The 57,671-nt window shown below is 38.5% G+C and carries 56 protein-coding genes, 1 tRNA gene and 2 pseudogenes (2 of these 59 cut by a window edge); 50 read left to right on the forward strand and 9 right to left on the reverse strand.

Going from position 1 to position 57,671, the window contains the following annotated elements:
• From IGJ15_RS05215 to IGJ15_RS05225, 3 genes are all read right to left on the reverse strand, one after another.
• On the reverse strand, nt 1-377 hold the start of the coding sequence (locus IGJ15_RS05215; protein ID WP_016610746.1) for a serine hydrolase. It extends 958 nt beyond the left edge of the window; the window shows 377 of its 1,335 coding nt (coding positions 1-377); the start codon lies at nt 375-377; the stop codon falls past the left edge of the window.
• A gap of 245 nt (nt 378-622) precedes the next feature.
• On the reverse strand, nt 623-787 hold the full coding sequence (locus IGJ15_RS05220; protein WP_005229460.1) for a hypothetical protein: 165 nt from the start codon (nt 785-787) through the stop codon (nt 623-625).
• Nucleotides 788-1,001: 214 nt separating this feature from the next.
• On the reverse strand, nt 1,002-1,346 hold the full coding sequence (locus tag IGJ15_RS05225; protein WP_016610747.1) for a DUF4828 domain-containing protein: 345 nt from the start codon (nt 1,344-1,346) through the stop codon (nt 1,002-1,004).
• Between the two features lie 183 nt (nt 1,347-1,529).
• Between IGJ15_RS05225 and sfsA the strand changes: the two genes are divergently transcribed.
• The 11 genes from sfsA (at nt 1,530) to IGJ15_RS05280 (ending at nt 11,770) form a co-directional block, all read left to right on the forward strand.
• On the forward strand, nt 1,530-2,255 hold the full coding sequence (gene sfsA / locus IGJ15_RS05230; protein WP_060792906.1) for a DNA/RNA nuclease SfsA: 726 nt from the start codon (nt 1,530-1,532) through the stop codon (nt 2,253-2,255).
• Between the two features lie 18 nt (nt 2,256-2,273).
• Nucleotides 2,274-3,275 carry a Gfo/Idh/MocA family protein gene (locus IGJ15_RS05235; protein WP_081116266.1) on the forward strand — a complete coding sequence of 334 codons (1,002 nt, stop codon included), beginning with the start codon at nt 2,274-2,276 and terminating at the stop codon, nt 3,273-3,275.
• A gap of 14 nt (nt 3,276-3,289) precedes the next feature.
• The gene (locus IGJ15_RS05240) at nt 3,290-4,564 is read left to right on the forward strand and encodes a DEAD/DEAH box helicase (RefSeq protein WP_231435398.1); all 1,275 of its coding nucleotides are present in this window, start codon (nt 3,290-3,292) and stop codon (nt 4,562-4,564) included.
• Between the two features lie 66 nt (nt 4,565-4,630).
• Nucleotides 4,631-7,345 (forward strand): sigma 54-interacting transcriptional regulator, encoded by a 2,715-nt coding sequence (locus tag IGJ15_RS05245; protein ID WP_005229469.1) that lies wholly within the window; start codon nt 4,631-4,633, stop codon nt 7,343-7,345.
• A gap of 134 nt (nt 7,346-7,479) precedes the next feature.
• A complete protein-coding gene (locus IGJ15_RS05250) occupies nt 7,480-7,797 on the forward strand; it encodes a PTS sugar transporter subunit IIB (RefSeq protein ID WP_005229471.1) in 318 nt (105 codons plus the stop codon).
• Between the two features lie 37 nt (nt 7,798-7,834).
• Nucleotides 7,835-8,152, forward strand: coding sequence for a PTS lactose/cellobiose transporter subunit IIA (locus IGJ15_RS05255; RefSeq protein ID WP_005229473.1), 318 nt, complete (start codon nt 7,835-7,837; stop codon nt 8,150-8,152).
• A gap of 81 nt (nt 8,153-8,233) precedes the next feature.
• The gene (locus tag IGJ15_RS05260) at nt 8,234-9,631 is read left to right on the forward strand and encodes a PTS sugar transporter subunit IIC (protein WP_081116262.1); all 1,398 of its coding nucleotides are present in this window, start codon (nt 8,234-8,236) and stop codon (nt 9,629-9,631) included.
• Nucleotides 9,632-9,699: 68 nt separating this feature from the next.
• Nucleotides 9,700-9,921 carry a hypothetical protein gene (locus IGJ15_RS05265; RefSeq protein WP_005231914.1) on the forward strand — a complete coding sequence of 74 codons (222 nt, stop codon included), beginning with the start codon at nt 9,700-9,702 and terminating at the stop codon, nt 9,919-9,921.
• 12 nt (nt 9,922-9,933) lie between these two features.
• Nucleotides 9,934-10,128, forward strand: a complete 195-nt coding sequence (locus IGJ15_RS05270) for a hypothetical protein (protein ID WP_005236946.1) — start codon at nt 9,934-9,936, stop codon at nt 10,126-10,128.
• Entirely contained in the window at nt 10,115-10,528 is a 414-nt protein-coding gene (locus IGJ15_RS05275; RefSeq protein WP_005229481.1) for a DUF3284 domain-containing protein, read from the forward strand. Before IGJ15_RS05270 ends, IGJ15_RS05275 begins: the two co-directional genes overlap by 14 nt.
• Before the next feature lie 60 nt (nt 10,529-10,588).
• Nucleotides 10,589-11,770: a GNAT family N-acetyltransferase gene (locus IGJ15_RS05280; RefSeq protein WP_231435397.1), complete on the forward strand. Its 1,182-nt coding sequence runs from the start codon at nt 10,589-10,591 to the stop codon at nt 11,768-11,770.
• 76 nt (nt 11,771-11,846) lie between these two features.
• On the opposite strand, the gene IGJ15_RS05285 is transcribed toward IGJ15_RS05280, so the two are convergent.
• Nucleotides 11,847-11,918: transfer RNA gene (locus IGJ15_RS05285), tRNA-Arg, on the reverse strand.
• 69 nt (nt 11,919-11,987) lie between these two features.
• Between IGJ15_RS05285 and IGJ15_RS05290 the strand changes: the two are divergent.
• From IGJ15_RS05290 to IGJ15_RS05310, 5 genes and pseudogenes are all read left to right on the forward strand, one after another.
• A pseudogene (locus IGJ15_RS05290) lies at nt 11,988-12,920 on the forward strand (haloacid dehalogenase-like hydrolase).
• A 96-nt stretch (nt 12,921-13,016) separates the two neighbouring features.
• The gene (locus IGJ15_RS05295) at nt 13,017-13,712 is read left to right on the forward strand and encodes a ThuA domain-containing protein (protein WP_231434835.1); all 696 of its coding nucleotides are present in this window, start codon (nt 13,017-13,019) and stop codon (nt 13,710-13,712) included.
• 107 nt (nt 13,713-13,819) lie between these two features.
• Nucleotides 13,820-14,944: a hypothetical protein gene (locus IGJ15_RS05300; RefSeq protein WP_005229492.1), complete on the forward strand. Its 1,125-nt coding sequence runs from the start codon at nt 13,820-13,822 to the stop codon at nt 14,942-14,944.
• A gap of 278 nt (nt 14,945-15,222) precedes the next feature.
• Nucleotides 15,223-15,423 carry a cold-shock protein gene (locus IGJ15_RS05305; RefSeq protein ID WP_003126918.1) on the forward strand — a complete coding sequence of 67 codons (201 nt, stop codon included), beginning with the start codon at nt 15,223-15,225 and terminating at the stop codon, nt 15,421-15,423.
• A gap of 111 nt (nt 15,424-15,534) precedes the next feature.
• The gene (locus IGJ15_RS05310) at nt 15,535-16,167 is read left to right on the forward strand and encodes an HD domain-containing protein (RefSeq protein ID WP_010749341.1); all 633 of its coding nucleotides are present in this window, start codon (nt 15,535-15,537) and stop codon (nt 16,165-16,167) included.
• Between the two features lie 99 nt (nt 16,168-16,266).
• Here the strand turns inward: IGJ15_RS05310 and IGJ15_RS05315 are convergent, their stop codons facing one another.
• Nucleotides 16,267-17,037 (reverse strand): SDR family oxidoreductase, encoded by a 771-nt coding sequence (locus tag IGJ15_RS05315; RefSeq protein ID WP_015510036.1) that lies wholly within the window; start codon nt 17,035-17,037, stop codon nt 16,267-16,269.
• Between the two features lie 212 nt (nt 17,038-17,249).
• On the opposite strand from IGJ15_RS05315, the gene IGJ15_RS05320 reads away from it, so the two are divergent.
• The 17 genes from IGJ15_RS05320 to IGJ15_RS05400 all read left to right on the forward strand — a co-directional run bounded on the left by IGJ15_RS05320 (nt 17,250) and on the right by IGJ15_RS05400 (nt 38,375).
• Nucleotides 17,250-20,006 (forward strand): helicase C-terminal domain-containing protein, encoded by a 2,757-nt coding sequence (locus tag IGJ15_RS05320; protein ID WP_231434834.1) that lies wholly within the window; start codon nt 17,250-17,252, stop codon nt 20,004-20,006.
• 48 nt (nt 20,007-20,054) lie between these two features.
• Nucleotides 20,055-20,555 (forward strand): DUF5590 domain-containing protein, encoded by a 501-nt coding sequence (locus tag IGJ15_RS05325; RefSeq protein ID WP_010749344.1) that lies wholly within the window; start codon nt 20,055-20,057, stop codon nt 20,553-20,555.
• 50 nt (nt 20,556-20,605) lie between these two features.
• Nucleotides 20,606-21,799: a pyridoxal phosphate-dependent aminotransferase gene (locus IGJ15_RS05330; protein ID WP_086295567.1), complete on the forward strand. Its 1,194-nt coding sequence runs from the start codon at nt 20,606-20,608 to the stop codon at nt 21,797-21,799.
• A gap of 43 nt (nt 21,800-21,842) precedes the next feature.
• Complete coding sequence (asnS, locus tag IGJ15_RS05335; RefSeq protein WP_005229504.1) at nt 21,843-23,141, forward strand: asparagine--tRNA ligase; 1,299 nt, start codon at nt 21,843-21,845, stop codon at nt 23,139-23,141.
• 268 nt (nt 23,142-23,409) lie between these two features.
• Complete coding sequence (locus IGJ15_RS05340; RefSeq protein WP_005229506.1) at nt 23,410-24,198, forward strand: glycosyltransferase family 2 protein; 789 nt, start codon at nt 23,410-23,412, stop codon at nt 24,196-24,198.
• Complete coding sequence (locus IGJ15_RS05345) at nt 24,198-25,028, forward strand: glycosyltransferase (protein ID WP_430599329.1); 831 nt, start codon at nt 24,198-24,200, stop codon at nt 25,026-25,028. The genes IGJ15_RS05340 and IGJ15_RS05345 overlap by 1 nt, the downstream gene beginning before the upstream one ends.
• Complete coding sequence (locus IGJ15_RS05350; RefSeq protein ID WP_086295564.1) at nt 25,025-25,729, forward strand: glycosyltransferase family 2 protein; 705 nt, start codon at nt 25,025-25,027, stop codon at nt 25,727-25,729. The genes IGJ15_RS05345 and IGJ15_RS05350 overlap by 4 nt, the downstream gene beginning before the upstream one ends.
• A gap of 106 nt (nt 25,730-25,835) precedes the next feature.
• A complete protein-coding gene (rfbA, locus tag IGJ15_RS05355) occupies nt 25,836-26,702 on the forward strand; it encodes a glucose-1-phosphate thymidylyltransferase RfbA (protein WP_060792921.1) in 867 nt (288 codons plus the stop codon).
• A gap of 15 nt (nt 26,703-26,717) precedes the next feature.
• The gene (rfbC, locus tag IGJ15_RS05360) at nt 26,718-27,290 is read left to right on the forward strand and encodes a dTDP-4-dehydrorhamnose 3,5-epimerase (protein ID WP_060792922.1); all 573 of its coding nucleotides are present in this window, start codon (nt 26,718-26,720) and stop codon (nt 27,288-27,290) included.
• Nucleotides 27,291-27,302: 12 nt separating this feature from the next.
• Nucleotides 27,303-28,331, forward strand: a complete 1,029-nt coding sequence (rfbB, locus tag IGJ15_RS05365; protein WP_060792923.1) for a dTDP-glucose 4,6-dehydratase — start codon at nt 27,303-27,305, stop codon at nt 28,329-28,331.
• A 42-nt stretch (nt 28,332-28,373) separates the two neighbouring features.
• On the forward strand, nt 28,374-29,225 hold the full coding sequence (rfbD, locus tag IGJ15_RS05370; protein WP_060792924.1) for a dTDP-4-dehydrorhamnose reductase: 852 nt from the start codon (nt 28,374-28,376) through the stop codon (nt 29,223-29,225).
• A 16-nt stretch (nt 29,226-29,241) separates the two neighbouring features.
• Nucleotides 29,242-30,408 carry a nucleotide sugar dehydrogenase gene (locus IGJ15_RS05375; RefSeq protein ID WP_060792925.1) on the forward strand — a complete coding sequence of 389 codons (1,167 nt, stop codon included), beginning with the start codon at nt 29,242-29,244 and terminating at the stop codon, nt 30,406-30,408.
• Nucleotides 30,409-30,617: 209 nt separating this feature from the next.
• Nucleotides 30,618-31,418 (forward strand): ABC transporter permease, encoded by an 801-nt coding sequence (locus IGJ15_RS05380; RefSeq protein WP_005229524.1) that lies wholly within the window; start codon nt 30,618-30,620, stop codon nt 31,416-31,418.
• A gap of 1 nt (nt 31,419) precedes the next feature.
• Nucleotides 31,420-32,649 carry an ABC transporter ATP-binding protein gene (locus IGJ15_RS05385; protein WP_010749353.1) on the forward strand — a complete coding sequence of 410 codons (1,230 nt, stop codon included), beginning with the start codon at nt 31,420-31,422 and terminating at the stop codon, nt 32,647-32,649.
• 26 nt (nt 32,650-32,675) lie between these two features.
• Entirely contained in the window at nt 32,676-35,750 is a 3,075-nt protein-coding gene (locus IGJ15_RS05390) for a rhamnan synthesis F family protein (protein WP_086295562.1), read from the forward strand.
• Nucleotides 35,751-35,796: 46 nt separating this feature from the next.
• Nucleotides 35,797-37,044, forward strand: a complete 1,248-nt coding sequence (locus IGJ15_RS05395) for a glycosyltransferase family 4 protein (protein ID WP_060792927.1) — start codon at nt 35,797-35,799, stop codon at nt 37,042-37,044.
• Nucleotides 37,045-37,064: 20 nt separating this feature from the next.
• Complete coding sequence (locus IGJ15_RS05400; RefSeq protein ID WP_060792928.1) at nt 37,065-38,375, forward strand: DUF2142 domain-containing protein; 1,311 nt, start codon at nt 37,065-37,067, stop codon at nt 38,373-38,375.
• Nucleotides 38,376-38,544: 169 nt separating this feature from the next.
• Here the strand turns inward: IGJ15_RS05400 and IGJ15_RS05405 are convergent.
• Both IGJ15_RS05405 and IGJ15_RS05410 read right to left on the reverse strand, forming a co-directional pair.
• Nucleotides 38,545-38,898 (reverse strand): annotated as a pseudogene (locus IGJ15_RS05405) (transposase); the annotation flags it as partial.
• A gap of 806 nt (nt 38,899-39,704) precedes the next feature.
• Nucleotides 39,705-41,507, reverse strand: a complete 1,803-nt coding sequence (locus IGJ15_RS05410; RefSeq protein WP_071859262.1) for an LTA synthase family protein — start codon at nt 41,505-41,507, stop codon at nt 39,705-39,707.
• 236 nt (nt 41,508-41,743) lie between these two features.
• Here IGJ15_RS05410 and IGJ15_RS05415 point away from each other — a divergent pair, with 236 nt between their 5' ends.
• From IGJ15_RS05415 to IGJ15_RS05475, 13 genes are all read left to right on the forward strand, one after another.
• The gene (locus tag IGJ15_RS05415; protein ID WP_060792197.1) at nt 41,744-42,526 is read left to right on the forward strand and encodes a glycosyltransferase family 2 protein; all 783 of its coding nucleotides are present in this window, start codon (nt 41,744-41,746) and stop codon (nt 42,524-42,526) included.
• Nucleotides 42,495-43,271 (forward strand): glycosyltransferase family 2 protein, encoded by a 777-nt coding sequence (locus IGJ15_RS05420; RefSeq protein ID WP_051095375.1) that lies wholly within the window; start codon nt 42,495-42,497, stop codon nt 43,269-43,271. Before IGJ15_RS05415 ends, IGJ15_RS05420 begins: the two co-directional genes overlap by 32 nt.
• Before the next feature lies 1 nt (nt 43,272).
• Nucleotides 43,273-43,629 carry a DUF2304 domain-containing protein gene (locus IGJ15_RS05425; protein WP_060792198.1) on the forward strand — a complete coding sequence of 119 codons (357 nt, stop codon included), beginning with the start codon at nt 43,273-43,275 and terminating at the stop codon, nt 43,627-43,629.
• The gene (locus IGJ15_RS05430; RefSeq protein WP_060792199.1) at nt 43,626-44,732 is read left to right on the forward strand and encodes a glycosyltransferase; all 1,107 of its coding nucleotides are present in this window, start codon (nt 43,626-43,628) and stop codon (nt 44,730-44,732) included. Before IGJ15_RS05425 ends, IGJ15_RS05430 begins: the two co-directional genes overlap by 4 nt.
• A gap of 88 nt (nt 44,733-44,820) precedes the next feature.
• Complete coding sequence (locus IGJ15_RS05435; protein WP_010749364.1) at nt 44,821-46,353, forward strand: lipopolysaccharide biosynthesis protein; 1,533 nt, start codon at nt 44,821-44,823, stop codon at nt 46,351-46,353.
• 61 nt (nt 46,354-46,414) lie between these two features.
• Nucleotides 46,415-47,758, forward strand: coding sequence for an endolytic transglycosylase MltG (mltG, locus tag IGJ15_RS05440; protein WP_231434832.1), 1,344 nt, complete (start codon nt 46,415-46,417; stop codon nt 47,756-47,758).
• 115 nt (nt 47,759-47,873) lie between these two features.
• Nucleotides 47,874-48,353: a transcription elongation factor GreA gene (gene greA, locus IGJ15_RS05445; RefSeq protein ID WP_005229556.1), complete on the forward strand. Its 480-nt coding sequence runs from the start codon at nt 47,874-47,876 to the stop codon at nt 48,351-48,353.
• A gap of 152 nt (nt 48,354-48,505) precedes the next feature.
• On the forward strand, nt 48,506-49,237 hold the full coding sequence (gene liaF / locus IGJ15_RS05450) for a cell wall-active antibiotics response protein LiaF (RefSeq protein WP_010749367.1): 732 nt from the start codon (nt 48,506-48,508) through the stop codon (nt 49,235-49,237).
• Nucleotides 49,234-50,301: a sensor histidine kinase gene (locus IGJ15_RS05455; RefSeq protein WP_201689550.1), complete on the forward strand. Its 1,068-nt coding sequence runs from the start codon at nt 49,234-49,236 to the stop codon at nt 50,299-50,301. Before liaF ends, IGJ15_RS05455 begins: the two co-directional genes overlap by 4 nt.
• 3 nt (nt 50,302-50,304) lie before the next feature.
• Nucleotides 50,305-50,934 carry a response regulator transcription factor gene (locus IGJ15_RS05460; RefSeq protein ID WP_005236913.1) on the forward strand — a complete coding sequence of 210 codons (630 nt, stop codon included), beginning with the start codon at nt 50,305-50,307 and terminating at the stop codon, nt 50,932-50,934.
• Nucleotides 50,935-51,020: 86 nt separating this feature from the next.
• Nucleotides 51,021-51,686, forward strand: coding sequence for a potassium channel family protein (locus IGJ15_RS05465; RefSeq protein WP_005229566.1), 666 nt, complete (start codon nt 51,021-51,023; stop codon nt 51,684-51,686).
• 11 nt (nt 51,687-51,697) lie between these two features.
• Entirely contained in the window at nt 51,698-51,997 is a 300-nt protein-coding gene (locus IGJ15_RS05470) for a HesB/YadR/YfhF family protein (RefSeq protein ID WP_005229567.1), read from the forward strand.
• Nucleotides 51,998-52,054: 57 nt separating this feature from the next.
• Nucleotides 52,055-52,999, forward strand: coding sequence for a glycosyltransferase family 2 protein (locus IGJ15_RS05475; RefSeq protein WP_162985184.1), 945 nt, complete (start codon nt 52,055-52,057; stop codon nt 52,997-52,999).
• Between the two features lie 64 nt (nt 53,000-53,063).
• Here IGJ15_RS05475 and IGJ15_RS05480 read toward each other — a convergent pair whose 3' ends face one another.
• Both IGJ15_RS05480 and IGJ15_RS05485 read right to left on the reverse strand, forming a co-directional pair.
• Nucleotides 53,064-54,059, reverse strand: coding sequence for a phosphoglycerate dehydrogenase (locus tag IGJ15_RS05480; protein ID WP_121262294.1), 996 nt, complete (start codon nt 54,057-54,059; stop codon nt 53,064-53,066).
• A 26-nt stretch (nt 54,060-54,085) separates the two neighbouring features.
• Entirely contained in the window at nt 54,086-54,895 is an 810-nt protein-coding gene (locus IGJ15_RS05485) for a DUF1189 family protein (RefSeq protein WP_231434831.1), read from the reverse strand.
• Nucleotides 54,896-55,027: 132 nt separating this feature from the next.
• Here IGJ15_RS05485 and IGJ15_RS05490 point away from each other — a divergent pair, with 132 nt between their 5' ends.
• The 4 genes from IGJ15_RS05490 to IGJ15_RS05505 form a co-directional block, all read left to right on the forward strand.
• Nucleotides 55,028-55,471 (forward strand): GtrA family protein, encoded by a 444-nt coding sequence (locus tag IGJ15_RS05490; RefSeq protein ID WP_010749371.1) that lies wholly within the window; start codon nt 55,028-55,030, stop codon nt 55,469-55,471.
• Nucleotides 55,472-55,546: 75 nt separating this feature from the next.
• Nucleotides 55,547-56,152 (forward strand): superoxide dismutase, encoded by a 606-nt coding sequence (locus IGJ15_RS05495; protein ID WP_060792203.1) that lies wholly within the window; start codon nt 55,547-55,549, stop codon nt 56,150-56,152.
• A gap of 141 nt (nt 56,153-56,293) precedes the next feature.
• Complete coding sequence (locus IGJ15_RS05500) at nt 56,294-56,494, forward strand: cold-shock protein (protein ID WP_005229578.1); 201 nt, start codon at nt 56,294-56,296, stop codon at nt 56,492-56,494.
• A gap of 254 nt (nt 56,495-56,748) precedes the next feature.
• Nucleotides 56,749-57,671, forward strand: the 5' portion of a protein-coding gene (locus tag IGJ15_RS05505; protein WP_074535133.1) for an LCP family protein. The gene runs 103 nt beyond the window's last position; the window shows 923 of its 1,026 coding nt (coding positions 1-923); its start codon is at nt 56,749-56,751; the stop codon falls past the right edge of the window.

A 57,671-nucleotide genomic window follows, 5' to 3' on the forward strand; every position in this document is an offset into this window, starting at 1 on the left:
GTATAGGTAACGTCTTGATGCAAAGGGACATTTGATAAGTTAGGGGACACGCTGAGATTTGCGGCATAATCGGAAATCGGCACAGGATCATCCCAAGCGATCGTTCCTTGTTCTACTTGCTCAGCGACAAGGTAGAGGCTGATGATCTTGGTGATGGAGGCAATACCCATGGCTGTCTCGCCATCTTGATCATACAACACTTTCCCTGTGTCAAAATCAATGGAGTAGGCGGCTTTGGCGTCAATCGAAAACTCTTGGATCTCTTCGATGCTCATTGCTGTATCATCAGCATATGAAACGAGGGGGATGCCGACAGCAGCAAAGAGGATTGCCAAAGCAGCAACGAAGGAATACCCGAACTTGGTTATTTTCTGCATATATGTAGTAGCTCCTTTTAAGTTGTATCTAAGCAAAAATTTTAACAAAGAGTATCCGCTGTTGCAATACTCTAAGAGAAAACTTAGCATTTAATTGCGAGAAGACCGCTAAAATGGGGAATGGGCGTTGTTAAACCATTACAAACTAGAAGACCTAAGGGCAACAGACAGCAAAAAAAACTTGCCTTCCTATTTAATAAAGAAGACAAGTTTTTCTGAATTGACATCGGGTCAAACGATTTCACTTAGCGACGATTGGAATGGATTCTCGGGTTTTGGTTTTGGGCTCTGACGGGAACTTTCACTGCTCTCGTTTCTTGTTGCATGGCCAATTTTGCTAAAAAGAATGTCCCAGCTAGTAACGCAGCTAAAGCAAAGATGGAAAAGAGTGAAATAAAGGTCGTTAACATAAAAATCCCTTCTTTCTGTTTAAAATAAATGTGGAAGGTAGGAATCGAACCTACACCTTAATCTATGAACGATCAAACATCACTCAACGGAACACCTTGTTCAACCACTTGTTAAGTTAATGATAGCATGGATTGCCAGGAAATGCTGATAAAAAGTCTGAGAATTGACCGAAGAAAATGTGAAGAAAACATGAACTCGATCTTCTCATGTCCCTTAGGCGATTTTTGTCAAAGAATAGTGGCAATCTTCTGCTTCATCATATAAAGTAATAACGGAGCCTTTTTGTTCCAGGACTAAATGATAGCCAAATGTGTCCAGTAACACTAATCGCATCGGAGTCAGTTCAACAATGGAAACAGGCAACGGTTTGCCTTCGATGGTCAATGAATAATCATTGGCAATTTCTAAAATGACATCTTCTTTTGTCTTTGAAGTAAAACGCCAATTTCCAATGAAATTTTGGCGGTTTTCATTTTTTTGTTTTTCCTTTCGCAACAGCAAGGAGCTGACCACGCCCGTTGCTAGAGATAAACCAATCAATAGAGACCTTTTCTTCATTTATACACGTCCTATCACTTACGATTCATCTAGTTGCACCTTGTGAACAAGATGCCCGCTTCTGCACACTAGAAAATAATTGCCATAAGTATACCATGAGAAGGTAAAAAAGCATGGTACTTTAGTTTGAAGTTTAGAAGTTTTTATCAAAATATGCTATGATTCAAAAGAGCAGGTGAGAAAATGAATTATCCGAATACCCTCTTAGCCACGTTTCTCGTTCGCGACAACCGATTCATTGCCCGATGTCTAGTCGATGGGCAAGAAGTGATCGTCCATGTGAAAAATACGGGACGAGGAAAAGAACTATTGCACAAAGGGGCACTCGTGACCCTCCAATATTGGGACAATCCGAAACGTAAAACCAATTACGATTTGATCTCAGTCAAGAAAGAAGACCAATGGATCAATATTGATAGTCAAGTACCCAATCGATTAGGCTATGAAGGCCTTTTGGATGGCACGATCCAGTTGCCAAATATCAAAGGGAAAATTGCCCTCTTACGGCGTGAAGTCGTCTATGGGATGTCTAAGTTTGATCTTTATTTTGAAACAGACGAACAAGAAAAAGGGTTTATAGAAATTAAAGGGATGACACTTGAAAACAAGCAAATCGGCGCTTTCCCAGATGCGCCAACGATTCGCGGCTTGAAACACGTCAATGAATTGATCCATGCCAAAGAAGCAGGCTATTATGCGGCGGTTTTGTTCATGATCCAATTTGAAGTGGTGCAAAGCGCCACGATCCATCGACAGATGCAGCCGGATCTGGCCGATAAGATCGCTGAAGCGCAAAGCAAAGGTGTCGAAGTGTTTGCTTATAATTGCCAGGTAAACCAAGGGATGATCGCGGTCAAAGAACCGATCCCTTTTGATTTGAACGTCGAATTTGACGACCCCAATCTATAGAAGAAAGAAGGAAAACACATGATTCATTTAGGGATTATCGGCACAAATTGGATCACCGATCAATTTGTACAAGCAGCCCACGAAACCAAACGGTATCAATTGGTAGCCGTATACTCAAGGAAATTAGCCACAGCGCAACGCTTTGGGGAAAAATACGGGGACATCGAATATGCGACCGATTTGGCCACTTTTTTTGGCTTAGCTCATATGGATACGGTCTATATCGCTTCTCCGAACAGTTTGCACTTTGAACAAGCCAAGCAAGGTATTTTGGCAGGAAAAAATGTCATTGTGGAAAAGCCAGCCTTTTCAACGCCTGAGGAAATGGCGGAGATCATTGACCTAGCAAACCAACAACAGGTTTTATTCTTTGAAGCAGCTCGCAACATTCATGAAGCGAGTTTTTCAACCGTAGCCGAATTCTTACCGACACGCGGTGCCATTCTTGGGGCGAACTTTTCTTATATGAAATACTCGTCTCGTTATGACGCTGTACTAGCTGGGGAGGAACCAAATATCTTTTCTCCACATTTTTCTGGCGGAGCTTTAGCCGACTTGGGTGTGTATCCAGTATATGCGGCGGTCGCTTGGTTTGGTAAACCGCAGGACGTTCATTATTTTGCGCGCAAATTACCGACCGGTGTAGATGGTATCGGGACTGCTGTGCTACGCTATGCTGATTTTGATGTCACGATCCAAACAGGCAAAATCGCTGATTCAGAGTTACGATCAGAAATTTATTTTGAAGACGGGACATTAGATTTGAATGCCGTCAATGCTATTGAAGAAGCAGCATTTTATGAACGCCAAACAAAACAAACGCATCCATTAGCAGTCGCTGCTTTAGACAATCCGATGATCGAAGAAGCGCAAGACTTTGCAGACATCATTGAAAACAAAGATGATCCTAAACAAGGACAACGCTATGAGGAATGGGTGGAACTTGCCCGCAGTGTCAATGAAACCGTCTCTTTGATGCGTAAGCAGGCCGACATCATTTTTGATGCAGATAAAAAATAAGGAATGGAACATTTATGACAGTATTTGAATTGACACAATTGCCAGACGTCTGGCAGGAAAAATGGCAAGCGGCTGGGTATCACGCACCGTCCTTGATCCAAGAAAAAACCTTTGGTCCTTTAAAAGACGGCGCGTCTGTCATAGGAATCTCACCGACCGGTTCAGGTAAAACGTTGGCGTATCTCTTGCCATTGTTAACGAAGGTTGAAAAAAAGCAAGGCAATCAGCTGTTGATCTTGACTTCTTCACAAGAATTAGCGATGCAAGTCACAGAAGTAGCACGGGAATGGGGCCAAGCCATTGGTTTGACCGTTCTGCCGCTAATTGGCGGCGCAAGTACAAAACGCCAAGTGGAAAAACTAAAAGACAAACCCGAGGTCTTGATCGGTACCCCAGGCCGTGTGTTAGAGTTGATCAAAGCCAAAAAAATCAAGACCCAGCAGCTGCAATCGTTGGTATTGGATGAGGTTGACCAATTATTGAAAGAGGGTGCCTTCACCCTGGCAGCCAAGATCAATCAAACATTACCAAAACAAATCCAGCGTAGTTTCTTTTCAGCAACCGCGAACGAAGTGATCGATGAGATTCGACCATTCGTGTCAAAAGAGCCGCTGATCATTGATGTTACCCAAGAAGATCAGAGCAAAGGCGTCATCCATCATTACTATTTGAACTATCCGCAACGACGAATCGTGGATGCTTTAAGACGCTTTGCTCATTTACCAAACTTTCAAGCTTTGGTTTTCTTCAATGAATTAAGCACTATGGGGAATGCGGAAGAAAAGCTATTGTTTCATGGCTTGCCGGTGGCCTCTCTGGCATCTGATCAAAACAAACTTGCACGAAAAGGTGCATTAGAGAGCTTTCGTCAAGGAAAACTAGTGGAACTATTGACGACCGATGTCGCCTCTCGCGGCTTAGATGTCGTGGATCTGCCTTACGTGATCAATACAGAAGTCCCTTTAGAAAAAGAATCCTATTTACACCGCGCAGGACGCGTTGGAAGAATGGGCAAAGAAGGAACTGTCGTTACGATCGTTCAAGACCATTCGTTGAAGGATTTGAAAAAAATCGCGAATCAGTTGTCCATAGAACTCAAGGAAGTCTATCTGCATGGGGGACAGTTACACACAGAAGCACCTGTTGTCGAAAAAGAAAGCAAGAAAGAAACGAAAACAACAAGTGTGCAGAAAATTTCCAAGAAAACGCCTGAAAATTTACACACTCCTGTTAAAAAGAGCAAGAAAAAGACGAAAAAGCAAAAAGACAAAGGAAAAAGACGCCATTGAGCGTCTTTTTGTGTTACCATTAACGTTGTTTATTATTAGTGTGTAAAAAAATGAGGAGGCTATCGAATGAATTCGCGAAAAGAAGAGATTTTTCAAACGATCGAACTGCATAAGCAAGGGTTGACCGCAGTTGATGTCGCTAAAATCTTACAAATCGATCGCAGCAATGCAAGCCGTTATCTCAGTGAGCTTTATAAAGAAAAGAAAATCGGCAAACGTTCCGGCCGTCCGGTTGTTTATGAGCCTTTAGAAGAAACGGTCCATGTGGATGTTTCCTCTGAAGTTAGTTTTGAAAGTCTGGTTGGAGTCCAAGCTTCCTTGAAAGTAAGTATCCAGCAAGCCAAAGCGGCGATCTTATATCCACCTAGAGGACTCCATACCATTATTTTTGGTGAGACAGGCACGGGTAAATCCTTATTTGCCGAATGTATGTACCATTTTGCGGTTGAATCAAATATGTTAGAAAAAGATGCCCCATTCGTATCCTTTAACTGTGCGGATTATGCACAAAATCCGCAATTGTTGTTTGGTCACATCTTTGGCATTAAAAAAGGCGCCTACACTGGTGCGGCAGAAGATAGTCCAGGGTTGATAGCAAAAGCCGATGGCGGCATCCTGTTCTTAGATGAGATCCATCGACTGCCGCCAGAAGGCCAAGAAATGCTCTTCACCTTCATTGATAAAGGGATCTACCGTCCTTTAGGGGAAAGTAATCAAGTTCATGAAGCCGCCGTGCAGATCATCGGTGCCACCACGGAATCATCAGAAACCTTTTTAACGACCTTCAATCGGCGAATTCCCATGGCTATTACTTTGCCAAATGTGGAAAGTCGTTCCTTAGATGAACGGTATGAAATCATTTCCTTGTTTATCAAGCAAGAGGCGACCCGTCTGAACCAACGAATCGATGTCGAACGAGATGCGATATTGGCCTTTATGCTCTATGATGCAGAAGGCAATATTGGTCAAATCAAGCGCGACCTTAAACTCGTCTGTGCCAAAGCATTTTTGCATTATCGAACCTATGGAAAAAAACACTTGCTGATACGAAAAGGCGACTGCTCCTTGCAAGTTCAAAAAGGCTTGCTGAAGATCAAAGAAATGTCGGAACGCTTGGATCGGTTTTTAGATGGCAAAGGCGACTTTCTAAGTTTTGAACCTGGCGATCCAGATGTCGTCTGGTCTCGTGATCCACAACGGAATATGCAAGTGTATAACGAAATCGAAGAAAAAGTCAGCTCGCTGATTGAAACGGGCGTAGCCAATGTCGATCTGGAAAATTTGATCTCTAAAGATGTCGATGCGTACTTTGAAAAGTATGTCGAAGAATTGATCCAAAATCCCGTTCATAAAGAACTGATTCCAGAAGACATTTGGAAACTGACAAATGTTCTTTATGATCTAGCTGGGCAAAGATTGTCTCGAACCTATAGTGAAAAAGCCCGCTTTGCCTTTGCACTGCATCTGCAAAGTACACTGGAACGTGTCAAGGAAGGACATATGATCGTTCACCCAGATTTGAATACAGTCAGAAAAAACTTGAAATCCGAGTTCCAGGTGGCAATGGATCTATCGACCATTATCGAAGAAGAACGCCATGTCGAGATCCCCTTCGATGAGATCGGCTTTATCAGTATGTTTTTAGCGATTCAAGTCAAACAACCCTCGCAGCTGCCCCTTGAAAAAGTTGAGATCATTGTCTTGATGCACGGCAAGGCGACTGCCAGCAGTATGTTGGAAACGGCACAAGAGCTGCTTGAAACTGACCACGGCAAAGCGATGAATATGTCTTTAGATATGGAAGTCGGTCAAATGTATGAGCAGCTATTGAACTATGTCACTGACAATAAGGAAAAGATGAGCAACGGCTTATTGCTTTTAACTGATATGGGTTCCCTCAATTCATTTGCGAATTTGATTTCCGAAGAGACCGGGATTCGTACGAAAGCCATCTCGATGGTCAGTACGATGATCGTCTTAGAGGCTTTGCGAATGGCGGAAAGTGGCCGAAGTTTAGAAGACATTTATCAAAACATTCAGCGTTCTTTTGAAACCATCGTGCAAGAACAGTTCCGCACAGTTCGCGAAGCGAAGGGAAATAAAAAGGCAGTCATCGTCACTTGCTTTACTGGAGAAGGTGTCGCTGCCAAACTTTATCAACGAATTTATCCCGTCGTCGATCAATCAAAAGTCGAGATCATTCAAATGCAATTTATTGAAAAAGAAACCTTCAAGAAACATATTGATGGCTTGCTAGAAGAATATGAGATCAAAGCCATTGCGGGCACCGTCGAGATCGATTATCAAAATATCCCGTTCTTTTCCGCCTATGATGTCTTTGATGACAATCGGTTGAATGTACTGAAGCGGATCGTTTCAGATGAAGTGCCGATTGAAAAAATCGTACGTTCATTAGAAAATACTTTAACGCATGTGGGGTCCGTCTATCATCTGATCGAAAGTCTACAACGAATCGTTCATCAAATTCAAAATCAATTGCATGTGATTGTGGAACCTACCGTTGATGCGGGCTTAGTGATTCATTTAGCCTTTCTAGTGGAAAGTTTATTGAAGAAGGAACATTCTCGTACCTTCCCCAATTTGGCGGCCTTCCAAAAACGCTATCGTATCGAAACAGATGTGTTACGAACTCATTTATTGCAGATAGAGAAAAACTATCAAATCAAAATCTCTGAAGATGAGATCGCCTATTTAACACAAATGTTCTTAGAAAATGAAATAAAAAGTTATGATGAATCCGCACACAATATTAGTGTGTAATGAAAAATCCGTGAGTGTGCAAAAGAAAAATTGGTTCAGACCATTGATATATAAAGGTCTGGACTTATTTTTTTTTGGCACGCTTTTTGCTTTATAGTAAAGTGTAACTTACAACAGAAAGGAGCAGATACGCGATGGCAAAAAAAACGATTATGCTTGTTTGTTCAGCAGGAATGAGTACCAGTCTATTGGTGACGAAAATGCAAAAAGCAGCCGAAGCAAAAGGAATGGAAGCAGATATCTTTGCTGTTTCAGCTTCAGAAGCCGACCAACATTTGGAGTCGAAACCAGTCGATGTTCTATTATTAGGACCACAAGTACGATTCATGAAATCACAATTTGAACAAAAGCTAGCACCAAAAGGCATTCCTTTGGACGTGATCAATATGGCAGACTATGGCATGATGAACGGCGAAAAAGTATTGCAACAAGCAGAAACATTAATGAACTAAGATTTTTAGGATCGAAGTGTAAGGAGGATTTTTAAAGATGGATGAGCAAAATTTGGAAGCCATTATGGGATTGATCATGTATGGTGGTAATGCAAAAAGTGACGCAATGGAAGCAATCGCGGCAGCAAAAGAAGGGGACTTCGAATTAGCTGACCAAAAAATCAAAGATGCTGAAGCATCTCTTGTGGAAGCGCATCATTCGCAAACAGGATTATTGACACAAGAAGCGCAAGGCAATCATATGACCGTGACATTGTTGACAGTGCATTCACAAGATCACCTAATGACGTCAATCGCATTTACCGATTTAGCGAAAGAAATCATTGATGTCTATCGACGTCTAAATAACGAATAATCTTTGAACGGATAGAAGTAGTTATTGTCGATGAATCAAAAAATCTTCTTTGACGAATAGAACTTATAGGAGGAATTAAGAATGGATGGATTAACAAGTTGGATGGAGAGACACATTCTCCCAGTTGCAGCTAAAATTGGTGCGCAAAAGCATTTGGTTGCTTTGCGGGATGCCTTTATCGGAATGATGCCAGCAACGATGGCTGGGGCAATTGCAGTATTATTGAACGCCTTCATGCGTGATTTTCCAAACACTTATCTAGGTGCGGACAATGCAATCACCAAATTTTTCACACCAGTGATCGCCGTCAACGGATTAGTTTGGACAGGTACCTTAGCAATCATGGCGGTTATCTTCTCAGCATCTTTTGGCTATAATTTAGCAAAGGCTTACAATGTTGATGCACTATCAGGTGCGTTGGTTTCTTTAGCAGCATTTATTATGGGTATTCCACAATCAGCTTCTCTTTCTTTAGCATTAGAAGAAGCACTACCAACCAACGTAGTAGACTTGATCAACAGCACAAGTGCTACATCAGGATTTGCAGCAGATGGTTCAACGATCAGTGCTGCTGGCTGGGGCTATTTCCCATTTAGTGCTTATATGGGCGGCTCAGGATTGTTCACCGCAATCATCTTTGGTTTCGTTTCAGTTATTATCTTTGCAAAATTGATGCAAAAAAATATTATTATTAAAATGCCAGATTCAGTGCCACCAGCAGTTTCTCGTGCTTTCGCAGCAATTATCCCAGGGATCGCCGGGCTATATGCATCAGGTTTGATTTACTACCTATTTGAACGTTTCGTTGGTATGCCAATTATTGACTGGATCTCCGAATCGATCCAAAAACCATTATTGGGTCTTTCTCAAGGATACTTTGCCGTATTTATCATTGTATTACTTGTCCATGTTTTGTGGTTCTTTGGCTTACATGGTACAAATATCATGGGACCCGTTTTACAATCGATTTACGGTGTGGCCATGGTTGAAAATACCAATGCTTACCAATTAGGGGAAGCAGTTCCTTATAAATGGGTAGCAGGTTCGTTCGAAGCGTTTGTTTGGCCTGGTGGAGCAGGTGTGACTTTAATGCTCTTGATCGCAATCTTGCTATTTTCTAAACGTGCCGACTACAAAACAGTTGGTAAACTAGGGATTGGACCTGGTTTGTTTAACATCAATGAACCAGTAATGTTTGGTCTACCGATCGTGTTGAACCCATTGTTTATCATTCCATTTATTGTTGCACCATTAGTTACAGCGACAATTGCTTACTTTGCAACAACATTAGGCTTAGTTGCACCAGTTGTGGTAAATGTGATCTGGGTAATGCCAACGATCCTAAGTGGCTTCTTGGCTACCGGTGGGGACTGGCGTGCAATCATCTTGACGATCATTAATTTGGCTGTAGCTTTATTGATCTGGGCACCATTTATTATTGCTGCCAACAAAATCAATCCAGCAGACCAAGAGAACTAATCAAACGAAGCAAACGTTCTAGATGGGTGATTTCACCCATCTAGCTATCTTTTTTAGGAGGAGAAAAAATGATTATCGTAAATTCCGCAATGCAGCAAGACAACATCAAAGCATTACTTGAGTCTTTGTCAGAAGATGAGATCAAGTATACCTTCAAAGAAAAAAAAGGGATTCAGTTGATTTTTGAAACAACGGCAGATGACAAAGAAAAAGCAGTGAAGCTTGCCAAGGACGCAATCAAAAATACCGATTGGGGCCGAGTACTATACTTCAACGTCGTTAGTCAATAGTGAGGTGATATCATGTTTAAAAATGGATTGTTTTTTATAAGTATCGGTAGTATGTTATTTATATACAGCGCCAATGCGCAGTCAGGTGAATACCACTGGGTGAATCTCATCACGTCAGTCATTCTAATGGCTATTGGAGGAATCATGGCTTCAATTGGACACAAACGCAACAAGAAAGACAAGGAGGCGCAAGATGGAAATCACTAAAAAAATGAATGTACCCGCTGACTTTTTATATAAAACGATCATCGATTCCGTTTTACATGATATTAAACAAGCGACAGATCAAACGTTGACAGAAGACCAATTAGAAGGCTATAGTTATCTAAAACAATTTTATAAAGATAGCAATGCCAACATAACGATTGAAACAGTCAAGAAAAACCAAGCCTATGCGTTCCAAACGGCGACGAAAAAAAATACCTTCCGTGTACACTATCAAATTGAAGCGATAGATGACGCGCATTGCACCTTGCACTATGAAGAAAAAATGACTTCTGAAGGAATGATCCAACAATTGAATGACATGCTCTTAGGCACCATTCTAGGATATTTCAAACGCAAGCAATTTAAAAAAATGTTGAGTATGATGGAAGAAGCATATTAAGGGGTCGACTGACGCCTTTTTTGCGTTTCTTGCGTGTTTTCAAGTAGAGGAGATGAAGAAATGACAGATGTCAAAAAAATGACCGAATTCGGTTCGCAAGAAGTATTGGAATTGGTTTCTTATGCCTTTCAGTGGGAGTTGAATGAAACAAATATCAATCGCTATCGCAAGCTTGCGGAGAATTCATGGAATTATGGTTCCTACGACGAGGATGGAAAACTAGCGAGCCAAATCATGGCAACTATTTTTGATGTGAATTTTCATGGAACGACCTATCCAATGGCAGGGATCGGTTTTGTGGCTTCTTATCCAGAGTATCGCAGCCAAGGTCGGATCGATCGGATCATGAAACAAATCATTAAAGATTGCTATGAACAAAAAATCGTTCTGTCCTATCTGGCACCTTTCTCCTTTGCGTTTTATCGCAGATATGGGTATGAATATACCTTTGAACGCACCGTTTATGAAGTTGATGCGCATCAATGGCCCGATGGCAAGAAAGTGAACGGAAGGATTCAACGCATGAATTGGGAGGAAGCACAGCCGATCATTCACGAGATTTATCATCAATTGCCTCGCCATCAAAAAGGTGGGCTGATTCGCCAAGCCTGGTGGGAAGAAATCAAGTTTGTTTTGCGCAGACCGTATACGTTTGCGATTTATCGCAATGAAGCGGGCGTTCCTGAAGGGTATTTGATCTACTTTGTTGAAGGAGGACGCTTTGATATTCAAGAGTGGGGCTATTTGACCGCTGACGCGTATCAAGGATTTAATCGGTTTATCGTCTCTCATGCAGATTCAGTAGCACAGATTAACTATCGACCAGGGTTTGATGGGGAAGTCCTACAAGCAAACGCGGCCAAACCATTGGCTCACTACCAAGTGCGTCCGGACATGATGGCGCGCGTCATCGATGTGGAAGGGTTTCTAAAAAGTTATCCATTCACATTGAAAAAAGCCGGCGGTTTTGCCATAGAAATTCAAGGGGATGAATATGCCCCATGGAATAATGGCTGTTATGAAGTGACAATCGAAACCGCTCAGCATCAGGTCACGAAAACGACGGCTACCAAGCTGCCAAAAGCAACCTTGTCGATTCAGCGTTTTGTGCAGCTGTTCATGCAGGCACAATCCCTCGATTCTCTGGTCTTTTTCCAGCAAATGGAAACGGAGAAGGAAGCTGCAGTGATGATTCAGGAAAACTTACCAGACGGAAAGCCGATTCTGGAAGATTATTTCTAAGCAAATCGAGGCAGAGGTATTTACTTTCCAACAGAAAAAGATTCCTTAAAAATAAGGAATCTTTTTCTTCAAAAAACGTTCCCTGCCGGAATCGAACCAGCAACTAATCCTTAGGAGGGACTTGTTATATCCATTTAACTAAGGGAACACAATAGCTATATTTTACCTGTTATTCGTGTTTCTCGCAAGATGAGAAGGAAAAGAAAGGAAGAAAAACATGGTCAAACGATTGATAAGTGCAAACTATAGTGAAATCAAAGAAATGTCGGCGCAAGAATTAAAGCAATCCATTAAAGCGAGCGAAGGACGAGTGATCGTCTGTGAAACGGTGGTTCAAACCATGCCGCAAGCTGGCGATATCACCAACGCAGAAGTCGCGGCAGCTTTTGGGGCTGACTTGATTTTGTTGAATGGCTTTGATTGTTATCGTCCAGCTATTTTTGGGATGCCTGGTATCACATTGGAGCAGCTGCTTGATCCTACACAAACGATTGAAAACCCGATTCCTCAACTAAAACAACTGATTGGATGACCTGTCGGCATCAATCTTGAGCCGATCCCAGCTACGACGGAGATGATGAGTGAAAAGATCAGCATCAGTCAAGGCCGAACAAGTTCGGTTGACACCATCAAAAAAGCCCAAGAACTCGGGGTGGACTTTCTCTGCTTTACAGGCAATCCTGGAACAGGTGTGACCAACCGAGAAATCGCTAAAGCAGTAAAATTGGCAAAAGAACATTTCTCTGGGTTGATCATCGCTGGAAAAATGCACAGTGCCGGCTCAGATGAACCTGTGGTTGATCGAGAAGCCATCATTTCTTACGCTGAAGCTGGGGCAGATATTTTGTTACTGCCTTCCGTTGGCTCGATTCAAGGCTTTCTAGAAAAGGATCTGATTGAAGCTGTTCAAATTGCCAAACAATATGACTTATTGACGATGTCAGCGATCGGAACGAGTCAAGAGAGTGCGCGTCCGGAAACGTTGCGACAATTAGCCATTATCAACAAAACTTGTGGGGTCGACCTGCAGCATATCGGTGATGCCGGTTATGGCGGCATGGCACCGACCGAAAATATTTTTGAAACATCGGTTGCGATTAGAGGCATGCGCCATACGATCAATCGTGTCGGACGTTCAATCAACCGTTAAATCAGAAAAAATTACTAGCGAAGGAAAACGGAGAATCGTTCTGCTTCGCTTTTTGCATTTTTTTCGCTAAGTTAGAAAGAAAGGAGGAAACACAAAATGAAACAAGCATTGATCATTTACGGAGGATGGGAAGGACACGCCCCAAAAGAAACCAGTCAGTTTTACCAAACGTTGCTGGAGTCAGAAGGATATCAGGTGACACTCGCCTCAGATTTTGAACCTCTCTATCATAAAGAAGAATTAAAAAGGCTGGATCTGTTGATCATGAATTGGACGCGAGGAGAATTGCCTGATGAGCCGCTACAAAATGTCACTCAGGCTGTAGCAGAAGGGTTAGGATTAGCAGGCGTTCATGGCGGCTTTGCCTCGGCTTTTCAAGCCAGTAAAGGCTGGTTGTTTCTGACTGGCGGCTGTTTTTTGGCACATCCTGGTGGATTGGAAACGACCTATAGCATCGATCTTACGACAGATCACTATATTACGGCAAATACGCAATCGATCCCTCAGTTGACGACGGAGCAATACTATTGTCTGGTTGATCCAGCCGTCACTGTGTTAGCTACCTCAATATTTGCCGCTAAAGATCATCCGAATGCAGCTAACCAAGAAGTCATACTGCCAATGATGTGGATCAAAAAATGGGGCAAGGGCAGAGTCTTTTTTCAATCCATTGGACACAGTCTAAAAGAGCTAGAAGAGCCCACCATTCAGACTTGGACTAAACGAGGCTTTCTATGGGCCACCAGAAATACCTTGGCTGATCCGCTGAAAAATAGCCAGTATAGTGAGTAATCAGAAAAACGAATGAAGAAATAAACGCGTGCAATCGTTTTACTTTATGGAAGAAAATAAGCATGGTACACTTTATTTGTATTTGATTAAGCAGGAGGTAATGTGGAATGGGAAAATTTGGAAAAAGTTTTTTATCGCAGGTAATATCTGACGGAATCAAAGGACCATTTGTCACGATCATGCTCAATACGCATGTCGGCCACCAGAATGTCGAAAAGGATCAAATCAAATTTAAGAACTTTGCCAAAGATGCGAAGCGCCGCTTTGAAAAGAAATACCCAGAACATTCTTGGGATCTTTTTCAAACAAAAATTGATGAACTGCTTGCAGATCAATCATTTTGGCGTAACAGTACAACGAGTGTGGCGGTGATTATCACACCAGAAGATGTACTAGTTCATCGGTTAAGTATTCGTGTGGATGATCAATATTACGTAGGGGAAACCCCGTATGTATTAGCTGTCATCAAAAACGCACAATTTAATTACCCATTTTATCTCTTAGCGTTGAATCGCGATTCAATGCAAGTCTATCAAGTTGAAAACAATCAAGTGCGTGAAGTCGAGTTGCCAGAAGAGGCACCGACAACGATCGAAAAAGCGCTGGGGGAAGAAATCACTGGCGGCGGCAACTTTAATTACAGTGCCCAAGGTGGCCCTAACTCAGGAGGAGAAGGCGTCGCTTATCACGGCTTTAGTGCCAAAGATGAAGAAGTCGAGATCGATCACGTCAACTACTACCAAGCAGTTGATGCATTTTTTAAGAATGATTTTTCAAACGAAGAGCATTTACCAATGTATCTTTTTGCTTTACCAGAAAATCAAACGCTGTTTAAAAAAGTGGCAAAAACGAACTTTTTCAAAGCAGAACCAAGCATTTCCTCTTCACCAGCATCGTTATCTTTGAAAGAGATCCAAACGTGTACGCAAAAGCTGATTGCGGAGTTGACACAAAAAGAAGTTGGGGAATACGGCAAGCTGTTGGATCGGAAATTTATTGACCAATTGGTTGATATCGTACCTGCAGCTAAAGAAGGCAGGATCGCCAATCTGTTTGTAGCGACTTCCAATCTCGCCGATGGGTTTGGAGAAGATCCTGACACGGAATACGATCGTCGCCAAGTGTTAAATACGCTGGCAATCGATGTTTTAGAAAATGGCGGCGAGGTATCTATTTTGGAACAAAAAGATGCCCCAGGAGAAAAAAGTTTGACTGCGATTTTGCGCTACTAAACGCAGTTGCGTCCTTCGTAAATAAATCGTTTCCAAAAAAGAAAAGACTGTTGCAGATCTTTAGTGCAGCAGTCTTTTTGCGAATCATAAAAAAATAAAGGCGTTTTCATTTTTTTTGATTTTCTATTAGTCATAAAGAAGATAATGTGCTATAATACAAAGTGTAGTTTTTGTTACGGTAAATTATGGTAGCTTGTTTCATCTTAAACATCTTCCACATTTTCACCTTATACAAGTAATTGCAAAATATGTGTATAAACACAAGGAGGATTTTTATTATGGAAACAGGTACAGTTAAATGGTTTAACTCAGACAAAGGTTTTGGATTCATCACTGCAGAAAACGGTAACGATGTATTCGTTCATTTCTCAGCTATCCAAGGCGAAGGCTTCAAAACTTTAGAAGAAGGTCAAGCAGTGACTTTCGATATCGAAGACGGACAACGTGGCCCTCAAGCGACTAACGTTAACAAAGCGTAATTTGTGAATGCCTTTTAAGAGCAGCTTAGCTGCTCTTTTTTTTTTGTGCGCGTGATATTTGCTTGCGGAGAAAGTAGTTGTTATACTCTTAGAAAAAAAGGAGGCAAACTGATGGGATTGAATGAATTTATTCTTGGATTGGCTAATTTAGAAAAAATCCAACGAGCACCTGGATTTTTTAAGTTTACCGAGCACAGCGTGGCCGCTCATTCGTTTCGAGTAACCATGATTGCCCAGACCTTAGCCGATATCGAAGAACAAGCGGGAAATCAAGTCGATTGGCAAATTCTTTATGAAAAAGCCTTGAACCATGATTACACGGAACGTTTCATTGGCGACATCAAAACGCCAGTCAAATATGCAAACAAAGAATTGCGGGCGATGTTATCAACCGTTGAAGAAAAAATGACCGATGCCTTCATCGAAGAAGAAATCCCCCAAAGCTTTCAAGCGACGTATCGCAGACGCTTGGCGGATGGCAAAGACAACAGCCTTGAAGGACAGCTGTTGGCAATTGCGGATAAGATCGATCTTTTGTATGAGTCTTTTGAAGAGATCTCAAAAAGCAACCCCGACAAAGTGTTCAAAGAAATGTTTCGTGAAGCGGTTTTGACGGTCAAAGCGTTTCAGCATCGTCCATGTGTGACCTATTTCTTTGAAGCCATTTTTCCCGAGTTATTGAATGCAGATTTTTATGGCAAGACTGCTTTTCTAGAAGAAATCGCAGCTTTGGTGGAAAAATAAACAAAAAGAAAAAACGAAAAATCAAGAAATGATCCATCTCACAGGTTTTACTTGAAACAAGTGAGGGGAGCAGGTTTGATTTTTCGTTTTTTTGTTGTATTAAAGCAAAGATTCCGCTCCATCAATATAGACTTCCGTTCCAGAAATATTGCCCGCAGCCTCTGAAGATAGAAAAAGCACAAGGTTGGCGACTTGTTCTGGCACGCCTGTTTCTTGTTTTAATGGTCGAGAACGTTCTGGATATTTGACGGGGATCTCAACGCGAGCAACCTCTTCTTCAATTTCTGTGCTGGCATCGATATTCGTTGCGATCGCCCCAGGGCAGATGGCATTGACCCGAATATTATAACCAGAAAGTTCCAGCGCAGCCATTTTTGTAAAGGCGACTTGACCTGCCTTAGATGTACTGTAAGCAGTTGCACCAAAATTGCTGAAGATGCGGTTTCCATTGACTGAACTCGTGATGACAATGCTGCCGCCGTTTGCTTTCATAAATGGGATCGCAGCTTTGACGGTAATAAAGGTACTGCGTAAATTTGTGTTGATTGTCTGGTCCCATTCCGCCACCGTCAATTCTTCGATCGGTGTCCAAGTACCGTTGATGCCGGCATTGACGTGAAGTACATCGAGACCACCTAGTTCTTCCACAAGACCACTCATCGCTTCTTGCAGCTTCTCTGCTTCAGTGACGTCAACGGCACGATAGTGGGTTTGTGCGTCATAGTCAGCAAGAAACTCCTGCAGCTCCTCTTCGTTGCGATCAATCAACCCAACAAGAGCACCCTGGGCTAGAAATTGTTCTGCCACCGCTTTTCCAATCCCTGAAGCAGCCCCCGTTACAATCACTCGTTTGTTTTTGAAATCATTCATTTTTTTCGCCTCCTTATAGTAAATTATAAAAAAGATCTCTTTTTTTGTCGAAAAAAGCGATCAGCGACGAGTGACAAATTCCTTTGGCTGATAAATACGGATACTAGATAGTAAGGTTCTTCTTCCTGCGAACCCTCGTATCCGATGGGAAAACAGATGTAATCGCCATTGATTTTGTAGTATAATGCAGACAGTGTGCAAGGAGGAATACAATGAAACCCATATACGCTGTGGTGGATCTTGAAACAACAGGAACCGATTCGACGATTGATCGAATTATTCAATTTGGCTGCGTCTTAGTCCAAGATGGCAAGATCATTAATCGTTTTGCCGCAGATATCAACCCTGACCGCAGAATTTCTAAGCAAATTCAACGATTGACACACATCACAAACCAGCAAGTAAGCAAAGCGCCTTATTTCGAAGACATAGCTGACACGATCTACAACTTACTCAGCAATACGATTTTTGTGGCGCATAACATTTATTTTGACTATCATTTTTTAAGCAATGAATTTGTTCGTTGCGGTCTGCCGCCTTTATCGATTCCAGGGATCGATACGGTGGAATTGGCGCAAGTGTTTTTGCCGACAGAAAGCAGCTTTCGCTTAGGTGATCTGGCAGACAGCATCGGCTTTCGTCATGACAACCCGCATCAAGCCGATAGTGATGCAGAAGTGACCGCAGCATTATTTTTATACATTGAAGCAATCATGCGACAGCTACCACGGACGACTCTTAAACAGATTGCGCTTTTAAGCGGTCAGATGGGGATGCAAACGAGTGAGTATATTCACGGAATTTTGAAAGAAAAAGGACCAGAGTTGGCGGAAGATTTCGAAGTGATCGACGGCGTCGTCCTGCGAAAAAAAACTGTTTCGCTTTTTGAAGCCACGCATTTTCAAGAAACGTATCCGAAAGTAAAAACGGAAAAAGAACAGCGCTTTGGCGAGCACTTGATCTATCGGAAACAACAAGCACGTTTGATGAATGCGGTGTATACGCATTACACCCAACCAGAGAAAAATTTGATTATTGAAGCAGAAACGGGGATGGGAAAAACCATCGGTTACTTGTTTCCAGCCGCTTATTTAGCGACGCCAGAAAATCCATTGATCGTTAGCACCTCATCGATTCTTTTACAAAATCAGATCATTAGCAAAGACATTCCATTGGTGAACCAAGTACTGCAGCAGCCTTTGCAAGCGGTCTTGGTCAAAAGCCATCGTCATTACATTGATTTGCAGCGCTTTAAAGCGACGCTGGATCAACCGGTAGAACAAAAGCAATACGCCCAATATCAGATGGGGATCTTAGTCTGGCTGACCAAAACAGAAACAGGTGACTTTGATGAATTGAATTTAGTTCGTCTTGATCATCCTTTATTTACCGACATTCGCCATCGCGGGGTCGACTTTTTAGCCAAAGATCAACCCTTCTATGAACAAGATTTTGTTCGACATTTATATCGGCGGATGGCGCAAAGCAATGTTTTGATCGTCAATCATGCCTTTTTAATGCAGGAAAACCGACGGGCGCAGCCACTGTTGCCAACGAGTGATTATTTGTTGATCGATGAAGCCCAACAGTTGCCGCAGCAAGCAGAAGGCTTTAGTCAACATGTCTTTGACTCTGCTCATTTCAAGCGGCAGTTTTTACAGCTGAATGAAGAAGGACTATTTGAAGAAATTGCCCAGATCATTACCGAGGACGATTTTTTGCAACGGATGTTCTCGTTGTATCGAAATGCATTGTCGGTTTTGGTCGAAACACAAGAACAGTATTTTCGCACCTTATCGATCGATGCCCCAGAATTAAAAGTCGTTCAGCATAATGACCTCTATGATGGGTCATTAGAGCAGGACAAGCTACATCAAAAATTGAGCCTCTATTATCAGGAAATCAATGAGATTCAACAGCAGCTGCGTCAGCGATTCGAGTTGACCAATGATCGGTGGTATGCAAGACAACGGATCGTGATTGCCCGTTTATTTGATTTCTTTAGTCAAATGGACGCACAGGAACAAACAGTGACCGCGTGGTTGACTTGGTGGCATCCTCGTTACGTTCATTGGCTGAAAAAGCATCCCCAGTCAGGAAATGCTGTGATTGAGTTAGCTGATCTAGAAGGACAATCGATCGTGGAGAGCACATGGTACCAACGCTATCAGCACATCATTTATCTAGGGGGGACATTGAAGATCCCAGGCAACAAAGAATATTTTGCCCATCAGATCGGCTTGACGGATGTGCCAGTCAAAACGATTCCTGCCTTTTATGATTACAGCAAACAAACGCGACTGTATGTAATCAAAAAAGGTCTCTCGATCCAACAAGCATCAGCTGCCGAATACGCGGATTATTTAGTCGAAGCGTTAGTCCCGATTTTGTTTGACAATCCGCAACCAGCGCTTGTGTTGTTTACGGCGCACGAAACTTTGAAAAATGTCTATGATCGATTGAATAAAAAAGCCCTGCATTATGGCAGAGAAATCGTTGCTCAAGGGACTGGCGGAACCCGTGAGAAAATCTTAAAGAAATTTTTATTAGCGGAAAATGGTATCTTATTAGGGACTAGCAGTTTTTGGGAAGGGGTCGATTTACCAGGACAGGCACTGAAGATCGCTGTGGTGACCCGATTGCCTTTTGAGAACCCTAAACAACCCATGGTCCAAGCACGGCACGCCTTTTTGGAAGCAGAAGGCATTGATTCTTTTAAAGAAGATGCCTTACCTAAAGCGATTTTACGGCTGCGCCAAGCGTTGGGGCGCTTGATCCGTTCCGAGGAGGATACCGGCGTGATGGTCGTCCTTGATCGACGCTTGCTATCGACAAAGTATGGCAAACGAATGGTCAAAGGCTTACCCAAAAACTTACCTCTGATTGAAGCAAGTCCAACCGAGATCGCCGAAGACATCCAACATTTTTTTGCGCAAGAGGAAAAAGCAGCAGCCGATTTTGAAAAATGAGTTGAACATCTGATATAATGGATTTTATTTAAGATTGGAGTACGAAGTGTGAAAACAAAAGACAAAGAACATCGGCGTGTGGTTATTTTGCTGAGTGCGATCACAGTCTTACTGGTCGTTATTCTCTTCGCTTCTATTTTCTATCTCCGTTCTTCTCGTCCAATGCGACAAGCAAGAAACGAAGCAATCGAAATAGCAGAAAGATACACCGATTTAGCAGAGGTCGAACAATTTTATTGGTTTACCCGTGAGGAAACCTCCTTTAGCATTGTTGGAAAGGATACGAATAACAATGAGATCGTTGTGATCATCCCAAAAAGCGGTGAGAAGGTTTCTGTTTTTAATCAAGCGGATGGGCTGACGGAAGCACAAGCTAAGGCATTTGTTCGCGACAATCATCAAGGTCAGGAAATCCAAAAGGCCGCATTGGGTATTTTTGAAGGCGAGCCAACTTGGGAAGTCATGACGAAAGATGGCGATGGTCGTTTGAACTATTATTTGATTGGTTTCAAAGATGGCGAAGAAATCAAAGCGATCACTGAACTATAGGAAGACGCTTATGATAGAATGAATTTTGGATCGTAGAAAGGATGATAAACATGGTACTTTCAAAAAGAGCAGAAAAATTGGAACCCTCCGCAACGTTAGCGGCATCTGCTAAGGCAAAAGCGTTAGCGGACCAAGGTGTAGACGTATTAAGTCTAACTGTCGGTGAACCCGACTTTATTACCCCGAAAAACATTCGCCAAGCAGCGATCGCAGCGATTGAGAGCGGCAAGGCCAGTTTTTACACAGCAACTGCGGGGATTCCTGAATTAAAACAGGCGATTCTTGCTTATATGAAAGAGTTTTATGGTGCTGACTATGATTCAAACCAAGTGATCGTGACAGATGGCGCAAAATTTGCCCTTTATACGCTGTTTCAAGCGCTCCTTGATGAAGAGGATGAAGTACTCATTCCAGTGCCTTATTGGGTCAGCTATGCGGAACAAGTCCGTTTAGCGCAAGGGACACCTGTGTTTGTTGAAGCCAAGCAAGAAGCCGATTTTAAAGTTTCTGTGGCTCAATTAGAAGCTGCTCGTACAGAGAAAACGAAAGCCATCATTTTAAACTCGCCTGCCAACCCTACAGGGGCGATTTACTCAAAAGAAGAGTTAACGGCAATCGGCAACTGGGCAGTGGAAAATAATATTTGGATCATTGCCGATGATATCTATGGTCGTTTGGTTTATAACGGCAATACCTTTACATCGATCGCAAGCTTATCAGAAGAGATACGCAAACAAACCATCGTGATCAATGGCGTTTCTAAAACCTATTCTATGACTGGGTGGCGGATCGGATTTGCTGTCGGCGATGCAAAAATCATCAAAGCGATGATCGATATCGCTTCCCAAGCTACTAGCAACCCGCCGGCTGCTAGCCAATACGCAGCAGTTGAGGCACTGACTGGGAATCAAGAATCGATCGAAGTGATGCGTCAGGCCTTCGAAGAGCGCTTGAACAAACTATATCCGCTAATTGCCGCTATTCCTGGTTTTCAGGTGACGAAACCCCAAGGCGCGTTTTACTTGTTTCCAAATGTCAAAGAAGCCATGACGATGTGCGGCTATCAAACCATTGATGCCTTCGTGGAGGCCTTGCTGATGGAAGCCCACGTAGCAGTAGTGACTGGTGCTGGTTTTGGTACACCAGATTATTTACGCATCAGCTATGCAACTGATTGGGACACGTTAGCGGAAGCTACCAAACGAATCCATGATTTTGTTGAAAAGAAACGCCAAAAAGCTTAAAATGCTCTATGGTGCCTTTATTAATTAGATAGGAGAGAATCAAGTGGAATCTATTCAAATTTTAGATGCAAAAAAACACGTTGGCGAAACCGTTCAAATCGGAGCATGGGTTGCTAACAAACGTTCCAGCGGCAAGATCGCCTTCTTACAACTTCGCGACGGAACAGCGTATTTTCAAGGGATCGTTGTAAAAAGTGAAGTAGGTGAGGAAGTTTTCCAATTAGCAAAAAATTTAAATCAGGAAACTGCCGTACTGGTCACTGGGGAAATCAGAGAAGACAGCCGCTCAAAATTTGGCTATGAAATTGGTATTTCTGGTTTAGAAGTTGTTGGGGAAAGCCATGATTACCCAATCACACCAAAAGAACACGGAACAGATTTCTTGATGGACCATCGTCATTTATGGTTGCGTTCCTCAAAACAACACGCCATCATGCAAATCCGAAACGAAATCATCCGGGCAACGTATGAATTCTTCAACAAAAATGGCTTCATCAAAATCGATCCACCAATCCTAACCGGATCAGCACCAGAAGGAACGACTGATTTATTCGAAACCAACTATTTCGATCAAAAAGCATATTTGTCTCAGTCTGGTCAATTGTACATGGAAGCTGCCGCTATGGCGTTTGGCAAAGTCTTTTCTTTTGGTCCAACTTTCCGTGCCGAAAAATCAAAGACACGTCGTCACTTGATTGAATTTTGGATGATTGAACCAGAAATGGCCTTTATGCACCAGGAAGAAAGCTTGGAAGTCCAAGAGCAGTACGTGGCATTCTTAGTGCAAAATGTGCTCGATAACTGTGACTATGCACTAGATGTCTTAGGTCGTGACCGTGAAGTCTTGAAAAAATACACCAAATTACCATTCCCACGAATCTCTTACGATGATGCAGTGGCATTATTACAAAAGAACGGCTTCGATGATATTCAATGGGGCGATGACTTTGGCTCACCACATGAGACCTTTATTGCCAATTCATTCGATCAGCCCGTCTTTATCTTAAACTATCCAAAAGCCATCAAACCTTTCTATATGAAGCCACATCCAACGAGAGAAGATGTCGTGATCTGTGCCGATATGATCGCACCAGAAGGCTATGGCGAGATCATTGGAGGTTCTGAACGTGCCATTGATCATGAATACCTGCTAGAGCAAATCCGCGCCCACGGCTTGGACGAAAACGAATACTCATGGTATTTAGACCTACGCAAGTACGGCTCAGTTCCTCACACCGGCTTTGGTCTTGGATTAGAACGGACCGTTACCTGGTTATCAGGAATCGAGCACGTAAGAGAATCCATTCCGTTTCCACGGTTGTTGAATCGGATTTATCCTTAATTTAAAAAGATTTTGTGCGAAAGCGTAAACGATTCACTCATCACACCATCCCTTGCTAGAAAGTCTCTAGCGGGGCTGGTGTTTTTATCTGCTCTTGATGATGAGGGATTACTTCAGAAAAGAAGCAAGCAGCAATCCAACGGGCGGCTGGGACTGAATAGAAGAAATCGCTTTGCTTGCTCGAGTGTGCTTTTTTTACGCGCGGGGATGTGATATAATAACAAATTGACTAGTATCTCTCATTTTATAACATTAAGGACAATACACTATGGATAATAGAAAAACGAATAAAATAATCATCAGTATTGTGACACATAATAGTCGTGATATATTCAAAACATTGGATCATCTGGAGAAAGAGATAGGAGAGGATCCACGCTTTGAAGTGAAAATATTTGATAATAATTCGAAAGCAGAATACATTGCTAAAATGCAAGATTATCCATTTGTCACTGTGATCTCAGCCAATGAAAATCTTGGATTTGGTCATGGACACAATCAATTATTAATGAATGCAACGCAAGAATACGGATTTATTTGCAATCCTGATATTCTTGTCACGAAAGAATCAATTGAAGGATTATTAAAAAGAATTCAAGAGAATGAAGCAGCTGTCGTAGTTCCTCAGGTTTTGAACGAAGATGGCTCTATTCAGTATTTAGTAAGAAAACGATTAGCTGTATTCGATTATTTCTTGCGATTTATTCCGTTTCATTGGGTAAAAAAAGTATTTAAAAAAAGACTGTCTGCTTATGAGTGCCGTGACCTTCCACAAGATCAAACCAGTTATATCCGAATGGGCTCTGGTTGTTTTATGTTGGTAGAAATCGCTCGCTTTAAAGAAATCGGCGGCTTTGACGAACAGTTCTTTATGTATTTTGAAGACAATGATTTGTGTTTGAGATATGAAAAAGCGGGGTACCGCATTTTGTATACGCCCTTTGAAAAAGTCGTGCACTTATACGGTAAAGGAGCTCATAGAAGTGCAAAACTCTTTTTGGTGTTTATGCATTCGATGATGAAATTTTTTAATAAATGGGGTTGGAGGCTGTTTTGATGAACCGTTTATTTGTGACGATCGTAATGTATGAAAGAAGCTGGCAAGAAGCGTCGGCTTCACCGCTTTTGGAAAAAGCGGTGAAGAACCAGCAAATCCAATTGCTGGTTTATGATAACAGTCCACAAAGTCATGATGAGCCTTTTTTTCAGCATCCATTAGTGACCTATTTCCATGATCCAGCCAATCCCGGCCTCTCCAAAGCATACAATAAAGGGTTTAAGTCTGCGTCTAGCGGCGATTTTGATTTGCTGCTTCTCTTGGATCAAGATACGGAGCTGACAAAAGCCTACCTAAACTTTCTTATGACTGAGACGATCGGAACTGAAATAGGTGCTGTTGTGCCGCTGATTTACAGTGGCACAACACAGGTATCACCGGTCTTAGCTGATCGTTACATCAATCGAAATCTGGCATATCCTGCTATCGGTGAGCAAAAACAGCGGATTATGGCAATCAATTCCGGCACCGCAGTCACTCTCGCGGCTATAAAAAAAATCGGCGGATTCAATGATGCTTTTCCGCTGGATTTTTTAGATCATTGGCTTTTTCTTCGCTTACATCAAGAAGGCTTTCGGTTTTTGATCGCAAACCAAAAGTTGAATCATGATCTTTCAGTCATGCATTATAAAACGATGACTAGGGAAAGATATGAGCAGATTCTTACCAGTGAATCGAAATTCTATAGGGATTTCGATAAAGAAAAGAAAAAGGAACATGAAAAACAGCTTTTTTTTCGAACAATAAAACAATCACTTTCACCCAAAATGTGCCGATTCAGTCGAAGAACATGGAAAGAATACTTGTCATTTAGGAAGGATCATTTATGATATCAGTATGTGTAGCCACTTATAACGGAGAAAAGTATCTTCAAGAACAGCTGGACAGCATTCTAATTCAACTTGCACCTGATGATGAGCTGATTATTTCGGATGACTTCTCTACTGACAAGACAAGAAATATCCTCGATTCTTATCGCGCAGATCCCCGAATCAAACTTTTGGAAGGACCGCAAAAAGGCATTATCAAGAATTTTGAACACGCAATTAAGCAGGCTTCAGGCGATCTGATTTTTTTGGCCGACCAAGACGATGTGTGGCTTCCCGATAAAGTTGCTGATACAAAAGCAAAATTTGATGAAAAAAAAGAGACACAGGTAGTCATTTCTGATTTGAGAATTGTCGATGAGCAGCTTGAAGTGATTGAACCCTCCTATTTTGCCTATCGGAATGTAAAAGTCGGATTTTTACGAAATGTGCTTAAAAATAAATACATCGGAGCAGGCATGGCTTTTCGAAGAGAGTTGAAGCCAGCTATTCTTCCGTTTCCGCAAGCAATTCCAATGCATGATATGTGGATCGGTGCAATGGCAGGCAACCGTATCGAACTTATTGATAAGCAGTTAACGTTGTATCGAAGACATGAAAAAAATGCCAGTGAAATCAAAACATCCGCTTCATTTGGCCAGCAATTCGTGTGGCGCTGGGGTTTAATAAGAAGCCTGTTCATGAGAAAAGTATTTGATAAATAAAAGTTACATTTTCATTTCAAAACTTTGAATTGAATGACAAAGCTTTCTAGAAATGAGATAATGCTGTGGTGAGAAATACAAGTAAATTATTTAAGGAGCGTAATGAATGAAAGGGATTATTTTAGCAGGCGGTTCAGGAACACGCCTTTATCCATTAACAAAAGCAACTTCTAAACAATTGATGCCTATTTATGACAAACCAATGATTTTTTACCCAATGTCTACATTGATGTTGGCGGGGATCAAAGAAATTTTAATTATTTCCACTCCTCAAGATACTCCTCGCTTTCAAGAGTTATTCGGCGATGGCAAAGACTTAGGACTGCAAATTGACTATGCAGTACAGCCAAGTCCTGACGGCCTCGCTCAAGCATTCATTATTGGGGAAAAGTTTATCGGCACTGATAGTGTTTGTTTAGTCTTAGGAGACAATATTTATTATGGCGGCGGTCTATCGAAAATGCTTCAACGAGCTGCTGCAAAAGAATCAGGTGCAACTGTTTTTGGCTATCATGTAAATGATCCTGAACGATTTGGTGTAGTGGAGTTTGATGACGATATGCACGCCTTGTCTATTGAAGAAAAACCTGAGAAGCCGAAATCAAATTATGCTGTAACAGGTCTGTATTTCTATGATAACGAAGTAGTCGAAATAGCCAAGAATATCAAACCGTCTGCGCGTGGAGAATTAGAAATTACCGATATCAATAAAGTTTATCTAGAAAAAAATAAACTTTCTGTTGAAGTCATGGGAAGAGGTTTCGCTTGGCTTGATACAGGAACACATGAAACATTGCTTGAGGCATCTACTTTTATTGAAACGATTGAAAAACGGCAAAACTTGAAAGTTGCGTGTTTGGAAGAAATATCATTCCGAATGGGCTATATCACAAGAGAGCAGTTGGTTGCTTTAGCTGAGCCATTGAAAAAAAATCAGTATGGTCAATATTTATTACGACTAGCTGCTGAATAAAGAGGAGACGCTTTGATGAAAGTTATAGAAACAAAATTGACAGATGTAAAATTAATAGAGATGGACGTTTACGGCGATCATCGAGGTTTTTTTACTGAAAGCTATTCAAAAGAAAAATTTTCAGCACAAGGAATTGACTTTGATTTTGTTCAAGATAACCACTCATTATCTGCTGAAGCAGGTGTGTTAAGAGGCCTGCATTTTCAAAAAGGTGAAGCAGCACAGACAAAATTGATTCGTGTGGTGACTGGTGCGGTACTTGATGTTATCGTAGATATTCGTAAAGGCAGCCCGACCTATGGAGAGTGGGAAGGGTACTTGTTAACCGAACACAACCATCGTCAGTTATTAGTACCTCGCGGATTTGCTCACGGGTTTATGACACTGACCCCAAATGTGAACTTCTTGTATAAGTGTGACAACTATTATAATGCTGAAGCTGATGGCGGCATTGCATTTGATGATCCCGATTTGGCAATTACTTGGCCTATAGATGTGAAAAAAGCGATTCTATCAGAAAAAGATAAAAAACATCCAACACTGAAAGAATTTGAAATAGAAAATACATTTGTCTATGGTGAAGTATAAGGAGTGAAAGTGATGAAAAAAATTATTGTAACCGGTGGAGCAGGATTTATCGGCTCTAACTTTGTTCATTATGTGATCAATAATCATCCTGATGTTTTTGTAACAGTTTTAGATAAGCTGACCTATGCGGGAAATAAGAACAATCTTAATGGTCTTCCAAAGAATCGCTTCGAATTAGTTGTCGGCGACATTGCTGATCAGGAGCTGGTAGATAGATTGGTTCAGGATACAGACGCTGTCGTTCATTATGCTGCAGAATCTCATAATGACAACTCGTTGAAAGATCCTTTTCCGTTTGTTCAAACCAACATTATTGGAACGTATACGCTGATAGAAGCATGCCGAAAGTATAATGTAAGATACCATCATGTTTCAACCGATGAAGTATATGGCGATCTTCCTTTGAGAGAAGATCTTCCGGGACATGGCGAAGGAGCGGGAGAAAAATTCACGGACAAAACGCCGTATAACCCATCAAGTCCTTACTCTTCAACAAAAGCTGGTTCCGATCTTTTGGTAAAAGCTTGGGTACGCTCATTCGGTCTCCAAGCGACGATCTCCAATTGTTCTAATAATTATGGACCTTATCAACACATTGAGAAATTTATTCCTCGACAAATTACCAATATTTTGAGCGGCATCAAGCCGAAATTGTACGGTGACGGGAAAAATGTCCGTGACTGGATTCATACAAATGATCATTCATCAGCTGTGTGGACGATTTTAACAAAGGGACAAATGGGTGAAACGTATCTCATCGGTGCCGATGGTGAAGAGGATAATAAAGCAGTAATTGAACTGATTTTAGAACTAATGGATCAGCCCAAAGACGCGTATGAGCACGTAAATGATCGACCAGGTCATGATTTACGCTATGCAATTGATTCGACAAAATTGAAAGAAGAATTGGGCTGGCAACCGGAATTCACCAATTTCCGAGATGGCTTAGCCGATACGATTGAGTGGTATCGCAACAACGAAGAATGGTGGAAGACAGAAAAAGAAGCGGTAGAGAAAAATTATGCTGCGAATGGACAATAAATAAAAGCAGGGAAACCTGCTTTTTTTGAAGGGATGAGAAATATGATTTTACTGACAGGCGGAAATGGGCAGCTGGGCACGGAGCTGCGACATCTATTAGATGAAAAAGGATTAAAATATGTCTCAACGGATGCCCAGGAAATGGATATTACGGACGAACAAGCAACTCTTGCGTTTATTCAAGAATTAAAACCGACCGTTATTTATCATTGTGCTGCATACACAGCAGTAGATAAGGCGGAAGATGAAGGCAAGGAACTTGATGAGAAAATCAATGTCAACGGGACGGAAAACGTGGCGAAAGCGGCGAAAGCGGTAGGAGCAAAGTTTGTTTACATCAGTACTGATTATGTGTTCGATGGAACGAAAAAAGAGGGGGTCTACAAAGAAACAGATAAGCCGAATCCTCAAAATGAATACGGTCGTACAAAATTGTTGGGTGAACAAGCAGTGAAAGATCTTTTAGATGAATACTTCATTATCCGAACTTCATGGGTTTTTGGTAAATATGGACATAATTTTGTATATACAATGAAACGTTTAGCGCAAACGCACCCGCGCTTAACCGTCGTTGATGATCAATATGGCCGTCCAACATGGACCCGAACATTAGCTGAATTTATGGTTTATATTATCGAAAACAATGCAGACTATGGGATCTACCATCTATCAAATGACAATAGCTGTTCATGGTACGAATTTGCCAAAGAAATTCTGAAAGAAACGGATGTTGAGGTTGCACCTGTCACTTCAGCAGAATATCCGCAAAAAGCAAAACGACCACAATACTCGGTGTTGGATCTTACAAAAGCAAAGAATACCGGTTTTGTTATTCCTACTTGGGAAGAAGCATTGGCTGATATGACTGCATCTTTAGAGAAAGAAGAAAACTAGAAAAAGAGGGATCATGATGAAAGTTTCCGTTTTTGGTTTAGGTTATGTAGGATTAGCAAACGCTTTGTTATTGGCGCAAAAAGAAGAAGTACTTGCTTATGATATTGTGGATGAAAAAATCGATCAATTGCAAAAGAAAATCTCACCTCTTGAAGACAAAGAAATTCACCAATTTTTGGAGCGGACAGACTTGTCCGTTCATTTCACCAAAGCTTTTGATGAAGCTGTTGACTTTGGGGATGTATTAATTATTGCGACGCCTACAGATTACGATGAGCATAAAAACTATTTTGATACGTCGACTGTAGAATCGGTGATTGAAAAAGCGCTGGAGTTGCGTCCAGATGCTGTGTTTATTATTAAATCAACAGTTCCTGTAGGGTATACATTAGATCTTAAAGCACGTTTTAACACAGAGAACATTTTATTTTCACCTGAATTTTTGCGTGAGGGAAAAGCTTTATACGACAATTTGCATCCTTCGAGAATTGTTGTTGGAGAATGCAGTGAGCGAGCGAAAGAGATCGCCGAGATGTTCAAGCGAAATGCATGGGAAAATGAAATTCCCGTGCTTTTAACAAATCCGACTGAAGCTGAAGCAATAAAACTGTTTTCTAACACGTATCTGGCGCTGCGCGTGGCATATTTCAACGAATTAGATACCTATGCGGAAGTGAGGGGACTTGATTCACGACAAATCATTGAAGGCGTCGGGCTGGATCCTAGAATCGGCTCCCACTACAACAATCCGTCTTTTGGATACGGTGGCTACTGTCTGCCCAAAGATACCAAGCAGCTCCTAGCTAACTATGATAAGGTTCCGAATAATATCATTCAAGCGATCGTCGAAGCAAATACGACCCGCAAAGATTTCATCGCGGAGCAGATCCTTGATCGACAACCGAAAGTTGTGGGCATCTATCGATTGACTATGAAAGCTCATTCTGATAATTTCCGCTATTCTTCCATTCAAGGAATTATGAAGCGGATCAAAGCCCATGGAATCAACGTAGTAGTATACGAGCCTTCTTTAAAAGAGAAATCCTTCTATAACTCTGAAGTTATTGATGACTTTGAGACGTTTAAAAAGATCTCTGATGTTATTGTAGCAAATCGTATGGAAGATGTACTGCATGACGTAGAAGACAAAGTATACACAAGAGATTTGTTTGAAAGAGACTAAAAACTTTGAGAAAAAGGAGGCCAAATTTCGTTCGTTGAATGCGGCTTTCTTTTTTTCGTTTAATCTGTCAATGAAACATTAATTTTTTTTCTCAATTTTTGAAATGATCTGGTAAAGGTTGAGAAAGAGGGGAATGTCGAGTATACTTTTTAAGGATAGCTTTAAAAAGTTTTACCGTAAAAAAGATTAGTGGAACCTTAAAGGAGAAAATGATGTTCGAGCGTAAAAATAGAATTTTATTGAAAGAATTAGTAAAAACCGATTTTAAACTAAGATATCAAGGAAGTATTATGGGCTATGTTTGGTCTGTTTTAAAGCCCTTGATGCTGTTTACTGTCATGTATGTGGTCTTTGTACGTTTTCTTAAATTTGGACAAGATGTTCCTCACTTTGAAGTGGCGTTACTTTTGGGAACCGTTCTATGGAGCTTTTTTAGCGAAACGACAAATTTAGGTATGTCATCAATCGTCACACGAGGCGATCTGCTTAGAAAACTAAGCTTTCCTACACATATCATTGTTATTGCTGTATCGATCAACGCCTTAATCAATCTAGTAATCAGCCTTGTGATCGTTCTTTTATTTGCGATGATCAATGGAGCGGATATTTCAATCTATGCTTTTTTAGCACCGCTGCTTCTGATTGAACTCTATGCCTTTTCATTGGGCGTGTCTTTTATTTTGGCAACAATCTATGTTAGGTTTCGGGACATTGGACCGATCTGGGAGGTTGTCCTTCAAGCGGGTTTTTACCTTACACCGTTAATTTACCCATTGACACTTGTAATGAATATGGACGTGAACATTGCCAAACTTCTGATGATGAATCCAATGGCTCAAATTATTCAAGATATGCGGCATATCTTAACAAGTACAAGCAATATTACGGTATGGCAATTAATAAATACGAATTGGATCGTCGCAATTCCATATGTTTTGCCATGGATCGTATTAGTTGCTGGCTACATGATTTTTAATAAAAATTCGAAAAAATTTGCGGAGATTATTTAATATGAATAATGAAATAGCAGTGAAAGTTGATCATATAGGAAAATCGTTTCGTCTTCCTACAGAAAGTACAACGAGTTTAAAAAGAACGATCGTTAATTATTTTAAAGGAATCAAAGGATATAATGAGCAAAAAGTCCTAAGAGATATTTCGTTTGAAGTGAATAAAGGAGATTTCTTTGGAATTGTCGGAAGAAATGGGAGTGGAAAATCAACCTTATTAAAAATTATCTCCCAAATTTATACACCTGAAAAAGGGTCTGTAGAAGTGAACGGAAAATTGGTTTCCTTCATCGAGTTAGGTGTTGGATTCAATCCAGAATTAACTGGGAGAGAGAATGTCTATTTGAATGGCGCTATGCTTGGTTTTTCCGAAAAAGAAGTGGATGGAATGTATTCCGATATCGTTGAGTTTGCGGAATTAACTGAATTTATGAATCAAAAATTAAAGAATTATTCAAGCGGCATGCAGGTTCGACTTGCGTTTTCTGTAGCGATTCAAGCGAAAAGCGATATTTTAGTCTTAGATGAAGTATTGGCTGTCGGGGATGAAGCGTTCCAAAGAAAATGCAATGACTATTTCATGAAGGCCAAAGATGAGAACAAGACCATTATCCTCGTGACTCACTCAATGGAATCTGTTCGTAAATACTGTAATAAAGCACTGATGATCGATAAAGGGGAAGTAAAAATCATCGGGACCCCAGATGATGTAGCAAATCAATATTCTTTAGACAATGTTACACAGACGGGGACCTCCACCGTTATTGAAAAAACAGACGATATCGATGTAAAGAAAGAAGAAGAGAACGATTACATTAAAGACTTCAAAGTACGGTTGCTATCAGATGAACTAATAGAGAAAGATCAAAAAAGAATAGCGTTTGAAGTTTCGTATGAAGTTTTAGAGGAAATGAAAACATATATAGCTTTTTCTTTAACGGATATTGATCGAAATATTTGGGTATATAATGACAATTCATTAGATCATATGACCACAGGCTTAGGGAAAAAAACTTTGCGTTATACATGTAATTTGAACGAAATGAATGGTTGCAAACTTCGGTTAGGTGTTTCAGTCAGAAATGAATCAGACCAACCATTCGCGTTCTCTGATAAGGAGAATTCACCTATTATAATTATTTCTCCAAAAAAAGAAATGTCTAAAAGCGAGAGAATTTCTTCTAGCGGATTAGTTAGACGAAATGGATCTTGGGAAGAAATCGAAATATAGTCTGGTAATGAGGTGGGCAAAACTTTATGGGGTTAGTATCTGTTATTGTGACATGTTACAATCACGAAAAATATATTGAACAATGTTTAAAAAGTGTACTTTCTCAAACATATCCTGAGATTGAACTGCTTGTTATAAATGATGGTTCAACTGATAAATCAGAAGAAATAATTCTTAAAACTCTTGAACTTTCTAACACAAAATATGAGTATATTTATCAAGAGAACAGTGGTGTTTGCGTAACAAGAAACCGTGGGTTAGATTGGATAAAGGGCAAATATGTTCTTTTTATTGACAGTGATAACTATCTCGATCCTGAGTTTATTGAAAAATTAGTTTCTTTGGCTGAAAGCGAAGAGGTCGATATAGTATATACCGACTTAATCAATGCTTCATCAAAAGAACTTTTCATGAAAGCCAGACCGTTCGAGCTTCAAGCCTATCTAACAAATAATTTTATTGATAATTGTTCACTAATACGAGCATCCATCATTAAAGATGTTCGTTATGACTTGAATTTAAACCGAAAAAAATTAGTTGATTATGATTTTATCATGAATTTAATTTTAGTTAATAAAGCAAAACCAAAAAAATGTGAAGAAGCTAAGCTGAATTATCGAGTACTAGCAAATTCGATTTCTAGGACCGGAGAGCATTCTTCTGATAAATTTTATTATGAAGTTTATTTTTATATATTAAGAAAACATATTGAAGACTATCCCAATGAAATTCTTAATGCAGTTTCACACAATACTATGATATTGGAAAATAGATTAAGCAATCTCACAAAACATTTGACTGAGTTAACAGAACATGTAAAGAATCAAGATCACGAAATTATCGTGAAAAACGATGAAAAAAAACTTTTAGAATTGGATAAGCAAAATCTGCTTGTTGAAAGAAAAGAGTTGGGTGAACATTTCTCTTATGAAATTGAAAAATATGAAAAAGAACAATTTACAATGAAACAAATTATTGCAACTTTGGAAAATGAGAAAAATGAAATTCGAAATTCAAATTCATATAAATTAGGGAATCTTTTCATCAAGCCGATACATTATGGATATCGCTTTATTAAAAATCCAGCTCTTGCTTTAAAAGTGTGGAGTAAATTAAAAGAGAACACAAGAAAATACTCAACAAAAGTTGTAAAACCCTCTACACTCCTGATGAGGGTTAAAAGGAGTGTAGAGAGAAAGAATAATAACTATGTTGCTCCATCAAGAATTTTGATTTTTGTTATTTATGAAGACAAAGAGAAATTACAAGAATATAAACTTCTTTTCTTGAAAGCATTTAAAGCTCTATGTACAGATCTCTTAATTATAGTAAATGGTGATTTACCAAGCTCGGATATTGAGCAGTTGGAACAATTAGGCCGTGTAGAAACCAGAGAAAATAAAGGATACGATACGGCAGCATTTAGACATGGAATTTTGTTTTTGGGTAAAGAGAAGCTTTTGGAATATGATGAGTTACTGTTAGTAAATGATACCAACATTGGACCTGTTGGTGAATTATCATCTATTTTTAAAAAAATGGCAGATAAAAAACTGGATTTTTGGGGTTTGACTTATGGAGAAGAATATAACGATTTTACTAATTTAAACAAATACGGCTATATTCCTAAACACTTACAGTCTTACTTCTTAGTAATAGAAAAGACATTGCTTTCTTATTCAGGGTTTTATTCTTATTGGGAAAAAATGAATGATACAAATTCAAGAGATAAAGCAATTGGTATGCACGAAACGGTATTCACAAAGCATTTTTCAGATTTAGGATTTAAGCATGGTGCGCTAACAGAAAAAAACGAGGATAGTGCAATGTATATCCATCCTCTTGAGATGCTTAAAGAGGGTATACCAGTAATCAAATATACTGCATTATCAAACTATACAAATGAGAAATTTATTTGGCAAGGCTTGAATAGGCAAACAGAAATCCCTAGTTTGGTAAAATATATAGAAGAAAAGACAGATTATCCTGTTAAAATCATCAAAGAGATCATAGAGGATATAAAGGAGAAAGATTCACAAAAGTATGTATTGATTATTGATGGTGTTGAAAATGTTATTCCACAACTGACAAAATATCGTGTTGAAAATAAAATTGAACAATTAAAAAATTTGAATTTTAGAGTGAAGTCTGTGGGACTTTCTGAGCTGAAAATTAGCGATGCAGAAAGAGCGAGCCATATTATAATTTATAGAGCGCCATATAATGAGATGCTGGTCAATTTGATTCAAGTGGCCAAAGAATTTAATAAGCCAGTTTTATATGATATTGATGATTTAGTGATTGATACGAAATACACTGACCAGCTTTCGTATGTTAAAGGATTATCTAAAATAGAGAAGCAAAATTATGATGCTGGCGTGACTAACTATGGAAAAATGCTGGTTCTATGTGATATTGCAATAGCTTCCACAGAAGATTTGAAAAAAGAGCTAAAAAAGTATAATACTAAAGTGTTGTTAAACCGTAACTTAGGCAGTGAGGAATTAATAAAGCTAAGCAATAATGCAGAAAAACTTAGTGATGCATCATGTGTTCATATTGGGTATTTTTCTGGATCAATTACTCATAACGAAAATTTTGAATTAATTATGCCGGCAATATTGAAAATTTTAGCTTCCTTTAATAACGTGAAATTACATTTAGCGGGTCATATCGATATTCCGAATGAGTTAAAAGAATATAGTGAACAAATTGTGATCCATCCATTTGTTGACTGGAGATTGCTGCCGCAACTTGTTAAAAATGTAGATATAAATCTTGCGCCGCTTGTCGACACTATATTTAACAGGGCAAAATCTGAAATTAAGTGGTTAGAAGCTGGGTTATTAAAAATTCCAACAATTGCCAGTAACATTGGATCATTCAAGGACATGATAATTGAAGGTGAAACTGGCATTTTAGTTGATTCATCTGAAGATTGGTTTGAAAAACTAGAGCTGCTTGTAACGAATGGAGAGTTGCGCAAAAAAATTGGACGTAACGCGTATAATTATGTTGTTAACAATTGTACGACAATTCAACATAACGATGAATTGACAGATTTTTTATCTGAAGAGGCAAAAAATAAAATAAACGATTAAATAAAATATTCTTTAGTATAGGTATGTTTTAAATGAAGGAGACAAGATGAAAACAATACTTTTCGTGTCACCAACGGGTACGCTCGATAATGGAGCAGAAATATCTATCGTCAACTTAATGAAGTTTTTAGCTGCAGAAGGATATCATGTAGTTAATGCAGCACCGATATATGGAGTTGCAACAGAAAATGATTATTCTAGATATTGTGAGTCCAATGGCATTGAATGCTATTTGATCAATAACCAACGTTGGTGGTGGGAAGATGCTCCCGCACATATATTTGGTTCAGAAGAAGAAAGAGTTGTTTCATATAGAGACACAATTAAGACATTAACCGAGATTATAAAAGAAAAACAAGTGGATGTGGTGATTACAAATACGGTAAATATGTTTCAAGGTGCTCTTGCTTCTTGTCTAGAATCTATTCCTCATATCTGGTTAATTCATGAATATCCAGAAAAAGAGTTTGCTTACTATAAGAATAAACTAGATTTTATTGATCAATTTTCCACGGATATATTTTCGGTCACAGGTGATTTAAACAATCATCTGAATAAATTATTTAATAGTAGAGAAATACTTCCTTTTGCGCCGTATACAGAACTAAAAAGTTCAAATATTCAAATAGGAAAGAAAAAAAGAATCGTTTCAGTTGGAAGAATAACCAAAAGAAAAAATCAATTGGAGCTAATTCGAGCATTCCATGAAATAAATAGAAAAGATATCGAACTAGTTTTTGTTGGCGGTTGGGATGAAGAGTATAAAAGAGAATGCGAACGATATATAAAGGAGCATACTATTGCATCAGTTTCTTTTACCGGGAATGTAGAGAATCCATGGGATATAGTTACAGATAAGGATATTTGTGTATTTACATCAAGTTTAGAGACATATGGATTAGTTTATGTAGAAGCTTTACTCAATGGTATTCCAGTGATCATTTCGGACAATCCAGGCCATTTATCTGCATATGAGATGTTTCAACATGGGAAAATATATCCATTAGGTAATATTGATTCGCTTGTAGAGGCTATTAATTATTTTATAGACAATTTTGAAGAAGTAAAAAGTAAATCAGAAATGTTCATTAAAACAGCGAAAGAAAAATATCAAATCAAGTCAGTTTATCATGTTTTAATAGAAAGAATAAATCAAGCAAAGACAAATGAACATGCTATAAGACACATAAAAAACTTATTAGTAATCAACGAAAAGAAAAGTAAATTAGCAAATCTAGAAATAAAAATAAGAACCTTTGTGCAGAGAGTGATGTATAAAATTAAAAATAAATAAATACTTAAGGGGTTAAAATAATGGTTCGAAACAAATTACGAGAACCGCAAGGGATTTTTCTCGTACTAGCAACTCTATTTATAGGGATTTCGGTATTTTTAATGCCTATTAATAGAGTGCCCGATGAGATGAACCATGCGAGAATGGCATGGAATTCAATATTTGTAAGAACTGACACGAGTTTTGATTGGATGAATAGTGTTAGTGCAGATACTGAAATTAACAAAAGTGAATATAAACAGTTGTTTACGGAAAAAATTGATTTATCCGAGGAAAAATTTCAACCAAGCTTTGAGTTGAAAAGAATTATGCATATTCCGCAAGTTTTAGGAATGATACTAGGAAGCATTGTTTATCCATCAATAGGCGTAATGGTAACATTGGGACGCTTATTTAACGCTGTATTTTATATAGCCAGTATGTATTTAATTATTACAAAGACTAGATACGGTAAATGGTCGATGGTGCTTTTATCTTTACTCCCTATAATGGTTCAACAAGCAGGATCATTATCTTATGATGCTGCAAACTTCGTAGCGATTCTTGGCTTTTTTGCCTTTTTAAGCTTAATGATTGAAAATCCTCAAATCAATTTAAAAAAGTTGTTTCAAATTTTGCTATTTGCTCTAGCACTATATATTACGAAAAGTAATAACTTTTTATTTCTATTGCTTCTGTTCCCAATCAATTTCATATTAGCAGGAAAACTTTCTCCTTTGGAGAAAGTTAATCAGCATATAAGAAAGTTGATCTTCAAATACAAATATATACTGATCGTCCTTTTGCTTGTTCTTGGGGGATTAGTAGGTATTAAAATGTTTGGTGGTATACAGGGAATTAAAGAATTACTGCTCGTTTTGGTGAGAACTCTATTTAATAATAATCTAAATGGACATTTAAACAGCATTTTAACCGTGGGTATGTTTGGTTATATTGGGTTGTTTTCGGTAGAAATCCCTTTATGGATTATTTTTATAGATGTAGCTTTATTGGCTTTTATTTCTGCTCTGAATAGTGATTTTGAAATCAAGAAAATATTCGGATTTTCATCGTTAGCAATCATTGTAATTCAAATTTTGGCTATAATCGCTGGAATGTACTATGCTTGGACACCGCTAGTATTAGGAGAGAATGCAATAATTTCGGTAGGTGCACAAGGGAGATACTTTACTCCGTTTCTTATTTTTCTTGTTCCTTTTTTCATCTCATTAAAAGATAGCATAAAAGTCGAGATGAGTGAAAAGCTATTAAGGTTTGCTATAATATTAACTTTAGTATTCAATTTTATTGTTTCTACAGGCTTGGTTTTGGATACTTATTGGTTTTTATGATGGGAGAACTTATGAACAGGGTTGCTTATCTTTAGATTAGTTTTTTTTCTTTTCTAATTCATTTTCAGTATAGAAATTTGCTAATTCTGTTTTTTCAATAATAGATGAAATGAGTTGTGTAAAATCAAATCTGGGTCAGAATGAACCACATTCTGGCTCAGATTTTTTGTTATCTTACATTGATTAATTGATTGATCAAAAAGATTCTAATTCTCATGTTCTCGAATGATTTAAATCCGTAGGATACTCGTTTCATTGTCTTTATGTGGGTATTCTTCGCTTCTATTTTTCCATTGGAATAAGGATAGATCATTGCGTTGGTGATGCCTTCTTCATAGGTAAGGAGGTTTTGAAACTTTTCCCGAAAGCTGTCATCTAACGTTTCGGGAAGTTCTGCCAATAAGGAGAAAAATAAGTCAGGGTCTTTGTCTCGAAAGGCTTCAACTAATTCATGAAAAAAGGGATACGCCTCCTTCCAGGGCGTAGAAAAGTCAAGCAATCGATCAATCATCATCGTTTCTGTCCCATAAAAATTATAGAGGCTGATTTTTTGAGGAGAATGATTAGGCGGTTGAGAAATAGAAAGCCTTATTCTCATTACATGATATAAATATCTTTTGATGTCATGTTGTAACAGGAAACTTGAAATGCTTTTAATTTTCACTTTATAGATAATGGGATTATAAGAAGTCTGTTAAAATAAAATTTCGCTTTTTTACCAAAAAAATATTCATATAATTATATTATGATTAAAATAAAAAAAGGTGATAAATCAAGCAGCATTCTTTTTTAATTTACCTCTACTCACAATATAGTTGATTTAATAAATATTAAAGTAATAATCGCTCTTTAAAGAATCGATGTAAAAAAGGTATTTTAAGAAAACTTTTTTATGTACAAAAGTAGTATAAACGAGAGGATATTATGATTGACTTGCAATTCTGTCATGCAGGTCACCTTAGAAAGTGTAATTTGGCTGATACATAAAAAGTGGTTGTGGACAATCAAGAAAAATCTCCCCTCTTCCAGTTGCTACTATATATTTTTTATTTTAAGAGCGGATGTGAAATATTGTTGTTATTTGAAAAAAGAGTTTATAGATTAGACCAGCAAAATATTTTTGGATTTTGAATCGTGTTTAAAAAAAATATTAGATTTCTATCAGAATATATTATTTCAAAAACTACTTAATCATATAGCTAACAAGAAAGTGATCTTTCTGACATGTTGCTTTGAGCAAGCGAAAAAAAAGACAAAAACATCACTTGGATGCTTTTGTCGGGGCGATTTATGAAGTATTCCATGCAGCAGCGATCGATATATTTTTCACTAATTATTACTATTTGTATTTATGGTAAGATCCGAACCTTTCATTATATACTTATTATAAAAACTTGAGTTTTTACTTAATTCAGAGGTAAATGTCTCGTATCCCAAGAATTCCATTAAAGTATTAGTATCAGAATATAAATTAGTACCTAGTCCTATTCGGTCGCCTTCTATTTGTACGCCTAGTGCGGCCAATGTTGTAGGGAAAAGATCGAGTGTGCTAAATTGACGCTCAGTGTTATTTAATGTAGTAATAGGAGAGTTGATGAATAAATTAAAAACCGTTCTCTGGTAAGTTTCTTCTATTGAAGCGAAGTAACCTTGGTCCATATTTAAATGGTCTCCAGCAATAACAATAGTTGTATTTTCATAAAATGGCTGTGCTTTTATCCAAGCAATAAAGTCGCCAATCATCTGATCCGAATAATAAATAACATTGCTAAGCTGTTCATCAAAAATCTCAGGTGTATTTTCATTTTTGTATCCATCTGGAAAATGAGTATCTGCCGTTAGCATAGTCAAATTAAATGGCTGGTCTAGTGATGCTTGTTCCAAAAGTGTGTTTTTCGCAAATTCAAAGAGTTTCTCATCCTCATATCCCCACCATACTTTTCTATCTTTTGGTATCCAACCATGGTCATTAGCATAATTATAATCCCGTATCTCGTAGTCTCCATGTTGCTCATAAAATTTCTTCCTACCGCCAAAATCGGCGTCTGACCCCAATAATAAAATTTGGTTATATCCGTTGTCATGTAATATGTCACCTATAGAGGTAATTCCTGGCATGAAATGTTCAGTATTGCCATAGTCGTTTTCACTATATCCGCCGGTCACACGTAAAGGCACGCCTGTGCTTTGTCCAACCATTCCTCCTACCGTAAATCCAACACCAGGAACTTGAATTGCCCCCCCTAACAGCTTTTGGTTGGAGAAATTTAGTCCATCTGAATATGAGAGTTCTGTGATATTAGGCATTAAATTTTCTTGTTGGGCGCCTCCAACAGCTGACGAAAGATAAGTTGTCTCTAAGGACTCAACAAAAATATAAATCAAGTTTCTCTTGTCCTCAGGAAAAGTTATAGAAATCGAATTTGGATCAACATAAAAATCTTCATATATAGTTGATTTTTCAAAAAAGTAAGCTTTCAATTCATTAAAACCAAGTTTATTAAGGCCTAATACTATATTTGCTAACAATAAAATTACTGTAAAAAAAATAGAAAGAAAGCATGATTTTTTTGAAAATTTGACTATTCTAGTGGTTTTCGAAGAACGAATCATAATCATGAAATAGAGTAGAATGATGATAATTTGTGTAATGACTATAGAGTTTAGTAAAGGACCTAAAAGATATGCGTAAATCTGTCCTTGATCAGTTCCAGTTAGCGGTTGAGAAAGTGTATAAAAAATTTCATCTATTCCAACGTTTCCGAAGTAGCTTTTAGTCCAATAGGCGCTATTAGAGGCCAAAAAACCTAAAAATGTCAACAATATCAGTAGTAGTGAAAGTGCAACATATTTTTTATCAATCTTTATAGGTTTCTCAAGCCAATAGTTTGAACCAAATCTAAAAATTGCATAGAAAATTATCGCAAGGACTAATGAGAGTATGGTCCTTACAACCGTACCATTTTCTGAAACCCTTTCTAAAAAAAGTACGACTCGAGTAAAATTGGATGAAATAAAAGTACTAAGGGTGAAATGAAAGCTAGCAATAAAAAAAGCGAAAAAAAGCCGCTTCAAAAAGGTAGAGCGACAGTAAAAAAACAAAATAAAAAAAAGACCCAGGCTTATAAGCATTTAAAAAATCCTCCCAGAAAAAACTGTTTTAGAAATAAGTGTCGTTAGCAAAAAGTTTAATATAAATCTTCGATTAAGTAAATTATTTCATTAAATACAATCTTAAAAAGATGAAGTATGATAAAGTAAGAAAAGGTTATATATTTTATTTGATTATTGAGATTTATTTAGAAGTCGAGTATAATTTTAAAGATTGAGTTTGTAGCGGCAGCTCTAGAATAGGAAAGGGGAAGAGAATGCATACCTTTGTAATTTGTGCATATAAGGAATCGCCATTTTTAATAAAATGTATTGAATCTTGTAAGAATCAGACGAGTGTTTTAAATAATAATTCCAAGATAATAATGTACACAAGCACGCCAAACGAATATATAAAGAAAATTTCTGGACAATATGGGATCCCTTTATTTATAAAAGAGGGAGGCAGTATTGGAAAGGATTGGAACAATGCTTTGTCTGTGGTAGAAACAAGATATGCGACAATTATTCATCAAGACGATCTCTACTTGTCAAACTATGGAGAAAAAATATTGAATTCTTTCGAAGAAAACAATAATCTTAATATAGTATTTTGTGATTATGAAGAAATTGATGAGCAAGACAACATAAGAGAACGGAATGTTAATTTGAAAATAAAGACCTTCGGATTGCATTTACTGAGTTTGTTGCCATACAAGAAATATCAGCGCAGAATATATGCTTTTGGTAATTTTATATGTTGCCCAGCTGTATCATATGATTTAGATCGGTTAAAAGATTTTTCTTTTAATGAATCTTTAAGAATGGCGGTTGATTGGGATGCTTGGGAACGCATAATGAAGCGCCATGGAGAAATATTATACATTCCTGAACGTTTGATGTATCATCGTATCCACTCAGAATCAGAAACAACGGTTAATACAGTTTCAAAGACAAGAGAAGCTGAGGAATACGAATTGTACCAACGTTACTGGGGAAAGACTATTGCGAAGTTATTGATGAAATATTATGTTAATAACCAAAAGAGCAATCAACTATGAAAATAAGGATGAGATAAAATTGAATCCCAAAATATTGTTAATCATTCCAGCCTATAATGAGGCGGACGGTATTGAAGATGTTATCCGCAAAGTAAATGATTATAGAAAAAATTATAAATATATCCTTGATTACATTGTAATAAACGACGGCTCAACTGACAATGAAGAAGAAATCCTTCGAAAAAATGATATCAACCATGTTGAACTTGTTAATAATCTTGGTATTGGTGGAGCAGTTCAGACCGGGTACATTTATGCTTTAGAAAATGATTACGACATCGCTGTTCAGTTTGATGGGGATGGACAGCATGATATTCAAAGTCTACCTAATTTGATAGAGCCTCTCATAAATGACGTAGCTGATTTTACTGTTGGTTCAAGATTTGTTTCTGATAGTAAATCTAGTTTTAAATCCACTGGTGCCAGGCAGGCAGGAATAAAAATTTTATCCAATTTAATTTATATGCTGACTGGTCTAAGAATAAAGGATGTTACAAGCGGTTATCGAGCGGGCAACAGAAAAGTTATAGAACAATTTGTTAGTAGATACCCAAGTCAATATCCAGAACCTGAGAGTTATATGCATTTAATTGCGAAAAACATTAGAGTAAAAGAAGTCGGCGTTAGAATGTTTGAGAGGACTAGTGGGAAATCAAGCATTCATTTGTTGGACTCAGTTGCCTATATGTTTAATGTTTCGATCTCTATATTGATTGCTTCTTTGATTGAGAGGGAGGATAAGTAATATGCCAATACAGCTCCAAATAATTGCTATTTTTTTAGCAATTGGTTTTTTATTGTTAACGATATTTTTAATTCGGAAAGATCATGCAGAAGTCAGACAAATGAATAAGTGGTTATTTTTAAGCGTAATCATGATTTTTGGCGCTTTGTTTCCCAGTTTAGGAACAAAAATTGCTCACTCATTTGGTATCACCACACTGACTTCATTAGCATTGTTTACATTAACTGCTTTTTTGTTATTTATTGCTTTAACAAGCAGTATTGCCTTGATAAATACCCAACGTCAAATTAAAACATTGACACAGCAATTGTCACTTTTAAAACATGAAATAAATAAATTAAAAAAGGAGAAACAATGAGAGGCGTATATCTATCGCAAGATTTATCGCATGCTGGTGGTATAGAGAAAAAAATCTATAAACAAATCGAAGAATTTGAAAAGAACAATTTTACTATATATAAGGCGATTAATCCCAAGAGAAATATATTTCACCTAATTCGCAATGTTATCCCATTTTTTTCTAAACAATATTTTATGTCTGATAATATTAATTGGATTGAATATGACTTTGTTTATATAAGAAAAGGCGCCGTCTTAGACAAAAGTGTTATTGACTTATTAACTAAAATAAAATTACAGAATCCGCAGATTCTTATTATTATGGAAATTCCGACATATCCTTACATAAATGAATTCAAGGGTTTGCTTAAATGGATTATAAAAAGCAAAGAAAAATTATGGGTTCCTAAGTTGAAATTGTATGTTGATTTGTTCGTTACTTATTCCGACGATAAAAAAATCTATGATATTCCATGCTTAAATATTTCAAATGCATACGACTTTCCGGAGCGTCCGCCATTAATTAAATGTTCGAGTGATTCAATACAACTCTTAGGCGTAGCTGCGCTATGCTTTTACCATGGTTATGATAGAGTCATCGAAGGGTTGAATAATTATTATCAATCAAGTAAATCACAACGCCAGATTCAGTTTCAACTAGTTGGTGATGGTCCTGTGCTTAAAGAATATGAACAATTGGTTAAAAAATATCAATTAGAAGACAAGGTTACGTTTCATGGTAGAATAGCATTTTCCGATTTAGATCGATTTTATCAGACAGCAGATATTGGAATTGACTCTTTGGCTCGTCATAGATCGGGTGTTTTTTATAATAGTAGTTTAAAAGGAAAGGAATATTTAGCAAAAGGTTTACCTATTATATCAGGGGTTAAAACAGAGCTGGATTCAGAAAATTTATCTTTTTATTACAAAATTCCCAATGACGATACACCGCTAGATATTGAAAAAGTCGTTGAATGGTATGATTCTTTGAGAAAAAACATGTCGAAGAAAGAACTGACAAACTTCATATACAAATATGGTAAGTCAAACTATACGTTTGAAAAAACGTTTCAGCCTGTGGTGGATTATTTAAAAGAACGAGAGACTAAAAGAAAATAAATTTTACTTTGTTGGTTTGCTATCCAATGGTTCAATCAGCGAGATATTGAGTAAAGAAAATAAAATTTATTTAGTTGAAAGGATTCTAATGGAAAATAATCAAACAAAAAACTTATTTAAGAACTCATTTATCACTGGAGTTATTTTTGTAATTCAGATGATTATGAGTTTTGTTACAAGAACTCTTTTTATTAAATTCTTAGGTGTTGAAATACTGGGATTCAATGGTGTAATAAGTAATATTTTGATGGTTCTATCTGTTGCTGAGCTAGGGATAGGACCTGCCTTGATTTTTTCGCTTTATAAACCTTTAGCGGAAAATGAAGTCGAACTAGTGAAAATTCTGATGAAATTTTATAAAAAAATATATACTTTGATTGGCTTAATAATTGCAGGACTAGGGCTCGTTCTAATCCCTTTTTTACCCTTTATCGTAGATAGTTCTGCTCAGATTGATCATCTGTATTTGTATTATTTATTGTTTTTATCAAATACAGTAGTGTCATATTTCTTCACTTATAAAAGAAGTATAATTATAGCAGATCAAAAGAACTATATAGTAGCTTCAAATGACTTTTTATATTGGATGATGTTTCAAATCTCAAGTTGTTTTGCTATAATGCTATATAGTAGCTTTACTGCGTATCTGATCTTTCAACTTTTAAGTACGATAGCTGCTAATCTAAGTATTTCTTTTATAGCGGATAAAAAGTTTCCTTATCTTAAGGATAAACCCAGTGATACACAGTTGCCGCAAAATTTAAAATCTGAAATAAAGAAAAACACAATTGGTCAATTTACCAATAAAATAGGAACTATGGTTGTTAACGGAACTGACAACATCCTTATTTCAATTTTTATAGGTTTATCTCAAGTAGGAATGTATGTGAACTACACGTTAATAGTTACTTCCGTTACAAATTTAATCAATCAGATTATTAATTCAATGACCGCTACAATTGGAAACGTCGGAATAACTGGTTCCCGTTCAGATTCAGTGCGTATGTTTGAAAATCATCTTTTTTTTGTTCATTCTATCGGCTACTTTTGTAGTTTCTATTTGATTGTGTTGTTTAACCCATTTATTATTCTTTGGCTTGGCAGTAAATTTACGTTTAGTTTTTTTACAGTAATATTAATTGTTTTAAATTTTTCTATAACAATTTCGAGGAAAAGTGCGCTTAGCTTTATTGATGCTTATGGATTGGCATGGTACCAGAAGTATAAACCGGTTTTCGAATCTATAGTGAATTTGGGACTTTCTATACTTTTCATCACAGTGTTCCATCTAGGCGTTGATGGGGTTTTGTTAGGAACCATCATATCCAGCATAACGATTTCATGTTGGTTTGAACCATATGTTTTATACAAACATGGTTTTTCTGAACCGTTTAAAAAGTTTGCAATATTAGCTGTTAAAAATTATGGCACAACAGTAATAGGCTTAATATTGGCAATTGTAACAGCTCTATTGACATCAGAGCTTAGAGGATTTCAAGGTTTTATTCTCCAAATTTTAATCACAAGTACAATATTAATATCTTCATTTATTGCTATTAATATTAAACGAAGAGAATTTCGTTGGTTCCTACACCTTGTTTTAAGAAAAAAACATAATTAATTTCTAAAACAGTTTCACTAGTGATATCATTTAATTAAGAAGAATTTAAGGAGGAGTTGTTTTGTCTAAACAACAGCATCCAGAAAAATCGTTTAAAGACGAAGTTTTAAAGTCTTTAGAGTCAAACCAAAACAAAGAACGGGATATAGGAAGCGAATTGAATTCTCAGCAAGAAGAGCGTCAATCAATCATTTCTCGGTCGAATAAAGAAAGCACAGAGAAAGAAAAAGGCTCTAGAAGCCAAAGTAAAGCTTTTGGTCACAATAATAAAATAGACCCAAATAATGACGATTTAACGGGGAAAAACCAACGCAGATTGCAGCGCAGCAAGGAAGACAAAATAGTTAATAAGATCGTGTTGATTGTTGTTCTTGTTTTCTTAGTAATCGGCGGAATATTAGGTTTCTCAGCTTATCGATATGTTACTTCAAGTTTGCAGCCATTAGATCCCGATGATACTGAGATGGTGACGATTGTTATTCCAAGCGGTTCTTCGAATAAAGCAATTGGTGAAATCTTAGAGGATGAGAACATTATTAAAAGTGGAATGATTTTTAATTATTACACAAAATTTAATAATCTGACGGGCTTTCAAGCAGGAACATATCATTTTTCACCAAATATGACACTGGAAGCGATAAGTGAGCAGTTGCAAAATGGCGAGGGCTCGGTCACCTCTGATGCAAAAGTGACGATTCCAGAAGGATTTGATGTTGATCAAATCGGTGATGCTCTAGCGGAAGCAACGAATATCTCGAAAGACGATTTCTTAGCTTTGATGGAAAGCGATGAGTTCTTTGAAAAAATGAAAGAAACCTATCCTGAGCTTTTAGCAAGTGCCGGCGATGCGCAAGGTGTGCGTTACCGACTAGAAGGATACTTGTTCCCAGCAACTTACGACTACTATACGGGAAATACCCTAGAAGAAGTCGTTACCCAAATGGTGGATAAATCAAATTCAGTCTTGTCAAAATATTTCGATCAAATCGCTCAAAAAGAAATGACGGTTCAAGAAGTCCTTACTTTGGCATCACTTGTTGAGAAAGAGGGTAGTAAGCTAGAAGATCGTAAAAATATCGCACAGGTATTCTTCAATCGTTTAGCGATTGATATGCCGCTGCAATCGGATATTTCGATTCTATACGCGTTAGGTGAGCACAAAGAGCTAGTTACTTATGAGGACACTCAAGTTGACTCTCCTTATAATCTCTATGTGCATACTGGCTACGGACCTGGACCATTCAACAATCCAAGTGAAGCAGCGATCCAAGCGGTCTTAGATCCAACACCGAACAACTACTATTATTTCGTTGCTGACATTCAAACCCAAGAAGTTTACTTTGCGGAAACCTATGAACAGCATATGCAATTAGTGGAACAATATGTAAACAATACCTCAAATTAAATTTTCATAGGTTTATAGTTTACATTTAAAAAAAAGCATGGTAATCTTTTGTGGACTCATCGCAAAAGATTACCTTTTGCGATTTATTAGAAGTTACTAAAAGGAGAAAAGAACTATGGTAGAAAAAGTTTACCCAATGACACTTGAAGGAAAAGAAAAGCTAGAACAAGAATTAGAAGAATTGAAAACGGTAAAACGCGGCGAAATCATTGAACGTATCAAGGTAGCCCGCAGTTTTGGCGATTTATCCGAAAACTCAGAGTATGAGTCTGCTAAAGATGAACAAGCGTTTGTCGAAGGCCGAATCACTACTTTAGAAAATATGATTCGTTTTGCAGAGATCATTGATAATGAGGGTGTAGACTCTGATGAAGTTTCCATCGGAAAAACAGTTATTTTTGTTGAGTTGCCTGATGGTGACGAAGAAGAGTACATGATCGTCGGTAGTGCTGAAGCAGATCCATTTTCTGGTAAAATTTCCAATGATTCACCAATCGCTCGTGCCTTGATTGGGAAAAAAGTCAATGATGAAGTGACGATCTCAACGCCAGGCGGAGATATGCAAGTAAGAATCACAGAAGTAAAGAAAAGCTAATTGCTTGATCACTCGATCAATCTAGTTGACCCTGTTGTTCATTCTCCTTTAGGGAATTTGATCAAACAGGGTCTTTTTTCGGACCAGCGACGGATGGACAAACCATTTTTTTCAGGTATGATAGAGTAGAATTACTAAGAGGAGGAGCTTGAATGAAAAGTCCTTGGCGTTTTTTCTTTATTGTTGAAGCGCTCTTACTGCTTTTTGCGGTATGGCAAATTTTATCTAATCCGCCATTATTATTTTTATTAATACTTGGTGTGACGTGCTTGGTCCTTGTGAACCGAAGTGAGCGCAAGAGCAATTTTAAAAATTTCTTGATGGTCTCAAGTTCCATTGCTATTTTGATCAGTTTGTTAAATAGTCCAGCACTGTGGCTGATGCTGATTTTTGCGATTTTATTTATTGGTTTAAAAGGAGTCGAGATTACCGGAATCGACTTAACTAAAAATTCGTTCTGGCGCAAAAAACAAATGATTATCGTTGAAACTGAAGAACCCAAAGCTGATCATCCACTGAAACAAAAGCAGCAATGGTTAGGCAATGAACGGATCGGCAGTCAAGTCTATGAATGGGACGATATCAATTTAGATATCTTGACGGGAGACACTTTCATCGATCTAGGCAACACTTTATTGCCTAAGAAAGAAAACGTCGTGATCGTACGAAAAGGCTTTGGCAGAACTCGTATTTTAGTGCCTGCTGGTATAGCGATCAAATTAGAGCACAGTACTTTTATTGGCTCCGTTATCTTTGAAGGCGAAGAAACGAGCTTGAAAAATGAAAAAGTGACGATCTACAGCCCTGATTATGGCGAAAATAGTCGGCGTTTGAAAATCTTGACGAATACCCTTGTTGGTGATGTTGAGGTGATTCGGGTATGATCGGGAAATTTTCAAGAGGCATGATCGCTTTTTATGCAGGATTAGCAAGTTTTTTTACCATGATTTTGATGCTGTTTTCCTATTTGTATGCCAGTGGGAAAAATAATTGGCTGATTGAAGTCTTTCAAATCAAGCTCTTCTTTATCCCAATCGTCTTTCACTTACTTGTAATATCTGCATTGATTGCTTTAGCTGTCTTTTTACTGACTTCTTTTTTTCGCAACCGTCAATACGGTCCGGTGGAAGAAAAGTTAAGACTGTTAGCCAGTGGCTATATCGATAGTCCTTTATTGGAAACAAAAATCCCCCATGCGTCTGAAAACCATTTGATTGCGAATGTGGATCGTGATATTGCCAGTATCCAATCGAAGATGAAACAGATGTCGATGGAATTACAGCAATTGAATGCGAAACCGCAGTTTGTTGATGGTCAGACGAAAGAAGAGATTTTAGAAGCAGAAAGGCAGCGTCTGGCTCGTGAATTGCACGACTCTGTTTCTCAACAGCTGTTTGCCGCCATGATGATGATGTCTGCACTAAATGAGCAAGCGATTCGAACAGATGCGCCAGAAAGCCAAAAGAAACAGTTAGCTATGGTCACAGACATTATCAATGCTTCGCAATCTGAAATGCGAGCGCTCTTGCTTCATCTACGACCTGTTACTTTGGAAGGGAAGAGTCTAAAGCAAGGAATCGAGCAATTGTTAAAAGAATTAGAGACCAAAATCAAAATTCTATTGACTTGGGATATTGAAGACTTTACGATGCCTAGTTCGATTGAAGATCAACTCTTTCGTGTGATCCAAGAACTCTTATCTAATACACTGCGTCACGCCAAGGCTAATGAGTTGGAAGTTTACTTGCATCGCATTGATAATAACGTGTTGTTGCGGGTGATCGATGACGGTGTTGGCTTTGATCCACAAGATCAAAAGGCCGGCAGCTATGGCTTGATGAATATCCGAGAACGGGTAAGTGCCGTTGGCGGAACGTTGAAAATTATTAGTTTTAAAAATCAAGGAACCAGTATTGAAATTAAAGTTCCACTGTTGAAGGAGGCATAAGGTATGATTAAAGTGTTGTTAGTTGATGACCATGAAATGGTTCGTCTGGGAGTCTCTTCTTATCTATCGATTCAAGATGATATAGAAGTAATTGGGGAAGCGGAAAATGGTCGAGTCGGGTATGAAAAGGCATTGGAATTACGTCCAGATGTGATTTTGATGGATTTGGTGATGGATGAAATGGATGGGATCGAATCTACGAAATTGATTTTAAATGATTGGCCCGAAGCAAAAATCATTATTGTCACTAGTTTTATTGATGACGAAAAAGTCTATCCTGCTATTGAAGCGGGTGCGGCAGGTTACCTGTTAAAGACGTCTACTGCTCATGAGATTGCGGAAGCCATTCGTGCAACCCAGCGAGGAGAGCGGGTCTTAGAACCCGAAGTCACCACGAAAATGATGGATCGTTTGACGAATCGGACACCGATCCTACATGAAGATTTGACCAATCGGGAACAAGAAGTGTTACTGTTGATCGCCGAAGGAAAGAGCAATCAAGAGATTGCGGATTCACTCTTCATTACGCTGAAAACAGTGAAGACACATGTGTCAAATATCTTATCAAAATTAGAAGTAGAAGATCGTACACAAGCTACGATATATGCTTTTAAACATGGTTTGATAAAATAAAATCTTAATAATCATACCTCCTCATGGCAAGCAGAGGAGGTTTTTGTTATACTAAATTATGATCTGGTAAAAAAGGAGCGTTTGTGGTGAAGCAAAATTATGCAATAATCGGTCTGGGCCGTTTTGGTGGCAGTATTTGTCGCACGTTGATTGAATCTGGACAAGAAGTACTGGCGATCGATAGCAACGAAGATCGTGTCAATGAGTACATGAATATCGCCACCCATGCGGTGGTCGGCAACGCACAAGATGAGATGACGTTACGTTCATTGGGTATCCGTAACTTTGACCATGTCATTGTTGCGATTGGTGAGGATATTCAAGCCAGTATATTGGTCACACTGATGGTTAAAGAAATGGGTGTTCCTAATATCTTAGCGAAAGCCCAAAACGAATACCATGCCCGTGTACTGGAAAAACTCGGCGCAGACCGTGTCGTCCATCCCGAACGTGACATGGGGATTCGCATCGCCCATAATCTAGTTTCCAAAAATATTTTAGATTATATTGAACTATCTGATGAATTTTCTCTAGCAGAAATTCGTGTGTCCAATCCACGCTTTTTCAATAAATCCCTGATTGAGCTGAATTTTCGACAAAAGTATGGTTTGACAGTCGTTGCGATTCGTCGGGGACCAGGACAAGTGATCGTTTCGCCTGATGCAGAGGCGATCGTGCGTGAAAATGACAATTTACTCGTGATCGGTAATACAGATGATGTAGATATACTTGATGAACATATGAATGATTAGGAGTGAAGAAAATGAACTTAACAATAAGTCCTGAAGCAATGCAATGGTTTAAAAAAGAATTGGTGGTAGACCAAGGAAGCGGGATTCGTTTTTTCGGAAAAATTTATGGCAAAACACAAGTGCATGACGGATTTTCCGTGGGAATGTCAGTGGATAAACCAGAACGTCCGATCGTCGAACAAACCATTGATGGCTTGCTTTTTTTTATTGATGAAGCAGACGAATGGTTTTTCAAAGGCTATGATCTAACTGTGGACTATGATGAAACGTTAGATGAACCGAAATATGATTTTAGCGAAGATAAAAAATAATGTGGATTCGGTCCCAGCTGACCGATTTCCCACGATTGGCTCTAGGAGATGAAACCGATGTTATCAATTGTTGTACCTTGTTTTAATGAAGAGGCAAGCTTGCCGATTTTCTTTGAAGAAACAGAAAAAGTGAAGAAACACTTAAATATGCCTTTTGAATATATTTTTGTTAATGACGGGTCTTCAGATCAAACTCTGTCTGTTTTAAGAGACTTGTATCACGCCCACCCTAAAAGTGTTCGCTATCTATCTTTTTCGAGAAACTTTGGCAAAGAAGCTGCTCTTTATGCGGGGCTACAAGCTGCTAGAGGCGATTTTGTCACTGTAATGGATGCAGATTTACAAGATCCGCCGTCATTACTACCTGAAATGTTTGCTTTGCTAAGAAGTAAACCAGAGCTTGACTGTGTGGGGACGAGACGTGCCGATAGAAAAGGTGAGCCAAAGATTCGCAGTTTTTTTTCGAACTCGTTCTATAACATCATCAACAAAATTGCCGATACCGAAATGGTAAACGGTGCGCGAGATTTTCGTTTGATGCGTCGAAATATGGTTGACGCGGTTTTACAGCTGTCAGAGTACAATCGCTTTTCAAAAGGGATCTTCAGCTGGGTTGGGTTTGACACTGAATACATCGCCTATGAGAATCGGGAAAGGGTAGCGGGTGAGACGTCCTGGTCATTTTGGAAGTTATTCCAATATTCGATTGACGGTATCGTCAACTTTTCAGATACGCCTTTGAATATCGCCTCGTTTATTGGTGCGCTTTCCTGTTTTGGTTCTCTGATTGCTTTGATCTTTATTGTGATAAGAACCTTTATTTTTGGAGATCCGACATCAGGGTGGCCTTCAATGGTCAGTATCTTTTTATTTGTTGGTGGTTTGCAATTGCTTTGTTTAGGGATCATCGGCAAGTATATTGGAAAAATTTTCTTAGAGACTAAAAATAGACCTTTGTACTTCTTGAAAGAAACCGAAAAAGACCAAGAAAAACTACGATAAAATAAAAGTGTACAATCTGAAGGGGCTGCCTTCAACTGTACACTTTTTTTGTGGAAAGAATTTGTTAGTATCCCTTATTTAAGTTTATCTCATTTTTTACAAGTTCTTGTTTCGTTAAAAATTGTTGGAAATTCGCTAAGAAAATATCCATAAATGCCTTTTGAAAATGGGGCGTGTGTCCTGAGATATGAGGAGTAATCAACAGGTTTTCGGTATGCCATAGCGGATCATTTTCTGGTAGAGGTTCCTCTTCAAAAACATCTAGTGCGGCAAATGCCAGCTGCTTTTTCTCTAAAGCCTTTGTTAATGCGGCAGTATCCACGCTAGGACCGCGACCGACATTATAAAATGAAGCGGAAGGCTTCATTTGTGCAAAGAAGGCTTCCTCATACAAATGTGTGGTTTCTTCTGTCAGTGGAAGAATATTGATGATGCAATCGGCGGTTTTTGCGCAATCGTGTAAGTCAGATAACGCAAACGTTTTTTCAATACCCGCCACCTCATGGCCGCTTGTATTAATGCCAATCGGATGTACACCAAAAAAGGTTAATGCTTTGGCTAATCTTTGGCCTATTTGTCCCGTACCAACGATCAAAATCTCTTGATCAGATAGCTTTGCATAAGGAATCGTATCCGGTGCCCATTGTTGTTTTCTTTGTTGTTGGATTGCTTGGAAAATCCCGCGGTTTTCCATAAAGAGCAAAGCCAATAAATGGTCTGTAATCGATTCTGCGTGGATGCCACTGCCATTTGATAAGAGAATGTCGTATTTTGCAAACTCTTTTAATGGCAAGGTGTCCACACCAGCCGAAATCGCTTGGACCCATTTCAAATTTGTTTTTTCGGTTAACAGGTGTTCGTTCCATGCTGGTTTCCAACCGATAGTGATTTCTACTTGTGACCAATCAATTGCTTGGTCCTTTGAGTACACGAGAAATTGATAGTCTTTTTCCATTTGTTCCACATAAGTGTCGCGAAAGTTGCGAGTGGCTAAGATTATTTTTTTCATTGCCAAGCCTCCTTGTATCTTAAGTGTAGCAAAGAATGAGAAAAAAGCCATGTTCAATGAATTGAACATGGCATAGATCATTTTTTTAATTGTATTTTTGGGGAATCTTTGACACCTTGTGTAAATAAGAATAGGGAACCAAACAAAATAAAGGTGGTAGCATCAAAGGAAGGCAGCGCTAGTTGTACAATAACACTAATGAGTGTAGGCAATGCAGCACAGACAATGAGAATCTTTAAATTTTCGAAAAAGGTATAAGAGAATAGCTTCAATTTCGTATAGATCGTTGCAATAAAGGTTCCCATGATTAAGGTGATCAGTAAGCTGACAAACGTGGGATATAAGGCGACAAAAAAGACAATGATTTTTATCAGCCATGGGATCGCTTGGTTGGATAAGGTTTCACGAATCGCCTGACCGTTAAGACTACGCAGTGCTGGTTCACTATAATCAAATTCTAATTGGTTTGAGTCTAACATAGACGTTGAGAAACCAGAAGAAGGGATACGAATGACCAGCTGATCTTTTAACAAACCTACTGCGATCACCGAGCCGGTGACATCAGATGCAATATCCGCTGGTGTACGATTGCCATCAGGATCAAAAGTAAAGATGATCGAATCGGTTTGATAGATGAATCCTTGCGTATTTGGAGCGGCAGAAAGCTGTCCATTTTCGATCGTGAAATCAGGAATTGTTTCTCCGATTTTTTGTCCATCTGCTTGCACATCACGAAAGACGCCTAAGACATTGATGGTAATTGGCAAAGCCATCATCACGGCTGCACCTAATAGAAAAACGATCACTTTGGAAAACTCTGCTTTTTTGACGAATTTTAGTTCTGGTATTCGAAAAAAAGCAATTTTAAATAGTTGGACGATAGTCATTTGCTGATAAACTCCTTTGTGGTATAACTAGAGTAATTGTAACGAAGGGTTCTTAGGATTACAAGGAATTCACAAAAAAAGAGCCAAATATCTATTGAATAAGTAAATAAAGTAATGAAAGTAGGCATATGTATGCAAAAGTTAATTGAATACAAACAAATCTTACAACAAAAAAAACTGTGGGAGCCACTCACGTATTTATTTTTTGGTGGTTTGACCACCGTAGTCAATATTGTCGTCTATCTTATTTTTCGTGAAGGGTTTGGTTTTTATTACCAGACAGCGAATGTGATTTCTTGGATCGCTTCAGTTTTATTCGCTTACTTTACAAATAAGTTATGGGTCTTCGAAGCAAAAACAAAAACGAAGCAAGAGTCTTGGGCGGCATTTGGAAAGTTCATTTTTTTTCGCGTTATATCATTAGGCTTGGACATGCTCTGTATGTATTTCTTTATCTCAGTTTTAGCTACCGGCGATCTTGTTGCCAAGCTGGTCACCCAAGTCGTTGTTGTTTTGGCAAATTATGTATTTAGTAAATTTTTGATTTTCAATACGAAAAAAAGTGAGAAAAAGTAAGCATATTTTTTGAACAAAGTCTGATAGTCTGATAATGTTACTTATGTAAACATTATCATTGAGGAGGATTTTTTTATGACTTACACATTACCAGATTTACCTTACGCATACGATGCATTGGAACCATATATTGATGAAGAAACGATGCATTTGCATCATGATAAACACCACAACACTTATGTAACAAACTTAAATGCAGCGATTGAAAAACATCCTGAATTAGGTGAAAAAACAGTTGAAGAATTATTAGCAGACTTTTCTTCTGTACCTGAAGATATTCAAACAGCGGTTCGCAACAATGGCGGCGGCCATGCTAACCACACGTTCTTCTGGGAAATCTTAGGCCCAAATGCTGGTGGCGAACCTACTGGGGCGATCAAAGAGGCAATTGAAGAAACATTCGGCAGCTTTGAAGACTTTAAAGAAGAATTTAAAACTGCTGCAACTGGACGTTTTGGTTCAGGTTGGGCATGGTTAGTCGTTAAAGACGGTAAACTAGCAATCACTTCAACAGCGAATCAAGATTCACCATTGATGGATGGTCAAACACCTGTTTTAGGTTTAGATGTTTGGGAACATGCGTATTACTTAAAATATAAAAATGTTCGTCCAGAGTACATCAATGCTTTCTGGAGTGTTGTTAACTGGGATAAAGTGAACGAATATTTCGCAAAAGCTTAATCAAACTATTAGGAAGAAGCCTGTCTAAGGGCTTCTTTTTTGTTGATGGAAAGAAATTTCGTTATTGCTAACGCTTACATATTCCGCTATAATGAAATCGACGGAATCGTCGGATTATAATTATTGGAGGCTTTACACACTATGGAACATGGGAAAGTAAAATGGTTCAACAACGAAAAAGGGTTTGGTTTTATTACAGTTGATGGTGGCGATGATGTATTTGTTCACTTCTCTGCCATTCAAGGAGATGGTTTTAAATCGCTTGAAGAAGGACAAGAAGTTGAATTTACGATCGTTGAAGGTGCCCGCGGACCGCAGGCAGCGGAAGTAACCAAAGTCTAATTACTTAATTACAGAATCGACTGAAAACCTTGCAGCTAAGCAAGGTTTTTTTCGTCCTAGCTAGTTTCTGGCAAAACCATGAAGGAAAAGAATGAGAAAATTATTTCTTTCCTTCAAGTGAGGGATACTTTCGTTTTGTTTCATTTACATTACATTTTTATTAAAACAAAAGTTTTATAACAAATGAGATTGCTGTATGATATAAATTATGCGAAAATTTAGTCGATTGTTATTTTTATCGGACGAGGTGCAAGATGCGAAAATATCAAAGAATAGTAATAGGAACATTAGGGATTTTAGTCCTGGGAATTATCGGATTAACTGTGTACGGCTTGCAAGTTTATAAAGATACAAGTTCAACTTTTGAACATATTTCTAAACCAGTAGATCGAAAAACAAAAAGGCGTTCAGAAACTGTCAACATTGAAAAAAGAGAACCTTTTTCCATCTTGTTACTAGGAATTGATACCGGAGCTTTAGGAAGGACCGAACAAGGCCGTTCAGACAGCATGATGGTTGTTACAGTAAATCCAGAAAAAAAGCAATCTACGATTGTTAGCTTGGATAGGGATATATTTACTCAAATCGTCGGGTATGGAACGCTAGATAAGTTAAATCACGCATATGCTTTTGGCGGAGAAGCCATGGCAATGGATTCTGTGGAAAATCTTTTGGATATACCGATTGATCATTATGTGACAATCAACATGCAAGGCCTGAGAGATTTGATTGATGCAGTTGGTGGGATCAAAGTAACGAATGATATCGACTTTACGCTAGAGGGGGTTCATGTTCCAAAAGGAAAAATCACTTTAAATGGGAAAACTGGTCTAGCTTATGCACGCATGCGTAAAGAAGACCCAGAAGGAGATATTGGTCGGCAGAAAAGACAACGTGAGGTCGTAACAAAAATTCTAAAAAAAATAATGAGTTTGGACGGAGTCAATAATTATCAGAAAATATTAAAAGCAGTTGAGAAAAATTCAAAGACGGATCTGACATGGGACGATATGCTGGATATCGGAAAAAACTATTTACCGGCTTTTACGACGATTCATCAAGAGCAGCTGCAAGGGGAAGGGCAAATGTTGAATGATGTCTACTATCAGCTTTTAGGGGTCAATCAGCTCTTACACATGCAAAATACACTCAGAGAACAACTGGCCCTCCCTCCAAA

Origin of the sequence: Enterococcus sp. AZ079 (assembly GCF_050547255.1) — a bacterium.
Taxonomy (GTDB): Bacteria; Bacillota; Bacilli; order Lactobacillales; family Enterococcaceae; genus Enterococcus_D; species Enterococcus_D casseliflavus.

Bases quoted from the DNA above. Each gene is read 5' to 3' on its own strand.
- IGJ15_RS05220 (WP_005229460.1), bottom strand. From the start codon at position 787: ATGTTAACGACCTTTATTTCACTCTTTTCCATCTTTGCTTTAGCTGCG.
- IGJ15_RS05225 (WP_016610747.1), bottom strand. From the start codon at position 1,346: ATGAAGAAAAGGTCTCTATTGATTGGTTTATCTCTAGCAACGGGCGTG.
- sfsA (WP_060792906.1), top strand. From the start codon at position 1,530: ATGAATTATCCGAATACCCTCTTAGCCACGTTTCTCGTTCGCGACAAC.
- IGJ15_RS05235 (WP_081116266.1), top strand. From the start codon at position 2,274: ATGATTCATTTAGGGATTATCGGCACAAATTGGATCACCGATCAATTT.
- IGJ15_RS05240 (WP_231435398.1), top strand. From the start codon at position 3,290: ATGACAGTATTTGAATTGACACAATTGCCAGACGTCTGGCAGGAAAAA.
- IGJ15_RS05245 (WP_005229469.1), top strand. From the start codon at position 4,631: ATGAATTCGCGAAAAGAAGAGATTTTTCAAACGATCGAACTGCATAAG.
- IGJ15_RS05250 (WP_005229471.1), top strand. From the start codon at position 7,480: ATGGCAAAAAAAACGATTATGCTTGTTTGTTCAGCAGGAATGAGTACC.
- IGJ15_RS05255 (WP_005229473.1), top strand. From the start codon at position 7,835: ATGGATGAGCAAAATTTGGAAGCCATTATGGGATTGATCATGTATGGT.
- IGJ15_RS05260 (WP_081116262.1), top strand. From the start codon at position 8,234: ATGGATGGATTAACAAGTTGGATGGAGAGACACATTCTCCCAGTTGCA.
- IGJ15_RS05265 (WP_005231914.1), top strand. From the start codon at position 9,700: ATGATTATCGTAAATTCCGCAATGCAGCAAGACAACATCAAAGCATTA.
- IGJ15_RS05270 (WP_005236946.1), top strand. From the start codon at position 9,934: ATGTTTAAAAATGGATTGTTTTTTATAAGTATCGGTAGTATGTTATTT.
- IGJ15_RS05275 (WP_005229481.1), top strand. From the start codon at position 10,115: ATGGAAATCACTAAAAAAATGAATGTACCCGCTGACTTTTTATATAAA.
- IGJ15_RS05280 (WP_231435397.1), top strand. From the start codon at position 10,589: ATGACAGATGTCAAAAAAATGACCGAATTCGGTTCGCAAGAAGTATTG.
- IGJ15_RS05295 (WP_231434835.1), top strand. From the start codon at position 13,017: ATGAAACAAGCATTGATCATTTACGGAGGATGGGAAGGACACGCCCCA.
- IGJ15_RS05300 (WP_005229492.1), top strand. From the start codon at position 13,820: ATGGGAAAATTTGGAAAAAGTTTTTTATCGCAGGTAATATCTGACGGA.
- IGJ15_RS05305 (WP_003126918.1), top strand. From the start codon at position 15,223: ATGGAAACAGGTACAGTTAAATGGTTTAACTCAGACAAAGGTTTTGGA.
- IGJ15_RS05310 (WP_010749341.1), top strand. From the start codon at position 15,535: ATGGGATTGAATGAATTTATTCTTGGATTGGCTAATTTAGAAAAAATC.
- IGJ15_RS05315 (WP_015510036.1), bottom strand. From the start codon at position 17,037: ATGAATGATTTCAAAAACAAACGAGTGATTGTAACGGGGGCTGCTTCA.
- IGJ15_RS05320 (WP_231434834.1), top strand. From the start codon at position 17,250: ATGAAACCCATATACGCTGTGGTGGATCTTGAAACAACAGGAACCGAT.
- IGJ15_RS05330 (WP_086295567.1), top strand. From the start codon at position 20,606: ATGGTACTTTCAAAAAGAGCAGAAAAATTGGAACCCTCCGCAACGTTA.
- IGJ15_RS05340 (WP_005229506.1), top strand. From the start codon at position 23,410: ATGGATAATAGAAAAACGAATAAAATAATCATCAGTATTGTGACACAT.
- IGJ15_RS05345 (WP_430599329.1), top strand. From the start codon at position 24,198: ATGAACCGTTTATTTGTGACGATCGTAATGTATGAAAGAAGCTGGCAA.
- IGJ15_RS05350 (WP_086295564.1), top strand. From the start codon at position 25,025: ATGATATCAGTATGTGTAGCCACTTATAACGGAGAAAAGTATCTTCAA.
- rfbA (WP_060792921.1), top strand. From the start codon at position 25,836: ATGAAAGGGATTATTTTAGCAGGCGGTTCAGGAACACGCCTTTATCCA.
- rfbC (WP_060792922.1), top strand. From the start codon at position 26,718: ATGAAAGTTATAGAAACAAAATTGACAGATGTAAAATTAATAGAGATG.
- rfbB (WP_060792923.1), top strand. From the start codon at position 27,303: ATGAAAAAAATTATTGTAACCGGTGGAGCAGGATTTATCGGCTCTAAC.
- rfbD (WP_060792924.1), top strand. From the start codon at position 28,374: ATGATTTTACTGACAGGCGGAAATGGGCAGCTGGGCACGGAGCTGCGA.
- IGJ15_RS05375 (WP_060792925.1), top strand. From the start codon at position 29,242: ATGAAAGTTTCCGTTTTTGGTTTAGGTTATGTAGGATTAGCAAACGCT.
- IGJ15_RS05380 (WP_005229524.1), top strand. From the start codon at position 30,618: ATGATGTTCGAGCGTAAAAATAGAATTTTATTGAAAGAATTAGTAAAA.
- IGJ15_RS05385 (WP_010749353.1), top strand. From the start codon at position 31,420: ATGAATAATGAAATAGCAGTGAAAGTTGATCATATAGGAAAATCGTTT.
- IGJ15_RS05390 (WP_086295562.1), top strand. From the start codon at position 32,676: ATGGGGTTAGTATCTGTTATTGTGACATGTTACAATCACGAAAAATAT.
- IGJ15_RS05395 (WP_060792927.1), top strand. From the start codon at position 35,797: ATGAAAACAATACTTTTCGTGTCACCAACGGGTACGCTCGATAATGGA.
- IGJ15_RS05400 (WP_060792928.1), top strand. From the start codon at position 37,065: ATGGTTCGAAACAAATTACGAGAACCGCAAGGGATTTTTCTCGTACTA.
- IGJ15_RS05410 (WP_071859262.1), bottom strand. From the start codon at position 41,507: ATGCTTATAAGCCTGGGTCTTTTTTTTATTTTGTTTTTTTACTGTCGC.
- IGJ15_RS05415 (WP_060792197.1), top strand. From the start codon at position 41,744: ATGCATACCTTTGTAATTTGTGCATATAAGGAATCGCCATTTTTAATA.
- IGJ15_RS05420 (WP_051095375.1), top strand. From the start codon at position 42,495: ATGTTAATAACCAAAAGAGCAATCAACTATGAAAATAAGGATGAGATA.
- IGJ15_RS05425 (WP_060792198.1), top strand. From the start codon at position 43,273: ATGCCAATACAGCTCCAAATAATTGCTATTTTTTTAGCAATTGGTTTT.
- IGJ15_RS05430 (WP_060792199.1), top strand. From the start codon at position 43,626: ATGAGAGGCGTATATCTATCGCAAGATTTATCGCATGCTGGTGGTATA.
- IGJ15_RS05435 (WP_010749364.1), top strand. From the start codon at position 44,821: ATGGAAAATAATCAAACAAAAAACTTATTTAAGAACTCATTTATCACT.
- greA (WP_005229556.1), top strand. From the start codon at position 47,874: ATGGTAGAAAAAGTTTACCCAATGACACTTGAAGGAAAAGAAAAGCTA.
- liaF (WP_010749367.1), top strand. From the start codon at position 48,506: ATGAAAAGTCCTTGGCGTTTTTTCTTTATTGTTGAAGCGCTCTTACTG.
- IGJ15_RS05455 (WP_201689550.1), top strand. From the start codon at position 49,234: ATGATCGGGAAATTTTCAAGAGGCATGATCGCTTTTTATGCAGGATTA.
- IGJ15_RS05460 (WP_005236913.1), top strand. From the start codon at position 50,305: ATGATTAAAGTGTTGTTAGTTGATGACCATGAAATGGTTCGTCTGGGA.
- IGJ15_RS05470 (WP_005229567.1), top strand. From the start codon at position 51,698: ATGAACTTAACAATAAGTCCTGAAGCAATGCAATGGTTTAAAAAAGAA.
- IGJ15_RS05475 (WP_162985184.1), top strand. From the start codon at position 52,055: ATGTTATCAATTGTTGTACCTTGTTTTAATGAAGAGGCAAGCTTGCCG.
- IGJ15_RS05480 (WP_121262294.1), bottom strand. From the start codon at position 54,059: ATGGCTTTTTTCTCATTCTTTGCTACACTTAAGATACAAGGAGGCTTG.
- IGJ15_RS05485 (WP_231434831.1), bottom strand. From the start codon at position 54,895: ATGACTATCGTCCAACTATTTAAAATTGCTTTTTTTCGAATACCAGAA.
- IGJ15_RS05490 (WP_010749371.1), top strand. From the start codon at position 55,028: ATGCAAAAGTTAATTGAATACAAACAAATCTTACAACAAAAAAAACTG.
- IGJ15_RS05495 (WP_060792203.1), top strand. From the start codon at position 55,547: ATGACTTACACATTACCAGATTTACCTTACGCATACGATGCATTGGAA.
- IGJ15_RS05500 (WP_005229578.1), top strand. From the start codon at position 56,294: ATGGAACATGGGAAAGTAAAATGGTTCAACAACGAAAAAGGGTTTGGT.